Source organism: Actinoplanes sp. TBRC 11911, from assembly GCF_012933445.1.
Lineage (GTDB): Bacteria > Actinomycetota > Actinomycetes > Mycobacteriales > Micromonosporaceae > Actinoplanes.
Window position 1 is genome coordinate 1 of sequence record NZ_JABBNC010000002.1, and the last position, 56,345, is coordinate 56,345.

The following is a 56,345-nucleotide window of genomic DNA, read 5'->3' on the forward strand; positions in this document are numbered from 1 at the left end:
ACGCCGTGACCTCGGCTGCTGTCGGCCACCTGGAGACGCCGCGTCCTCCTTTTTGAACCGGTCGTGACCTCGCTCTCTTGGGCTGGCCGTAACCTCGGGCCGGGCTGACCCGGTTGACCAGACGTGCGGTTATCCCCCAAATCCATTTTTTTCGGACTCGTGGCGTTCGGGCTGCCGATCGCGGTCGCCGCCGGCTGGACCCTCGCCGGCCCCGCGAAGCGGCCCAGCGCGGCGAGCCTCCCCAGCGGCGCCGGCGGCATCGGGGCCGCGCCCGAGCGCACCGGCCCCGACGAGCCGATCACCGACGTGCCCTACCGGGCGCGGCCGGACCGTAAGCCGTCGCCGGTGGCGTCCGGCGCGCCGCTGCCCAGCCTCGCCGCGGTCAGCGCCGCCCCCAGCGTCACGCCGTCGGCCGGCCCCGCGCCGACCGGCTCGACCGAGGGCACCCCACTGCCCGAGCTGACGGCACCACCGGTGCCGACCCCGACCGAGGTCACCAGCGAGCCAAGCCCGCCAGCCCCGCCCTCGGCGTCGCCGAGCACCAGCGAGGAGCCCTCCGCCCAGCCCTGATCAACGTGAGCAGCGAGGCGATGTCCCCAGCTCGGCCCGGGCGGGCGATGCCCTAGACGAGTAGGTCCTAACCGTGGTGGTAGGCGTTGAGTGATCGGGTCACGGTGTAGCTCCGGTGGTGCGGTGGTGCCAGAGCTGAGGCGCTGTGGAGTTCGTGGCGGGGCGTCCCGCTATGTGGACACCGCGGTCACATCGTGGATTTTTTGTGAACCTTGGAGAGTTGCGCCCACATACGAGTCTTCTCCTCGGGCGGCATCGCATGTGTTCGCAAGTCGCCCGATCGGTAGATCCCAGCCGCCCTATTTGCGACTTAGGCGTCGATCGCCATGATTGTGACCCCACTTTCGGGGGACTTGACGAGACGCGATGAGCAAACCTGCAGAAGACTCATACGAGCCATAACACTCCAAGGTTCACATTCGGCCGGAACAATCTGCCGGACGAAAGCCTCGTTACATGACAAAGATACTCTCTACAATGGACGCGAGTCTCGCATCGCGGACGGTGGGTCCATGATGTGGGCGCGGGTCTCAGCAGGCGGTCTCCCGTCTCACGGAATGGAAGCGACGCCCGGCCGCGCGCCGATCCCGCCTGTCCAGTGGCCCAGCCGGTCCGACAGATCTCAGGAAATGTCGGATATGCGAGACGGGTGGTGGAAACTGGCGGACGGACGGCGATTAGATCGCTGATCGCCTCCGGCCACTGACGCGGCTTAGAACTTACTCGTCTGGCTCGGCTCGGCGCCCGATGGCTCTGGCTCGGCTCGGCGCCCGATGCGCCTGGCCCGGGCGCCCGGGCGCCCGGGCGGCCGCGTGCGGACACCGCCTAAGCTGCCGGGTCGTGGAGCCGGACACCAAAGAACTCCTGACCGCCCCGAAGAGGTTCCTGCTCGGGGCGAGTCTGCTGCCCCGCGGCCTGGCGCTCGTCTTCGCCAGGCCGAAGCTGCTCGTGCTTGGTCTCATCCCCGCCGTGATCTCGGGCGTCCTCTACCTGACCGGCCTCGTCTTCCTCATCGACTTCATCGCCGACCTGTCGCGTAGCGTCACCTGGTTCGCCGACGGCTGGGCCGAGGGGCTGCGTGATCTCGTGCAGATCCTGGCCGGGGCCGGGATCCTCGGGGTCGCCGTGCTGCTCGGCATCCTCACCTTCACCGCCGTCACCCTCCTCATCGGAGACCCGTTCTACGAGCGGATCTCCGAGCTGGTCGAGGACCGGTACGGCGGCGTCCCCGGCGAGGTCGAGGTCGGCTTCTGGCGGTCGCTGCTGCGCGGGCTCGGCGACTCGATCCGGCTCATCGTGCTGTCCGCGCTGATCGGCATCCCGTTGTTCGTCGCCGGGTTCCTGCCGGTGGTGGGCCAGACCGTGGTGCCGGTGATCGGCGGTGCGGTGGGCGGGTGGCTGCTTGCGGTCGAGCTGACCGGCGTCCCGTTCCAGCGCCGCGGGCAACGCCTCCGGCAGCGCCGCGCGGTGCTGGCCAAGCATCGGGCGCAGGCGCTCGGCTTCGGGGTCGCGGTGTTCTGCGCGTTCCTGATCCCGCTCGGCGCGATCCTGCTGATGCCGGCCGCGATCGCCGGGGCGACGCTGCTGTCCCGTCAGGTGCTGGGCCAGCCGATCACGCAGATTCGCGAACCACTAACTCGGTAGGCAGGATCACCGCGTCGCTCAGCTCGCCGGACCCGTCGATCAGGCCGAGCACCTGCCGGGCCAGCGTGCGGCCGGCGTCGACGATCGGCTGGCGCACGGTGGTCAGCGGCGGCTCGCTGTACCGGCTGATCTCGAAGTCGTCGAATCCGATCACGGCCACGTCGTCCGGCACGCGGCGGCCGGCGTCGCGTAACGCCAGCAACGCGCCGTGCGCCATCATGTCGGACGCCGCGAACACCGCGTCCAGTGCGGGATCGCCGGCCAGCAGCGACTTCATCGCGGCGATCCCGGACTCGCGGGTGAAGTCACCGATCGCCACGTGCTCGGCCAGGCCGGCGTTCGCCAACGTCGAGCGGTACCCGGCCAGCCGATCGATGCCGGCCACCATGTCCTGTGGTCCGGCGATGGTGGCGATCCGGCGGCGGCCGAGGGCGACCAAATGGCGTACGGCGTGCGCGACCCCGCCGAAGTGGTCGACGTCCACATAGGGCACCGTGGTCCCGCCGATCGGGCGGCCGCTGCACACCACCGGGACGCCGAGCCGGACCAGCGCGCCGGGTAACGGATCCGAGCCGTGCACCGAGGCGAACATGACGCCATCCACGTGACCCGCGGCGGCGTACCGCTCGACCCGGTCGTGGCTTTTGGCGGAGCCGGTCATCATCAGCACCAACTGCTTGTCGGCGGCCTCCAGCTCGGCCCCGACCCCGCGGATGATCGCCGGGAAGAACAGGTCGTCGGAGAACACCCGGTTCGCCGTCTCCGGCACGATCAGCGCGACCGACTCGGTCCGTTGCGTGACCAGGCTGCGGGCGGCCTGGTTCGGCACGTAGCCCAGCTCGTCGACGGCCCGGTGGACCGCCTCGCGGATCCCGGCGGCGACCGAGGTGGAACCGTTGACCACGCGGGAGACCGTCGCCCGGGACACGCCGGCGCGCCGGGCCACCGCCTCGAGCGTCGGGCGATCCCGCGTCATCAGGGCATCATGGCAGGCGGGCGATGGGGCGTCGAGGCTTGCCTACCGGCAAAACATCGACGACCATCCGTTCTATGTGGACCATGGTGCGCCGCGCCTTACCCGTCCTTCCGCTGATCATCGCGTCCCTAAGCGTCCCGCTCGCCGCGCCCGCCACGGCCGCGCCGGCCGCAACAAAGACGCCCGCCGCAACAAAGCTGGCCGCCGCGACAAAGACAATCACGCCCGCCGCAACAAAGCCGGCCGCCGCGACAAAGACAATCACGCCCGCCGCGACCAAGCCGGCCGATCCGATCGCCCACGACCCGACCGTCATCAAACAAGGCCGCTATTACTACAGCTTCATCACCGGCGACATCGCCACCCGCACCTACCTGCCGATGAAACGCTCCACCGACCTCGTGCACTGGACCGAGCTCGGCCCCGTGTTCACCGTCGCCCCCGCCTGGATCGTCGACCAACTAGGCATCACACCGGGCGATTTCTGGGCTCCGGACATCAACTATTTCGCCGGCAGCTATCACCTTTATTACGCGGCCTCGTCGTTCGGCACCAACAACTCGGTGATCGGCCTGGCGACCAACGTGACCCTCGACCCGGCAAGTCCGTCCTACCGCTGGGTGGACCACGGAATGGTCTTCCGGTCGAGCATGACGGACAACTTCAACGCCATCGACCCGGACATCTTCCGGGACAAGGACGGCGCGTTCTGGATGTCGTTTGGCTCGTTCTGGGACGGCATCAAGATGCGCCGGCTCGATCCGCACAGCGGTCTACTGTTCACGAAGGACACCACGTTGTATTCGCTGGCCTCCCGGGGCGGCGCGTCCATCGAGGGCCCGTCGATCGTGCGGCACGGCAACTACTACTACCTGTTCGTCAGCCTGGACTATTGCTGCCGCGGCGTGGACAGCGACTATCGGGTCGTGGTCGGCCGCTCCACGACCGTGACCGGCCCGTACGTGGACAGCGCGGGCGTCCCGATGCTGGCCGGCGGCGGCACCGAGGTGCTGCGCGGCTACAACGAGTTCCGCGGTCCGGGCGGCGGCGACGTCTTCGGCGACCGCTACGTGCACCACTACTACGACCGCGACGACAACGGGCTGCCCAAGCTCTCGGTGCGCCCGATCTCGTGGCGGGCCGGCTGGCCGTCGCTCGGCGATCCGCTGTCCGGCAGCCGCGAAGCCGGCCACGGCCCCGCGTGGATGACCCTGGTCAGCCGGGTCGACGGCAGCGTGCTGGCGAACCCGTCCTGCGGCTACGAGGGCGCCGACATCACCCTGGCCGCACCGTCGGCGAGCACCTGCGCCCAGTGGCGCGCGGACGACCGCGGCGACGGCTGGGTGAGCCTGAACAACCGGTTCAGCAACAAGGTCGCCGAGGTGGCCGCGTGCGTCAACGCGGACGGCGCCCGGGCGGCGCAGTGGGGCTGGCTGAACAACAACTGCCAGATGTTCCGATTTACCGAGGCCGAGAACGGCTGGTTGACGATCGAAAGCCGCCTCAACGGACGGGTACTCGCCGGCGCCGGCTGTGCCGGAACAGGCGCGCCGGTCCAGACGCTGACCGCGACCGGCGCCGCGTGCCAGCAGTTCCGTCTCCAGCCGGTCGGCGACGTGCTGCTGACCGACGCGACCGGCCAGCGGGCGCTGGACGCGTGCGGCCGCGACGTCGACTTCCGCAACCCCCGTCCGACCGCCTGCCAGCGGTGGCGTTTCGAGCACGTGGCGGACGGCTACTACCGGGTCGTGAGCCGGAGCGGCCGCGCGCTGCCCGGTCAGTGGCGCATCGACGACGGGCTGATCAGCCGGACCGGCCAGGTCCTGGACGTCCGCCTCGTGACGCCGTGATCGACGCGGGAGACGGGGTCACCCGTCTCCCGCGTCACCGGGTCAGCTCCCGATGCCGTTGCGCTTGATGACGTCCCGGTACCACTTCGCGCTGTCCTTGAGCACCCGCTTCTGGGTCGTGTAGTCGACGTGCACGATCCCGAAGCGCTTCGCGTACCCTTCGGCCCACTCGAAGTTGTCCATCAGCGACCACACGAAGTAACCGCGCAGGTCGACGCCCGCGGCCAGCGCGTCGTGGCAGGCGCGCAGGTGACCGTCGAGGTACTCGATACGCCGGCTGTCGTGCACCGCGCCGTCCGCGGACGGTCCCTCCGGGTACGCGGCGCCGTTCTCCGTGATCATCATGGCGGTGCCGGGGTACTCGCGGTGGATCCGCTGCAGCAGGTGGGTCAGGCCGGCCGGTTCGATGATCCAGTTCATGTCGGTGACCGGGCCGGTCGGCGGGCGGGTCGCGATGCCGTAGCTGCCGGGCTGGTCGAGCATGCCGGGCGAGCCGGGCTTCGCCGAGACGTACGAGGGCTGGTAGAAGTTGATGCCCAGCACGTCCAGCGGCGCGTTGATGGTCGCCAGGTCACCGTCCTGAATGTACGACAAGTCGGTGAACTGGCTCATGTGCTGCAGAATGTCCACCGGGTACTTGCCCTTGAACAGCGGGTCCAGGAAGATCCGGTTGGACAGCCCGTCGAGCAGCCGCACCGCCGCCTGATCGGCCGCGCTGTCCGGGTCGACCGGGAAGACGACCGACGGGTTCAACGTGATGCTGACGTTGCGGGCGCCCGCCGAACGCAGCTCCCGGGCCGCGAGACCGTGCCCGAGCAGCAGGTGGTGCACCGCCGCAAAAGCAAGAGCCGGGTCCTGCTTGCCCGGCGCGTGCCGCCCGCTGCCGTAGCCGAGATACGCCGAGCACCACGGCTCGTTCAGCGTGGTGAACGTGCCGACCCGGTCACCGAGCCGCTGGTGCACAATCTGGGCGTACTCGGCGAAGGCCAGCGCGGTCTCCCGGTTCGCCCAGCCGCCGCGGTCCTCGAGCGTCTGCGGCAGGTCCCAGTGGTAGAGCGTGACCACCGGGTCGATGCCCTTGGCCAGCAGCTCGTCGGTGAGCCGGTCGTAGAAGTCCAGCCCGCGCGCGTTGACCGGGCCGGTGCCGTCCGGCTGGATCCGCGGCCAGGCGATCGAATACCGGTACGACTGCAGACCGAGACCGGCCATCAGGGCCACGTCGTCGGCGTACCGGTGGTAGTGGTCGCACGCCACGTCGCCGGTGTGCCCGGCGAAGACCTTCCCGGGCGTACGGCTGAAGGTGTCCCAGATGGACGGTCCCCGGCCGTCCTCCCGCGCGGCGCCCTCGATCTGATACGCCGCGGTCGCCGTGCCCCAGACAAAGCCGTCGGGGAACTTGATCGAGGCGAGAGCCGGCTGCGCCGACGTGGAGGTAACGGTTGCCGTCATGCGTTCCCCGCTTCCTGCGTGGTTCGACTTAACCGGTTAATCATAGGGTCGATCGCAACCCTCGGATCCCTCGGTAAGACGAATTTAAGCGAGGTCAGCCCGTACGCAACGCCTCGATCAGGCGCGGGTCACCGGTCACCACCAGGCGATCCGCACGCTGCCGGCCCATCAGGCCGAGGAGCAGGTCGCTGGCCGTGCCGGACGCCTCGGCCCGCGGGTGATGGTCGTCGGTGTCCAGAATCGTCCCGATATCGAGCAGAGCCACGCCCTCGCCGCGTAACCGGACGAACCACTCGTACCCCGCGTCGGTGGCCGACAGGTGCACCACGCCGCGCAGATCGGTCGGACCCTTGCGCTTGCCGGCCGGGAGCCACGAGTCGAGCACCTCGTTCACCCCGTCGGTGGCCAGCTTGGTCTCGATCGCGGTGGCGTGACCGGCCGCGGCCTCGGCGTCCCACCGGTGCACCGAGATCTCGTGCGCCATCCGGCGGTGCCAGAAACCGGCAGTCTTGCGCTGCGGTGCCCAGTTCCACGCCGGGAAGTCGGCCTCCAGCGCCTCCAGCGTCTCGATCGTGCCGGTGAGCTCGCGCCGCAGCCCGTCCAGCGCCTCGGCCCACTCCACCTCGGGTGGCGCCGCGAAATCCGTGTCGGCCGGGCGGGTGGTGACCCCGCGCGGCACGCTCTGACGCACCCAGTTGAGCTCGAACGTGAGGTGTCGCACCAGGTCGTTGACCGTCCAGTCCGGGCACGACGGCACCGCGGCGTCCGGGCCGGCCTCGCGCACCGCGTCCTGCAGCGCCGGGCTGTCCGCCCGCAGGGCGGCCATCCAGAAGTCCTTCGTGGCATGCAGCCTGTTCATCGCGCTCTTCTCCGCTCCACCGGACCGCCGATGAGATGACCCATAACTCTCAGCCTAGGGTTGAGGCCGTGCCTGACGTTAGTGCCGCAACGCAACCTGACACCCCTCCGTCGAGTGACGGTCCGCTGTCGGCGTACACGACGCTACGCCTCGGCGGGCCCTCGGGCACGCTGACCGTGGCCACCGAAACCGACCAACTGGTGACTACGGTGCGTAACGGGACGGCCGCCGACCAGCCGGTCCTGGTGCTTGCCGGCGGCAGCAACGTGGTGATCGGTGATGCCGGTTTCCCCGGCTCGGTCGTGCTGATCCGCACCCGCGGCATCAGGGTGGTCGAGACGCATGCCGACAGCGTGGTCGTCCGGGTTGCCGCGGGCGAGGATTGGGACAATTTCGTCGAGTACGCCGTGACGAACGGTTTCTCGGGTGTGGAGTGCCTGTCCGGTGTCCCCGGTTCGGCGGGCGCCACCCCGATTCAGAACGTCGGCGCGTACGGCCAAGAGGTCGCGCACACCGTCGTCGCCGTGCAGGTTTACGACCGGGAGCACGACTCGATCAGGGTCATGCCGCCGACCGATTGCGCCTTCGCGTACCGAAACAGCATTTTTAAGAACAACGACCGCTATGTCGTGCTCGAGGTCGATTTCCGGCTCGCGCGTTCGACCGACTCGGCCCCCATCCGGTACGCCGAACTGGCCCGCACGCTCGGCGTCGAGACGGGCGAGCGGGTGCCGCTGCGCCAGGCCCGCGACACGGTGCTCAAGCTGCGCGCCGGCAAGGGCATGGTGCTCGACCCGGACGACAAGGACACCTGGTCGGTGGGCTCGTTCTTCACCAACCCGGTGGTGTCGCAGGGTGAATGGGACCGGCTCGGCCTGGACGCCCCGCACTGGCCGGCCGGCGACGGCGACGTGAAGATCCCGGCGGCCTGGCTGATCGAGCGCGCGGGCTTCGCGAAGGGGTTCGGCGAGGGGCGCGGGGTCGCGATCTCCGGCAAGCACACTCTCTCCCTGACCAATCGTGGCGCCGGCACCACCGCCGCCCTGCTCGACCTGGCCCGCACGATCCGGGCCGGGGTGCGCGACCGGTTCGGGATCGAGCTGCACCCCGAACCGGTCCTGATCAACTGTTCGCTAGACCGGTAGCCACAGCGCCAGCGCGTTCGGCGGCTCCCAGCCCGGCAGTGACGTGTGGGACTGCCGGCACTGATAGCGCTTGCCGTTGTACGTGACGACCTGCCCGATCACGTACGGGGTGTTGGGCGCCCAGGTGGTGGTGCCGGGTGCCGTGGTCGGTGGCGTCGTCGGCGGTGAGGTGGGCTTGGTCGTCGGTGGCGTGGTCGGCGGGGTGGTCGGCGGCGTGCTGGTCGACCCGGACGTGAACGACTGCATGATCTTGCTGAACTGCCAGGTCGACTGCGATACGCCGGAGCAGTTGTCCAACCCGCCGGTGCCGGGGCATCCGCCGTTGTCCCGCTGCAGCGCCCAGAACGACAGCGATGCGATGCCCTGCGTCTTCGCCCAGTTGGTGACCGTCGTGGCATTCGCCACGGTGAACGTCTCGGCCGGGCCGAAGTCGTCGATGCCGACCATCTCGATGATGCCGACCATCGACCACAGCTGCGCGGTGCTCCGGCCCGGGTACAGCGAGCGGAGCTGGTTGATCAGCCCGTTCGCCGAGGTCTGGGTGTCGGTGGCCATGTTGTGTGAGGCGTTGTCGTAGTAGTCGAAGGTCATCATGTTGACGATGTCGATCCGGGCGTTGTTGGCGACCGCGTTCTGCAGTACCGCCAAGCCGTCCGGCGCCAGCCCGCCGGTCGTGGTCGGCAGCGTGTAGCTGAACTGGACCAGCCGTCCGTTGGCGGCGGCCCAGTCCTCCACCTTCTTGATCGCCTTGTTGCGCCGGTCGATGCCGGCCGTGTTGCTCAGCGAGTTGTCTTCGATGTCCAGGTCGATGCGGGTCACGTCGTAGGTGGTGACGACCTTCTCGAACTGGGCCGCGATCGAGTCGACGTTGGTGCAGCTGTCGGCGATCTCGGTGCCCTGGTTGTCCGCGGCGAACCCGCCGAACGAGGGGATGACGTCGCCGCCCATGTTGCGCATGGTGGCGATGTCCGAGCCGAAGGTGCCGGACGAGATCGGCATCGAGGTGTCGCCGTTGAAGTAGACGGTGCAGGAGCCGCGGCTGGGCGTCTGGACGAAGGCGAGGGTGAGGAACTTGTCGCCGGACTGCGCGGACAGCCCGGACAGGCTGTCGCCGTTGTACGCCTCGAAGTACGGCGCGAACACGTGAGCGGGGATGCGGGAGGTGGTCGCGGCCTGTGCCTGCGGGGTCAGGGACAGCAGACCGGCCACGCCGGTGGCGACCATCGCGGTCGTCGCCAGCGCGGCGAGGGATCGACGCATGATGACCTTCTTCCTGGGGGACGGAAGGTTCTATTAGTTAGGCTAACTAATAGTGTCCCCAGTGAAGAATGTCAATAGATCACTGGTAGCCGAAGACCTCGGTGTAGTACGGGATGCCGTTGTAGCCGTAGACGACGCCGGTCCCGATCGAGCGGGCGTCGCAGTTCAGGATGTTCGCGCGGTGGCTCGGGCTGGCCATCCACGCCTCGATCACCTCGTCCGCGGTCTCGTACCCCCAGGCGATGTTCTCGCCGGACGGCTGCCGGTAGCCGGCGGCGCGCGACCGGGCCACGAACGTCGTGCCGTCGCGCCACACGTGGCTGAAGAACCCGGTTCGGGCCATGTACAGGCTCTGCCGTACGGACGCTTCGGTGAGTTCCCGGTCGACGGCGAGCTGGCCGCAACCATTGCGGTCACGCTGCTGATTGGTGCGGGTGACGACCTCGGACATGAGGCGGCCGGGCGGGACCGCGGTGTCGGCGGCGTTCGGCGGGAGTGGTGGGACATGCACCTCGGCGTTCGCCGGCGTGGTCATGACCATCAGCACGGGAGCGGCCGTGAGCAAGGCGATACGCAGTACCACTTGATCGAGCACGATGCCTCCGGAGTCCGACGGAGAGCCGAACGGCCTCCCTCGGATATCGCATCCCTTTCTCGGGCGTACGTCCCTTTTTTGCCAAAAACCGGACAATAGCGTCAGCGGAAATGTCAATCTTGGGGGATGGCCGGTCGCCGGGCTTTCGTTTTTTCCCGCGAGGCGGGGCAAATAGACCGCTAAAATGTCACTGTCCGTAAATAGACCGTGACATCACGCTATCGTGGCTTTGCGCGGTTGATTCCGTTGCCCCGCGACCGAAAGGTGAGCAAAGCATGAGTCGCCTTCTCGTCGTCGAGGACGATCCGGACATCGCTCTTGCCCTGCGCCTGCTGTTCAGCCGCGCCGGATACGAGGTGGCGCAGGCCGGCGACGGCCGCACCGGTCTCAAGGAGGCGTACGCCGAACACCCCGACCTGGTGGTGCTCGACGTCGGCCTGCCGGAGATGGACGGATGGCAGGTGCTGGAGCGGCTGCGCGACGTCTCGGACGTGCCGGTGCTGGTGCTGACCGCGCACGGCCAGGAGGCGGAGAAGGTACGCGGCCTGCGCGGCGGTGCCGACGACTACCTGACCAAGCCGTTCGCCAACAACGAGCTCCTGGCCCGGGTCGAGGCTCTGCTGCGGCGCTCGTCCAGCGGCCAGAACAGCTGGGCCAGCCAGGTGTACGACGACGGCCTGGTGCACCTCGACCCGACCAAGCGCCGGGTCTACGTCAAGGGCGACGAGAAGCGCCTCACGCCGACCGAGTTCCGGCTGCTCAACGCGCTGGTCCGGCACGCCGGCACGGTGCTCAGCCCGAACCAGCTGCTGACCCAGGCCTGGGACGACCCGACCGGCATCGGGCAGGAGCGCGTGAAGTTCGCGGTGCTGCGCCTGCGCCGCAAGCTCGGCTGGTCCGACCCCGACGAGTCGCCCATCGAATCCGTCCGCGGCTTCGGCTACCGCTACCGCCGTCCGGGCGGAGAGGCCTGAACCTCGGTTCAAGCAGGAGGTAAGCGTGGAAGACCTTGGTGAGATCGTTGGCGAATTCCTCATGGAGAGCCACGAGAACCTGGATCAGATCGACCGCGACCTGGTCTCCCTGGAGCAGGAAACCGATTCCCGCGACCTGATCTCGCGAATCTTCCGGGCCATTCACACCATCAAGGGCACCAGCGGCTTCCTCGCGTTCAGCAGGTTGGAGACGCTCGCGCACGCGGGCGAGTCGCTGCTGTCCAAACTGCGCGACGGGGTCATGCCGGTCACCCCGCAGACGATCACGGTGCTGCTGGCGACCATCGACGGCGTACGGGCGCTGCTGACCACCATCGAGGAGACCGGCAACGAGGGCGACGTCGACGTGGAGAGCGTCATCGCCCAGGTGCACGCGCAGATGAACGTCGGCGAGGCGGCACCGGCGGAAGCGGTGGCCGAGCCCACCGAAGTGGCGGAAGCCCCGGCCGAGCAGCCGGTCTCGCTGGAGGAGACGACGCCGGTCCGCCCGGCGCCCGAACCGGTCGAGAACCAGCGCCGGCCGATCGGCGAGATGCTCGTCGAGGCGGGGGCGGCCCAGCCCTCCGACGTCGGATCCGCGCTGCAGCAACAGATCGAGGGCGACGAGCGCAAACTCGGCACGATCCTGCTGGAGGAGGGCAAGGCCCAGCCGGCCGCGGTGAACGAGGCGTTGCAGCAGCAGACGCCCAAGCGCAGCATCGCGGACAGCGCGATCCGGGTCGACGTTGATCTGCTCGACGCCCTGATGAACCTGGTCGGCGAACTGGTGCTGGCCCGCAACCAGCTGGTCCGCGGCGTGATGGAGATCGGCGACGCGACGCTGGTCCGCAGCGCCCAGCGGCTCGGCATGATCACTAGTGAGCTGCAAGAGGGCATCATGAAGACCCGGATGCAGCCCATCGAGCACATCTGGTCGAAGCTGCCCCGAGTCGTCCGGGACCTGAGCAACTCGCTGAGCAAACAGGTCCAGCTCGTGATGGAGGGCAAGGACACCGAGCTCGACCGCAGCCTGCTGGAAGCGGTCAAGGACCCGCTGACCCACCTGGTGCGCAACGCGGTCGACCACGGCATCGAGGAGCCGGAGACCCGGATCGCGAGCGGCAAGTCGGCCGAGGGCACGCTGACCCTGCGCGCGTACCACGAGGGCGGGCACGTCGCGGTCGAGGTCGCCGACGACGGCGCGGGCCTGAACGTGGACCGCATCGCGCAGAAGGCGGTCGAGAACGGCCTGCTACGCCCCGAGCAGATCCCCAACATGGACAAGCGCGACATCATGGCGATGGTCTTCGCGCCCGGCTTCTCTACCGCCGCCAAGGTCACCAACGTCTCCGGCCGCGGCGTCGGCATGGACGTCGTCAAGACCAACATCGAGAACATCGGCGGCGCGGTCAGCGTCGACTCGACCCCCGGCGAGGGCACGGTCTGGCGGCTCACCATCCCGCTGACCCTCGCGATCATCCAGGCGCTCACCGTCGACTGCGGCGACCAGCGCTACGTGGTTCCGCAGGTCGCGGTGCTCGAACTGGTCTTCATCGACGGCCAGTCCACCAAGATCGAGTACGCCTCCGGAGCGCCCGTCTATCGGCTGCGAGGCAAACTGCTTCCCCTCGTACGCCTCGACCGCGCACTCGGCCTCGACACCGGCGCCGACCAGGGCGTCTACATCATGGTGCTGCAGGCCGACGGGCGCCGCTTCGGCCTGATCGTGGATCGCGTCCTGAACACCGAAGAGGTCGTCGTCAAGGCCCTCAACAGCAGATTCAAGGACATCGGCCTGTACGCGGGTGCCACCATCCTGGGCGACGGAAAGGTCGGCCTGATCCTGGACGTGTCCTCGCTCGCCCGTCGTAGTCACCTGGCGGCCGACGCCGAGCGGCAGAACATGGAGGCCTCGCTGCGGGCGTCCGCGGGCGGTGGCAGCGGCGAGCGGCTGCTGGTCACCGCGGTCGGCGAGCGCCGGGTCGCGATCCCGCTGGACACCGTCACCCGGCTCGAGGAGTTCCCGCGCGACCGCATCGAGCACGCCGGGTCCCGCGAGGTGGTGCAGTACCGCGGCCAGATCCTGCCGTTGGTGCGGTTGTCGCACCTGCTCGGCGCGTACGGGGAAGAGCCTGAGGGAGACACCGTCTCGGTGGTGGTCTACAGCGAGGGCGGGCGCAGCGTGGCGCTGGTGGTCGACCGGATCGTCGACATCGCCGAGAACTCGACGACCGCGCGCCGCGACGCCGAGGAGGACGGCCTGGTCGGCACCGCCGTGATCCAGCAACGGGTGACCGAGCTGCTGGACGTGCGCCGCGCCATCCTCGCCGCCGACCCGAACTTCTACAGCGACCTGGAGAGCGACGAGATATTGGTGGAGGCCTGAGATGGCGAGCCGGCAGTTCGCCACGTTCGAGGTGGCCGATCAACTCTTCGGAGTCGAGGTGCACACGGTGCAGGAGGTGCTCTCGTACAACGAGTACACCCCGGTGCCGCTCGCGCCGCCCGCCGTCGGTGGCCTGTTCAACCTGCGCGGCCAGGTGATCGCCGCGGTCGACCTGCGGGTCCAGCTCGGACTGGCCCGGCAGGCACTGCAGGGTCCGGTGATGAACGTGATCCTGCGCGGCAACGGTGAGCCGGTCAGCCTGCTGGTCGACAAGATCGGCGAGGTGGTCGACCTGGACGACGACACGTTCGAGCCGCCGCCGGACACGCTCAGCGGCCCGACCCGGGAACTGGTGGTCGGCACCTTCAAGCTGGACGGCCGGCTGATGCTGGCGCTCGACGTCAACCAGGCCGTCGACACGTACCGCGCCACCACCTGATGTACAGCCTCGTCAGCGCGCCGGTGCTCGGCTTCGACCTGACCCGCCTGTCCGGTGGGTCGGCCACCGCCGAGGTGTTCCTGCGAGCCCTGCGACTGCAGACCGCGGACCTGCCGGTGCTGGCCGAGCGGCTGCCGGACGAGGGTGTCCGCGGGCCGCTCTGGGTCGAGGTGGAGAGCGCCGCCCGCAAGATGCCCTCGCTCAAGGGCGTCTCGCAGGACGATCCGTCCGGCAACCTGGCGCTGGTCGAGCGGGCCCCGATCGGCTCGGTCGACGCGCTGCTCACCTGCCTGCGCTACGACGTCATGTCGTGGACCTGGCAGGGCGACGGCCGCGACGCGGAACAGAGCGAGACCGCGGCGTCGGCGACCGCGCTGCTCTGCGACGCCGCGGTGGCCAGCTATCTGCGCGAGGTGCTGGACTCGGACACCCGCCGGCAACTGGGCGCGGGCTGGGTCTCGGCCATGCGCAAGCTCCCGGTCGGCGCGCCCATCGACCTCGGGCCGCACCACTACGCGGTCTCCGCGCTGCTGGACCGGTTGCGGTCGCTACGGCGGATGGACCTGGCCCGGCTGGTCACCTCGTCCGACGACGCACGCCGCAACGCCGGCGGCTGGTCACCGGCGGTGCATTCCGCCTCGTGGGCCGCGTATCTCTCGGATCGGGTCCGGACCGCGGCGGCGGCGCAGATGCTGTTGGTACAGGCCGTGGACACGGCCGCGATTCCGCTGCCCGTCCGGGCCGGCGGCGTGTGGAACATGCTCAGCGGTGCGGTGCAGGCGCTGGTGGTGCGTGACCTTCTGGACACCGCCACGGCGCATCGGCTCCTCTCACCGGTGGTCGCGGCACTCGGCCCGGCGTGGCTCGGGTGAAGGGGGTTTTACCGATGATCTCCGTCCTCGTGGTCGACGATTCCGTGGTGGTCCGCCGGCTCATCGTCGACGCGCTCGGCCAAGCCGAGAACATCGAGGTCGTCGGCACGGCGTCGAACGGTCTGCTGGCCCAGGCCAAGATCGATCAGCTCAAGCCCGACGTGATCACGATGGACATCGAGATGCCGCAGATGGACGGCATCGAGGCGGTCCGCGAGTTACGCAAGCGGCACAAGCAGATCCCCGTGATCATGTTCAGCACGCTGTCCGCGTCCGGCGCGTCCGCCACTTTGGAGGCTCTGTCCGCGGGCGCCACCGACTACGTCACGAAGCCCAGCAACGTCGGGTCGATCCAGGAGTCGATCGCCGCGGTCCGGGAACAGCTGGTGCCGAAGATCCACGCGCTCGGCGGTCCGCGGCGCCAGGCCGGTCCGGTGTCGCGCCCGCCCGCCCGTCCGGCCGCGCCGGTGCGCCCGGCCGGTGCCACCGGTCCCACCAGCCCCGCCGGTCCCACCGCCCGCGCCGGTTCGGCCGCGCCGGCCGCCGGACGGCCCGCGGCGCCACCGGCCCGCCCGGCAGCCCGGCGCTCGCCCGCCGGCGGGCGGGTCGACATTCTCGCCATCGGCTCCTCCACCGGCGGGCCGGACGCCCTCACCAAGGTGCTCACCGCAGTGCCCGCCGACCTCGGCGTGCCGATCGTGATCACCCAGCACATGCCGCCGGTGTTCACCAAGATGTTCGCCGAGCGGCTGGACCGCAGCACGCCGCTGCACGTCGTCGAGGCCGCCGACGGGATGGAGCTGACCGCCGGTTGGGCGTACATCGCACCCGGCGACCAGCATCTGATCTTTCACCGGCGGGGGACCGCGACGCTGACCCAGCTCAGTGGGGCGCCGCCGGAGAACTCCTGCCGCCCGGCCGTGGACGTCATGTTCCGGTCGGTGGCGAGCCTCTGGGGTGGGTCGGCGCACGCGACCATCCTCACCGGAATGGGACAGGACGGACGGAATGGTGCGAAGGTGATGAGGGACGCGGGCGCCGAGATCCTGGCGCAGGACGAGGCCACCTCGGTGGTCTGGGGCATGCCCGGCGCCGTCGTGGGCGCCGGTCTGGCCGACGAGGTGCTGCCCCTTGACCGGATCGCGGCCTTCCTGGTCGGCCGCGTGAAGTCGGGCCGGTCCGCGGCGGTGACCCGATGACGCTGTCGCAAGCCGAGTTCAACTACGTCTCCCAGATGGTCCGCCGGGAGGCCTCGATCGTCCTGGCCCCGGGCAAGGAGTACCTGGTCGAGGCCCGGCTCATCCCGGTGGCCCGCTCGGTCGGCGCGGCCGGCGTCGCGGAGTTCCTGGCCGACCTGCAGCGGCGGCCCAACCCCGCGCACCAACGCAAGATCATCGACGCGCTGACCACCAACGAGACCTCGTGGTTCCGCGATCGCGAGCCGTTCACGGCGCTGAACGAGGTGGTCCTGCCCGAACTGATCAAGTCCCGGGCCACCACCCGGAAGGTGAGGGTGTGGTCGGCGGCCAGCTCCAGCGGTCAGGAGGCGTACAGCTTGGCCATCACCCTGCAGGAGGCGCTCCCGCCGGGCTGGAACTACGACATCATGGGCACCGACATCTCCACCGAGATGGTCAAGCGCGCGGAGACCGCCGAGTACAGCCAGGTCGAGGTGAACCGTGGTCTGCCCGCGGCCCAGCTGGTGCAGTATTTCGAACGGGCCGGCGCGCACTGGCGGATCACCCCGGCACTGCGCCGCAACGTCTCGTTCCGCCTGATGAACCTGACCGCGCCGCTGCCCGTGATGCAGCCGTTCGACGTGATCTTCCTGCGCAACGTCCTGATCTATTTCGACGTCGCCACCAAGCGCACGGTGCTGCAGAACGTGGCCAAGCTGCTGCGGCCCGACGGGTGGCTCTTCCTGGGAGCCGCCGAGACCACGATCGGCATCGACGACAACTACGAGCGGCTGGCCGCCGGCCGCACGTCCGCTTACCGAGTCCGTACCGGGGTGCCGGCCGGCGCCGCGAGAAGGGGATAGGCCGCGATGCGAGCCATGGTGATCGACGATTCCCGCGCGATGCGCATGATCCTCAAACGCATCGTCGAGAAGCTCAACTTCGAGGCGGTGGAGGCCGGCGACGGACGCGAGGCGCTGGACCGGCTCGAGGAGATGTCCGAGGTGCCGGAGCTGGCCCTCATCGACTGGAACATGCCCAACATGAACGGGCTCGAGTTCGTCACGCACGTCCGGGCCGACCCCCGGCTGCGGGAGATGACGCTGGTCATGGTCACCACCGAGAGCGAACAGAGCCAGATCGTCCGAGCGCTCGCCGCGGGCGCCCACGAGTACGTGATCAAGCCCTTCACCGAGGGCGCGATGATCGAAAAGCTGGCCCTGCTGGGCCTCGTCCCGACCGGAGTGAACTCATGAGCGTCGAAGTCGAGGTCAACGAGAACGACCTCGCCGAGATGGTGGAGCAGGTCTGGTCGTCGTACCTGGATCCGGAGGGCCTCAACCCGCTGATCCCGACGTACGACCAGAATCAGCCCTCCGAGGTGCATTCCTCGGTCTCCATCACCGGATCCTGGACCGGGCACGTCGTGTACGCGTCGTCCACCCTCGCGGCCAACCGGGCCGCCGCCGCCTTCCTCGCCATGGAAGTGGACGAGGTCTCGGTCGACGACATGTCGGACGTGCTCGGCGAACTAGCCAACATCATCGGCGGCAACGTCAAGGCCATGCTGCCGCCGGGCGCCCTCCTCTCGCTGCCCCAGGTCGTCCTGGCCCCGGAGAACACCACGATCTACCCGACCGCCGTACGGATCAGCGGGGTCTACGGCATCTGGGACGGCGAGCCGGTCTCCATCTCCATGTGGCACAGCCGGTCCGACAACAAGGAGGTTGACGAATGAAGATCCTCATCGCCGATGACAGCCGGGTGATGCGCCAGATCGTGGTCCGCACGCTGCGCCAGGCCGGGTTCGGCGACCACGAGCTGATCGAGGCCAGCAACGGGCGCGAGGCCTTCGAGCTGACCACGTCGGAGAACCCGGACCTGGTGCTCTCCGACTGGAACATGCCGGAGATGACCGGCATCGAGGTCCTGCGTCAGCTTCGCGCGGCCGGTAACGACATCAAATTCGGATTCGTCACGTCCGAGTGCACCCCGGAGATGATGCAGGCGGCCGAGGCCGCCGGCTCACTCTTTTTCATCGTCAAGCCTTTCTCCGCTGAGCGATTCGATGAGGTCTTCGCTCCAATTCTGGGATGATTAAGACATGTCCGACGTATCGGTACTTCCTGGCACCCTGGCCGTACGCAACCTCTTCGAGGATCTGCTCGGCCGGGAGGTGACCGTCAGTCCCGGCGATCCGCTCTCCGCGGACGAGGTGAACACTTCGACGGTCGCCATCTTCACCGACACCGCACAGCAGATCTTCGCCGTTCTCGGCCTGGACCTGATCCTCTCGGCGAACGCCGGGGCGGCTCTCGGCCTGCTGCCGGCCGGAGCGGCGGAGGACAGCATCGACGAGAAGAAGCTCAACGCGAATCTCGCCGAGAACGTCTTCGAGCTGTGCAACGTGCTGACCAGCCTGCTGAACAAGGAGGGCGGCCCGCACGTCAAGCTGAACCACGTGGTCTACCCCGGCGAGCCGCTGCCCACCGACGCCCGGGCACACCTGATGGCCCTCGGCCGGCGGGCCGACCTGTCGGTCGAGATCAACCGGTATGGAAAGGGAAAGTTCAGCCTTTCTCTCGCACCGTGAGACAACGAGTCCGTTCGGCGCGGGCCCGCCCTCTTCGGGGCGGGCCCGCGCTTTTTCCGCCACTAAGCAAAATCGCAACCTGGTCGAACCTTAAGGAGAGCACCGAAGGACAGGAGAGTGTGATGACCGCACCGACCCCGGGCATCTCCGGAACGACCGGCGCCAATGCCGCCGCAGCCGCCGGGGCCGCCGCGCCGGCGAAGAAGCTCGCGGAAGCGTCGAAGGACTTCGGGGACAAGGACACCTTTCTGAAGCTCCTGGTCGCTCAGCTCAAATACCAGGACCCGAGCAAGCCCGCCGACTCGACCCAGTTCCTCGCTCAGACGGCGCAGTTCACTCAGGTCGAGAAGCTCGGCGACATCGCCGACATGCTCAAATCCCAGCGCATGGTCTCGGCCGCGTCACTGGTCGGCCAGAACGTCACATACATGGACGAGATGGGAGCGCGGCAGACCGGGACCATTTCGGCCGCCAAGCTCAACGGGGACAGCGAACCGATGCTGCGCATCGGGAACTCGGACGTGCTGCTGTCCAAGGTCATGGAAATCCAGGCAGCCGGGTCCGGCGCACCGGTCGCTGCAAATCCGGCGGCCGCGCAGGTCGCTGCGAACCCGGCGGCCGCGCAGGTGGCTGCGAACCAAGCGGCCGCAGCCGCCGCTGCGAACCCAGCTGCCGCACCGGGCGCCGCGAAGCCGCCGGCCGCGAACTCGGGCGGCGCCGGGCCGACGTCCAGTGGCTCGGCCACCGGCGCCTGATCCGCATTCCTCTCACCGCGAAGGACCTCTCATGCTGCGCTCGCTCTACTCAGGCATCAGCGGCCTGCACGCCCACCAGCAGATGATGGACGTAACCGGAAATAACATCGCAAACGTCAACACCGTGGGATATAAGGCCAGTACTGTCCAATTTCAGGACACGCTGAGTCAGATGCTCGGTGCCGCCGGTGCTCCGCAGAACGGACAGGGCGGGACGAACCCGGCGCAGGTCGGCCTCGGTGTCAAGAACAGCGGGATCATCTCCAACTTCGCCCAGGGCTCGCAGCAGACCACCGGGCGCTCCGGCGACATGATGATCCAGGGCGACGGCTTCTTCATCACGCGCAGCGGCAACGAGATGATGTATACGCGGGCCGGGTCGTTCACCTTCGACGCGAACGGCCTGCTGGTCAGCGCGAGCGGCGAGCCGGTGCAGGGGTGGACCGCCAAGGACGGTGTCGTCAACGCGAGCGCCAAGCCGGACGACATCCGGATGCCGCTGGGCAGCACGATCGAGCCCAAGGCGACCGAGAAGATCACCCTCAAGGGCAACCTGAGCAGCGACGACATCCCGGACGGGAACCTGCCCAAGAACAGCGGCCTCGACTACAAGACCACGATCCCGGTCAAGGTGTACGACGCCCAGGGCGCGACCCACACGGTCGTGGCCGAGTTCGCGCGGACCGCCAACGACAACGCCACGCCGTCCAGCTCGACCTGGGACGTCAAGCTGATCGACGAGAAGGGGAACGACATCTCCGGCGCCACCGGGCAGCTCGCGTTCGACGCCGGCAAGGCCACCGCCGCGTCGGCCCCCGACGGGATCATGGACATCGGCGGCTACAAGGTCGATGTAGCGGACATAACGTCATATTCCGGACTTACTGACGCCCGGGTGTTCGACACCGACGGGCAGGCGGCCGGCGCGCTGACCTCACTGTCCTACAGCGTCTCGGACACCGGCCAGATCCTCGGTGTCTACAGCAACGGGCGTAAAGAGGTGCTGGGTCAGGTCGCGATGGCCACCTTCAAGAACCCCGTCGGCCTGGAACGGGTCGGCGACTCCGGCTTCCGGGCCTCGGTCAACTCCGGCTACGCCCAGGTGGGCGTCCCCGGCAGCGCCGGCATGGGCTCGGTGGTCAGCGGCGCGCTGGAGATGTCGAACGTCGACCTCGCCCAGGAGTTCACCAACCTGGTCATCGCCCAGCGCGGCTTCCAGGCGAACTCCCGCATCATCACGACCTCCGACGAACTGCTCCAGGAGCTCGTCAGCATGAAGCGCTAGTAGTACCAGCAGACCGGCCGGCGGCCGGGGCGAGGCACCGCAGGGTGCCCGTCCCGGCCGTCTTCGTATGAGGCGGGGCCTGCACCCGTAAGGCGACCGGATGGATCTCATCGGCAACCGACCCCCCGCCGAACAACCTTGTGTAAGCGGGCCACGGACGGCCCACCCAGCCAGGACACACCGACACCCAAGGATGGATGCAAGTGATCCTCGTAACCCGCATCAACGGTGCCGTGTTCGCCCTGAACCCGGACCTGATCGAGCGCGCCGACTGCACGCCCGACACGGTCATCACGCTGGTCGACGGGACAAAGTACGTCATCGCCGAGTCCGTGCCCGAGTTCATCGATTCAGTACGGCACTACCGCGCCTCGCTGATCTCGCAAGCGAGTCGCCTTGAGGCCGAGCCAACCTCCAACGCCCGGTTGTCGGACGACAGCCACGACGCCAAGGTGCTCCCGCTGCACCGGAAGGAAAGCTGATGGATATCTCAACCATCGTCGGTGTAGTTGCCGGCCTCGTCATCATCTTCACCGTTCAGATCCTCGAAGGCGGTTCGCCCGCCTCCATCATCCTGATCCCCTCGATGCTGCTGGTGTTCGGCGGCGCGTTCATGGCCGGTATGGCCGGCGGCGTGCTGAAGGACTCGACCGGAGCCGTCACCCAACTGAAGAAGGCGTTCCTGGCCAAGGTCACGCCGCCCACCAAGCTGGTGGACGACGTGGTGAAGCTGGCCGAGCAGGCCCGCCGCGAGGGTCTGCTGGCCCTCGAGGACGCGGTCAAGACGGTCGAGCACCCGTTCCTGAAGCGCGGCCTGCAGCTGGCGATCGACGGCACCGACCCGGATGAGCTGCACGACATCCTGCACGCCGAGATCGCCGCCAAGAAGAAGGCCGACAAGGCCGGCGCGAAGCTCTTCGAGAACATGGGCGGCTACGCCCCGACCATCGGCATCATCGGCACGGTCATGGGCCTCGTGCACGTGCTCGAGAACCTGAACAAGCCGGAGACGCTCGGTCACTCGATCTCCGCCGCGTTCGTCGCGACCCTCTGGGGCGTGCTCAGCGCCAACGTCATCTGGCTGCCCGTCGCCGCCCGTCTCACCCGGCTCAGCGCCGTCGAGGCGGAGGAGATGGAACTGGTCGTCGACGGTGTCCTCGCCATCCAGGCCGGCTCGAACCCGCGCCTCGTTGCTCAGAAGCTCCGCAGCCTCCTCCCGCCGGACGAGGCCAAGAAGGCCGAGACGGCCGCTACCACTAAGAAGGCGGCATAACCGATGAGCGCAGGCGGGGGCAAGCGCAAAAAGCAGCATGAGGAGCACGAGGAGCACGTCAACCACGAGCGCTGGCTCGTGTCGTACGCCGACATGCTGACCCTGTTGTTCGTACTGTTCGTGGTTCTGTTCTCGATGTCCGACGTCAACATGAAGAAGTTCGCCCAGCTGGCCAACGGTCTGTCCGAGGGGTTCGGTGCGCAGAGCGCCGCGTTCCAGGGCAAGCAGGCCGTGCTGGAGGGCTCCGGCACCAACACCCAGATCGTGCAGATCGACCCGGGTGCCAGCAAGGGGGACGGTAAGGCCGGCACTTCGGACATGACCGCCAAGGAGATCCAGGCGGTACAGAACGCGCTCGTGGCGCAGAGTCGTGCCAAGGGCCAGGCGGACGCTCAGGCGGCCGCCAAGGAAGCCGAAGACATGAAGAAGGTCGAGAACAAGATCTCCGACGCTCTCGCCAAGGAGAAGATGATCGGCTCGGTCAAGTTCACGATCGACAAGCGTGGTCTCGTGGTCACCGTGGTGACCAACGAGGTGGTTTTCGCCGGCAACCGGGCCGATCTCCAGCCCGGTGGCGAGAAGATCCTCGACGCGATCGCACCGACCCTGGCGAAGCTGCCGAACAACATCGAGGTTGACGGCAACACCAACCAGTTGAAGGCCAAGACCACGTTCTACCCGAGCGGCTGGGAGCTGTCCGCGGCGCGGGCCTCGTCCACCGTCCGGTACCTGTCCGGACACGGCCTCGCCAAGAACCGGATGAGCGCGGTCGGGTTCTCCGACACCAAGCCGTTGATCGACCCGGCCGACCCGCGGTCGGTCCAGATGAACCGCCGAGTGGACATCGTCGTCCTGACCACGCTCCCGGCCGACCAGGCAGCACTGCTGCCGGCCGCGGCGGGCGCCGACTCGAAGTTGCACACCGGTCAGACCACGGCCGAGGCCGAGGCTGCCCACAGCACCACCGAACCCACTTCCACCACCACCAAGCACGACTGACGAGAGGAGTTGCGATGAGCGACAAGACCGAAGCCGCCGCCACCACCGAGGGCGCGCCGAAGAAGTCCAAGAAGATGCTGATGATCATTGTTATCGCCGCTGTCGTATTCCTCGGCGGTGGTGGGGGAGCGTTCTTCATGCTGAAGGGCGACTCGTCCAAGGCCGAGGCGGCGCCGAAGAAGGGCGTGGTCACCAAGCTCGACGACGCGCTGACGGTCAACCTGGCCGACGGTCACTACCTCAAGCTGAGCTTCTCGCTCCAGCAGACCGCCGACGCCGGCACCGAGAACGTGGACCCCAGCGAGGCCGTGAACCTGGCGATCGACGAGTACACCGGCATGAAGGTCGCCGAGCTCGCCACCGAGAAGGGCCGTGAAGAGGTCAAGACCGACCTGCTCAACAAGATCGTGAAGGCCTACACCGTGGACGGCACCAAAGAGGTCATGGACATCTACTACACGCAGTTCGTGACGCAGTAATACCGAAACGGACGGGCGGGTTCACCAACTGGTGGACCCGCCCGTCCGTGCTTTCGCCGGATTTAAACGGACATAAACGGCGCTCCGGCTCAGCCGTTCCGGAATCGAGCCGATGGGGACGACGTGACCAGTTCGTCCTCCGCGGTCTCGGCCGCACGCTCCCCGGGCAAGATCTCGCGCCGCGGCCAAGGCGGAGATCCGACCACGTACGACTTCCGGCGCCCCATCAAGCTCTCCCGTGAACATGTCCGGACGCTGCAGCTTGCTTTCGAGACGTACGCCCGTAGTTGCGGCACGCTGCTCACCACCCGGCTACGCGCGATCAGCAACGTGGGCGTGGCGTCGATCGAGCAGCTGAACTACGACGAGTACGTCGCCTCGCTCGCCAATCCCACGGTCCTCGCCGTGGTGACCCTCGACCCGCTCCCGGGCACGGTCCTGGTGGAGATGTCGATGTCGGCGGCCATGACCGCTATCGATCACATGCTCGGCGGCCCGGGCGGACCCCAGCCGGAGCGTCCGCTGACCGAGGTCGAGATGCCCCTGCTGCGCGGCCTGCTGGAGCGGATGCTGGGCGAGCTGCGCTACGGCTTCGAGCAGCTGGTCGCCCTCTCGCCCAAGCTCAAGGACATCGAGTACAACGCGCAGTTCCTGCGCGCGCACGCGCCCGGCGACGCCTGCGTGATCGCCACCTTCGACGTCAAGATCGGCGCGGAAGAAACCTCGCACACGATCTGCCTGCCGTTCACCACGATCCTGCCGGTGCTGGAGAAGACCGAGACGGTCGTTCTCAGCGACGCCGAGCGGGCCAGCAAGGATCTGGCGCTGCGCAACCTCACGATCGGACTTTCCGCGGCTCCGATCGACGTCGCGGTCCGATTCCAGCCCATCCGGATGCGTACCGATGACATCGTGGACCTACGTCCCGGAGACGTCGTGCCGCTCGGGCATCCGACCAGCCGGCCACTCGAGGTGATCGTCAACGAGACCGTTTTCGCCCATGCAGTTCCCGGTAATCAGGGGGCGCGGCTCGCGTGCCTCGTGGTGCCGGCCCCCAAGGAGCCCACTGCCAAGGAGTCTGGCCGCTCATGACCGCGCCCACCATCACCGCTCCGCAGCTCGCCCTCGCCCGGACCGCCGCCGAGGCCGCCCTGGCCGTCCTGCCGACCAGTCGGCCACTCGCGGCCGGTGACCCGATCAGCGCCACCCCTGATGTCCTGACCGAGGGACAAGCGGTCACCGCCCGATTCAGCGGCGCGGCGGCCGGGGAGGTCGTCGTGGTGGTCGGCCAGGATCTCGCGGACGCGCTCAAGGAGAGTCCGATCGGCGAGCTGGACCTGACCGCCGCGGTCCGCCCGGCGCTGGAGGCCGCGGCGCGCGCGTTCGGGCCGGTCGTGCTCGACCCCGGCACGGTCATGGAACCCGGTGTCGCGTTGAGCGCGCTCGCCGCCAAGGACGACTCGGTGGCGGTGCCGCTGGTCGAGGGCGCGGAGGTCCGCGCGGTGCTGGCGCTCGCGCTGAGCCCGTGGCCGACCGAGAACCCGTCCGGGGCGGCCGGCGTGGCCCGGCGCGAACCGCAGGTCTCGCTGCGCGGCGGGCTGGACATGCTGCACGACGTCGAGATGGAGGTGTCGGCCGAGCTCGGGCGCACCCGGATGGCCGTACGGGAGCTTCTGACGTTGAATCCCGGCGCGATCGTCGAGCTCGACCGGGCCGCCGGCAGCCCCGCCGACCTGCTTGTCAACGGCCGGCTGATCGCGCGGGGCGAGGTGGTCGTGATCGACGAGAACTTCGGCATCCGGATCACCGAGATCGTCTCCCCGGCCGTCGAGGGGTAAGCGGCCTTGTTCGAGCTCGTCCTGCGGGTCGGTTTCACGCTGCTCGTCGTCATGGGCCTGATGTGGCTGGCGGCACGGGTGGTGCGCCGGCCGCTGGGCAAGCGCGCGCACGGCGAGCTGGCGATCCTGAACCGGCAGCAGCTCACCCGGGGCGCGGCGGTCACCGTGGTGAAGGTGGCCGACCGCGCGATGATCCTCGGCGTCACCGATCAGCAGGTCAGCCTCCTCGGCGAGGCGGACCCGGCGCTGTTCGAGACACACGCGCACGAGACGCGCGACCACCTCGACCTGCCGGACGCGCACCCGGCCGGGGGCGGCGGCCGCCTGGACGGGTCGCTGCTGTCGCCGAAAACCTGGAGATCGACTGTCGATTTCCTCCGGGATCGGACCAGCCGCCGATGATCAAACGGGCATTCCTGCTGCTGTTCGCCGGCATCGGCCTGGCGCTGGTGCTGCTGCCCGGCGCCGCCTCGGCCGAGCCGGGCCGCGCGCCGGTCGCCCCGGAAGCCCCGGCCCCCGCCTACCACGCCCCGGCCTATCAGGCGCCCGCTTACCAGCCCCCGGCCTACCAGCCGCCCGCTTACCGTGCGCCCGAGCGGGTGCCGCAGGCGCCGGTGACCCCGCGGGCGCCGGGCCGGCCCACCCAGCCCAACATCAACCTGAACATCAACGGGACCAACCCGGACGGCAGCCGCCCGGCCACCTCGCTGATCATCATGATGGGCCTGACCGTCCTGTCGGTCGCGCCGGCCGTGCTGCTGCTCTGCACCTGCTTCACCAAGATCTTCATGGTGCTGGGGATCACCCGAAACGCGCTCGGCCTGACCAGCATGCCGCCGAACCAGGTGCTCGCCGGGCTGGCGCTGTTCCTGAGCCTGTTCATCATGGGCCCCACCGTGTCCGCGATGAACTCGCAGGGCGTTCAGCCCTACCTCAAGGGCGACAAGACGCAGGCGGTGGCCTTCAAGGACGGGGTCAAGCCGCTGCGCGACTTCATGTGGAAGACGACCCGTGAGGACGAGGTCGGCCTCATGGTCAAGCTGTCCGGGTCGGCGAAGCCGCGTAACAAAGACGACGTCGAGCTCACCACGCTGATCCCGGCCTTCGTGCTGTCCGAGCTGCGGGCCGCCTTCATCATCGGGTTCGTCATCTTCATCCCGTTCCTGCTGATCGACATGGTGGTATCCGCGTCGCTGATGTCGCTGGGCATGATGATGCTGCCTCCGGTGACCGTGGCACTCCCGTTCAAGCTGTTGCTGTTCGTGCTGGTCAACGGGTGGGGGCTGATCCTCACGGCGTTGGTGGCGTCGTACAAATGAACTGGAACATCCCGATCGCGGACCTTCTTGCCGTGATGCTGGGCGCGGCGCGTACGGGCGCCTTTTTGATGATCAGCCCACCGTTCAGCTCGCGGCTGATCCCCGGCACGGTCAAGGCGTTGCTGTCGGTGGGCCTGACCCTGCCGCTCGCGCCGTACCTCAAGGGCACGCTCCCGTCGCTGGAGACCTCGGATCTGATCGCCAGCGCCGCGCTGCAGGTCTTCGTCGGGGCCGGCCTGGGCTTCATCACGGCGATGCTGTTCGCGGCCCTGCAGGCGGCCGGCGACCTGCTCGACCTGTTCGGCGGCTTCACCCTGGCCATGGGGTACGACCCGCTGTCGCAGAACCAGAGCTCGGTGTTCGGCCGGTTCTACAACCTGGTGGCGGTCACGATTCTGTTCGCCAGCGAGGGCCACCAGCTGATCCTGCGCGGCTTCCTCCAGTCGTTCCGGACGCTGCCCCTGAACACGAGCTTCGACGTGCACACGTTCAGCCAGCTCCTGCTCAAGGGAGTGGGCGAGATGTTCCTGGCGGCGCTGCAGATAGCCGGACCGCTGGTCGCCGTCCTGTTTCTCACCGACGTCGCGTTCGGCCTGCTCAACCGTGTCGCACCGGCGCTCAACGCGTTCCAGCTCGGCTTCCCCGCCAAGATCATGCTGGTTCTGCTGCTCTCCGGCCTGGCCATCAACACCCTGCCCCAGGTGATCGAGACCCTGGTCGACAAGTCAGTCCGCGCCGTAGTCCAGCTCACCGGGGGGTGAGTCAATGTCGGGCGAAAAAACCGAACAACCTACACAGCAGAAGCTCAAGAAGGCCAAGCGGGAAGGCCAGATCGGGCGCACCCAGGACCTCGGCGCGTGGTTCGGCATGCTCGGCGCCAGCATCATGCTGCCGAAGACGCTCAGCTCGGCCCTGGATCACGCGCGTGAGCTGATGGCCCAGGTCCCGGACGTGATCAGCGATCCGGAGCCGGCTCAGGCGCTGGCCATCTGCAAGGAGGCCATGATGGCCGCGGCCTGGGCCGTGCTGCCGCTGTCCATGACGATGATGGCGATCGGGGTGGCGGCCGCCGGGGCGCAGGGCGGCATCCGGGTCGCCACCAAGCTGTTCATCCCGAAGTTCAGCCGGCTCAACCCGTTGCCCGGGATCAAGAAGATGCTCGGCCCGCAGTCCCTCTGGGAGGGCACGAAGGCCCTGGTCAAGACCGGGGTGCTGGCCGCCGTGCTGTACGCCACCACCAAGGACGTCATCCCGACCCTGATGAACGCCGGGCACCTGCCGCTCAACTCGCTGCTCGGCGTGGTCAAGGACGCCACGCTCGGCCTGATCCGCGCCGCCGCGGGCGCCGGCATCGTGATGGCCGCCGCCGATTACTTCGTGGTCCGCCGCCGCACCAACAAGCAGCTGCGGATGACCAAGGAAGAGGTCAAGCAGGAGCACAAGAACTCCGACGGTGATCCGCTGGTCAAGGCCCAGATCCGGGCCCGGCAGATGGCGATGGCCCGCAACCGGCAGATGACCGACATCCCGACCGCCGACGTGGTGCTGGTCAACCCGACGCACGTGGCCGTCGCGCTGCGCTACGAGCCGTCCAAGGGCGCTCCCCGGATCGTGGCCAAGGGGCAGGGCCCGATCGCCACCAAGATCCGCGAGCTGGCCGCCGAGCACCGCGTCCCGATGGTCCAGGACGTGCCGCTGGCCCGGGCCCTGCACTCCGGCTGCGAGGTGGGCGCGGAGGTCCCGGCCGAGTTCTTCGGCGCGGTGGCGAAGGTGCTGGCGTTCGTGATGAGTCTGAAGTCGCGCGGCTCTGCTGCCGGTTTGCACCGAAGCCCCAACTCCGCCCCAGCAGCCGCATAACCGAAGATTTAGGAGATTTCCTCACATCGGTCTTTTCGTCGGGGGATTATCGGGTCGGGAAGAGTCGCACTCCGCACACCGTCGATTACGGAAGGTGCCGTGAAGAACGCCAAGGTCAGCAGGCTTGCCGTGCCCGTCGGGGTCATCGGCATCATCATCATGATGGTCGTCCCGTTGCCGACCTTCCTGCTCGACATGCTCATCGCGCTGAACATCACGGCGGCGCTGCTGATTCTGCTGACCAGCATGTTCGTACAAAAGCCGCTGGATTTCTCGGTCTTTCCCGCCCTCCTGCTGGTGGCCACGCTGTTCCGGCTGGCGCTCAACATCAGCGCCACCCGGCTCGTGCTGCGCGACGGCGACGCCGGCAAGGTGATCCACGCCTTCGGCAGCTTCGTCGTCGGGGGCAGCCTGGTCATCGGCCTGGTGATCTTCGCGATCCTGGTCATCGTCCAGATGATCGTGGTGACCAAGGGTGCCGAGCGGGTCGCCGAGGTGGGTGCCCGGTTCACGCTCGACGCGATGCCCGGCAAGCAGATGGCCATCGACGCCGATCTCAACGCGGGCCTGATCGACGAGGCCGAGGCGAAGAAACGACGGGCCGAGGTCGGTGCCGAGGCCGAGTTCTACGGCGCGATGGACGGTGGCTCCAAGTTCGTCAAGGGCGACGCGATCGCGGCCATCATCATCACGCTGATCAACCTGCTCGGCGGCTTCGCGGTCGGCGTTCTGCAGGCGGGCATGTCGCCGGCCGACGCGATGAACCACTACAGCCTGCTGAGCATCGGCGACGGCCTGGTCTCCCAGGTGCCCGCGATCCTGCTCTCGGTCGCCACCGGTCTGATCGTGACCCGCTCGGCCACCTCCGGCGACATGGGTTCCAGCGTCACCGAGCAGCTCAGCCAGAGCAAGCTGGCGATGCGCATCGGGGGCGGCGCGGCCCTCGCGCTCTGCGTCATCCCGGGCCTGCCCAAGGTCCCGTTCCTGGTGGTCGGCGTCGCGGTGCTGGTGCTCGCGCAACGGATCAAGGACCCGGAACCGGAGGGCGAGGAGGTCGCGGCGGCCGAAGCGGTCGACATGCCGGCCCCCGACTCACCGGAACAACTGCTCGGCGAGATGCGGGTCGACCCGCTGGAACTCGCCCTATCCCCGGACCTGGTCGACCTGGTCGACGCCAGCAGCGGCGATCTGCTCGACCGGGTCCGCGCCCTCCGCCGCAAGATGGCCATGGAACTCGGCGTGATCATGCCGCCGGTGCGCACCCGCGACGACCTCGACCTGCCGCTTTCCTCGTACGCCATCCGGATCTCCGGCACCGACGCCGGGACCGGGGAGGCGCCGCCCGGCACCGTCCTGGCGATCGGCGACGGTTTGCAGGGGCTGCCCGGCCGAGCCGGGATCGAGCCCGTTTTCGGCCTGCCCGGCAAATGGGTGCCGGCCGAACTGCACTATCAGGCCGAACTGTCCGGTGCGACCGTCGTCGACCGGGCCAGCGTGATCATCACGCATCTGGCCGAGGTGGTTCGCACCAACGCGAGCCGGCTGCTCGGCCGTGAGGATGTGCGGGCGCTGACCGAGATGGTCAAGCGCACCCATCCGGTGGTCGTGGAGGAGCTCACCCCGTCCGTGCTCAGCCTCGGACAGATCCAGAAGGTGCTGCAGGCACTGCTGGACGAGGGTGTGCCGGTCCGCGACCTGGTACGCATATTCGAGGCGCTCTCCCTACGAGCGAAGGTCTCCCTGGACAACGACGGCCTGGTGGAGGCGGCCCGTGCCGCGCTCGGCCCGGCCATCGCCGCGCAGTACACCAGCGACGGCCGGCTCACGGTGATCACCCTCGACCCGATGCTCGAGCAACAACTGCTCGAATCGCTGCGGCCCAGTGAGACGGGCTCGTTCATGGCGATCGACGGCATGCGTGCCGAGGCGATCGTCAGCGAATCAGCCCGCCTGGCCGAGACCGCGGAACAGCAGGGCCTCTCGCCCGTGCTGGCCTGCTCTCCACAGCTGCGGCTCCCACTGATGCGACTGCTGCGTGCCGGTTCACGCCGGGTGCAGGTGCTGTCGTATGGCGAAATCTCTGGCTCCACAGCACAGATCGAAACGATTGGGGTGGTGAACGGTGCCTACGCGGGTGCTGCTTGAGGGACCGGCCATCGAGCCACTACTGGCTCAGGTACGCGATGAGTACGGCTCCCGTGTCCGGATCATCTCCGCCGACAAGGTCCGAAGCGGCGGCGTCGGGGGCTTCTTCGCGAAACAGCATTACGAGCTTTCCGTCGAGGTTCCGGACGAATCGACCGAGGACAGGAGCGACATGGCACAGCGATCGAACAGGGCCGACAACGGCCACACCCTGGAGCGGCTGCTGGAGCGAGCCGAGTCCCAGGACCGGATGGACGAGCCGAAGAAGACCGCCTCGCCGTCGTTCGGCACCGCGTCCCCGAAGAAGGTCGCGCCGGCCATGTTCGGCCGGGCCACCCGGGCCGCCGATGATGTGCCGCCCGAGAACGACTTCGGTGCCGACGTGAGCCGGTCGGCCGCGTTGAGTGACACCGGCGCGGCGTTCGCCGAGCTCATGGCGGGCCTGGACGCGTCCGGGCACACCGAGATCGAACGGCCCACCCCCAAGGTCAAGCCGCCGCGTGAGGAGGTGCCGACGGTGCGGCCGTTCCGTCCCGCCGCGGCGGCCGAGGCGCCGGTCAACCCGAAGCCGGCACAGGCCACCACGACGCCGCAGCCCACCCCGAAACCCACGCCACCACCGGCACCGCCTCCGCACGTCGCCGAGCACAGCCTGGCGGATCGGATCGGCGGGCTGTCGGACAGCGAGGTCGAGGTGGATCCGCCCAGCGCCGGACTGTCCGCCGCCGAGGCGTACGGGCTGAATCCGGAGCCGGTCTCGCCGGTCGGCGGGCGGCACGGCAGCGAGGTGACCGACAACGACCCGGTGGTGCGCAACCTCATGTCGGTGGGCATGCCGGAGTCGATGGCCGCCCAGATCACCGGCGGGGACACGTACGCGGGAGTGCTCAGCGTGCTCGCGGCGCGTCCCTCGGCACCGGGGATCCCGGACGGCCCGGGCGAGATCCTGGTGCTCGCCGGCGACCTCAACACCGGGGTGGCGATCGCCCGGCAGATGCTCGACCAGATCGGGGTGCCGGAGAATCATCTGCTGCTCGCGGCGTCGTCGCTGGCCGGCACCGGGCTGCACTCGTCGCGGCTGATCTCCACGCCGGACGTCGCGGCGGGCCGGGTCGACAAGCTGCACACCGCCGAGAACGCCTGGATCATCGTGATGGACGCCCCGGTCGGCGGCACCAACCCGCTCTGGGTGAACGAGATGTGTGACGCGCTCGGCGCCACCGCGCTCTGGGCCATCGTCGATGCCACCCGCAAGACCGCCGACACGGCCCGCCACCTGCGTACGCTCGGCGAGGTGGAGGCGCTGGTCGCGCACGGTGTGGAACTCACCGGCGACCCGGCCTCGGTGCTCGGGCTGGATCTGCCGATCTACTCGCTGGACGGCAAGCCTGCCACGCCGCACTCGTGGGCCGCGATGCTCTGCGCGCGGATCGCGTCCGACGTGATGCCGGTGGCGGCCGCGCCGCGGCGGGTGACCCGATCGGTGCGTCCGTGATTCGTCCGTCGGTCCTGTTGTTCGCGCTGGTGATCAGTGCTCCGGCGCTGTACCGCTATGTGTTCGACCAGCTCGACATCACCGACGTGCTGATCCGGTTCCTGATCGCGGTGCCGATCGCCGCCATCCTGGTGGCGGGCCTGCGGTTCGTCACGGCGGGCTACGGCCGGGCCGACGACGAGAAGCCGGCGACCACGGTGACACCGACACCGCTCGAAGAGAAGTAATGATCAACAGGTAGGGGAAGAACCTGTTGATCGCAGTGCTGGGCGAGTGAGTGCTAACCGTGGTGGTAGGCGGTGAGTGACCTGGTCACGGTGTAGCTCCGGTGGCGCGGTGGTGCCAGAGCTGAGGCGCGGCGAGCACGGCCCGGATCCGCGGATCGGCGAACGCGGCGCCTGTGGCGATCTGTTCGCGGTTGGGCCGTCCCGCTATGTGGACACCGTGGTCACATCGTGGATTTTTGTGAACCTTGGAGAGTTGCGCCCACATACGAGCCATAACTCTCCAAGGTTCACATTCGACCGGAAAAAGCTGCCGGGCGAAAGCCCCGTTACGTGACAAACATGCTCTCTACAATGGACGCTAGTCCCACATTGCGGGCGGTGGGTCCATGATGCGGGCGCGGGTCTCAGCAGGTGGTCGCCCGTCTCACGGAATGGAAGCGCGGCGCGGCCGCGCGCTGACCCCGCCCGTCCGGCGGCCTTGCCGATCCAGCATATTTCAGGAAATGTCGGATATGCGAGACGGAGTGTCGGGCGCTGGCGGACGGACGGCGATCAGATCGCTGATCGCGTGCGGCCACTGGTTCGCGTGCGGCCACTGGTTTGCGTGCGGCCACTGGTTTGCGTGCGGCCACTGGTTTGCGTGCGGCCACTGGTTTGCGTGCGGCCACTGGTTTGCGTGCGGCCACTGAGTCGGCTTAGGACTTACTCGTTTAGGCGCCGTGGCAAGGATTTGTCAGGCCTGGATGTCGATGCGGCCGCTGCCCGGGGCCGGGCGCCGCACGGTGGGAGCGGGCTCGGTGGTGGGGGCCGGGCCGGACGGGCCGGCGTTGCCGCGGGAGAGGCCGGGGTAGCCGCCGCCGAACTGCCGGGCCTGCTCCTGCTGGGCGTTGCCCTGCCGCAGGTCGAGGTTGCAGTTGCCGAAGCCGCTGTCCTGCAGCTCGCGCTTCAGGTCGGCCAGGGAGTCGCGCAGGGCCGCGTTGCCGGCGTCCGTGGTGCCGGTGAGCTGCAGGTTGATGTCACCGTTGCGGATCTCCGCGACCACCTGAACCGGGCCGAGGTCGACCGGGTGCAGATGCACCGTGAGGCGGTGGATGCCGTCCGCGTCCAACCGCAGCGGGATGATCCGCATCGCGACCTGGGCGGCCGCCGGGCTGGGCGGGGCCGCGGCCGGGGCGGGCGCGTCGGCGACCGGGGCGGTCGGGGCGGTCGCCTGTGGGCCGGAGACGCCGGCCAGGCCGGCCTGGCCCAGGGCGCCGGGGTTCGCGGTGCCGTCCGCGGCCACCGGCGCCGGCTTGGTGGGGTCGACCGGGCCGGCGGGTGCGGCGGTCGCCGGGGTTGTCGCCGTGCCGGCGGGGGTGACCGGTGGTGCCGTCGGGGGCGTTGTGGCGTCCGGCTGCGCGGGCGTGGCGTCGGCCGGGCGTGGGGTCGTGGCCGTGGTGGCCGTCGTGGAAGTAGTGGCTGTGGCGGGTGTCGTGGCGTCGGCGGCCGGTGTCGCGGTCTGGCCCGGGGTGGGGGTCGCGGCCTGGTCCGGGGCGGGTGTGGCCGGCGTGGTGGCGGCCGATCCGTCGGGAGGCGAAGCGGGGGTGCCGGTGGCTTCCGTGGCCTGCGCGAGTTGTGCGGCGAGAGCGGGTGGGAGGGGAGGTCCGCCGGCCTGGGCGGCAGTGTCCTGAGTGGCCGGCTGGTTCGCTTGTGGTGCCGGGCCGGTTGCCAGAGCCGATACCGGGGGTGCGGGAGGTGCGGCCTTGGACGGGGTGCCGTCGAGGGAGACACCGGAGACCGTCGGTGTGGCGGCAGCGCCCTGGCTCTGCTCGGCGGACGCCTGCGAGGTCATGGGTGCCACCGTGGGGACGGCGACCGGGGTCGGCGGGGCCGTGGGCGGTACCGCGGTCGGGGCGTCGGCGGAGGTGGTCTCGGTCGCGGCGTCCTTCTCGGTCGCGACCTTGTCCGTTTCGGAGCGTACGGCCTGGTCGTCGTCGGTCTGGTGGCCCGGCCGCCGGGTTCCGGTCTTCTCCGCGGCGTGCTTCTGACCGTCCGCCTTGTTCGCCGTGCCGGCCCGGTCGGACGCCGCCTTGTCGGATGCGGCCTTGTCGGAGGCTGCCCGGTCGGATGCGGCCTTGTCGGCCGCGCGATCGGCCGCCCGGTCGGCTTCGCGGTTGGTCGCCGCCCGGTTGATCGCGGCGCGGTCGGATGCCGCGCGGTCGGTCGCTGCGCGGTCGGATGCCGCGCGGTCGGATGCCGCGCGGTCGGTCGCTGCGCGGTTGGATGCGGCTTTCTCGGATGCCCGGTCGGTGGCGGCCCGGTTGGTGGCCGCGCGGTCGCTCGCGGCCCGGTCCGCTGCCGTGCGGTCGGCCGTTCGCTGGGCCGCCGCGCGATCCCCGGCCCGCTCGAACGCGGCCCGATCGGCGTCCGTCCGCCCCTGCTCGGCCCGCTGCGTGCCACGCTCCTCCTGGTCGCGGCCGGGCCGGCTCAGCTCCGCGTCCAACGCCGAGCCGAACTCGTCGCCGCCCTCGCCCTTGCGGTCCCCGCGGCGGCGAGCCGCTTCGGCCGCCGCCGTCCGGTCGGCGCCCGTCACGGAACTGGGCAACTTCATCCGGCTCTCCCCGCTCGTCGTTTGGAAAAAGCAGCTCAGCCACCGAGCGCGGCCAGCGCCTTGCGCACCTTCGGCACGTAGGCCTGCGTCTCGGCGAACGGCGGAATGCCTCCGTATTTGTGCACCGCCCCGCCGCCGGCGTTGTAGGCGGCCAGCGCCAGCGGCAGCGACTTGAACTCGCGCAGGTTGTGGGCGAGCAGCTTGGCGCCACCGTTGATGGCCTGCTCCGGGTCGAACGAGTCGCGCACCCCGAGCCCGCGCGCGGTCGACGGCATGAGCTGCATCAGCCCCTGCGCCCCCACCTTGCTCACCGCGTTCGGGTTGTAGCCCGACTCGACCTTCGCCACCGCCGCGAGCAGCTTGGGCGAGACGCCGTACTTCTGGCCGGCCTGGACGAACAGATCCGCGTACGGTACGCCGGACAGCGATCCGGTGCCGCTGAGCCCGGCCGGACGCACCACGGCCGCGGCGTTCTGGGCGGCGACCGCGCTGACGTCGTCCACCACCCGGCGGATGTGCGTCGGACGCTCGTACACCGACTCGATCTTGACGTGGTCGCCAGGCTTCGGCGCCGCGATCATCTTGTTGTTGCCGAGGTAGATCGCGACGTGGTCGACCGGCCGGTCGAAGGCCAGGATGTCGCCCGGCTTCGCATCGGCGAGGCTGGCGACCGGACGCCCGGCCTCGGCCTGCTGCCGGGCCAGCCGCGGAAGCTGGATCCCGAGGTCGGCGTAGGAGCGCTGCACAAAGGCCGAACAATCCAGCCCGCGGTCCGGGTCGGTGCTGCCGAAGACGTACGGCGTACCCAGGTACTTCTTCGCGGAGGTCACCACGTCGTTCCCGCTGACCGGGCCGTTGCCGCTGGTGGTGGTTCCGCCGGTGGCGTCCGCGAGTGCCGTGGCGAACGACGACTTGCCGGCGGCCGCGGTGGCGTCAGCCGGTGCCGTGGCCGGCGGGTTCAGGCCGAGCTGGCCGCGCAGCTCCTGGATGCGGTTCAGTACACCGTCGACGCCACTCACGCGTCACCTCCGGAGCCACCTCGGGCCGCGTTGCGGGCCTTGCTGCTCATCGAGATCTCGTCCAGGGCGCCCTGCTCCTTGCGCAGGTCGTGCGCCTTGACCAGTTCGGCGTGCCGTTCGGCCATCAGCTCCACGGCGCGGTGCCGCTTCGCGGCGTCGGCGAGTTCCGCCATCCGCTCGCGCTCGAGCGTCTCGGCGTCCTCGACCATGCGCTGGGCGTCCATCAGTCCGGCGGCCAGCGACTGCCGCGCGACCAGCGACGCGACCATGGCCCGGGCCGTGCCCTCGGTCGGTGCCTCGGCGCCGACCATGTCAAGTTTGCGGCGCTTGACCAGGGCCTCGGCGTCGCGGATCTCGGCGCGCGACTTGTTCAGGGCGCCACGGGCGGCGTCCTCCTGGGCCTTGCGGGCGCGCAGAACAGGACTGAGTCGAAAGAAGCGATTCAAAATTTCGGGCCTCCCAGCGCAGTTGGATTGGCCTTCACCCCTTCGCTTCGGCCCGGCAACCGTTCCGCTGAGCCTCTGCACCCGACTCGCAACTCTGTCTAGTGGCCGGGCGTGGCTGCCGCTATCAGGGCGTGCAGCTGGGCCCAGGCCTCGTCGGCGGTCACGCGCTCGTCCAGGCCCTGGCGGAGGAACGCGGTGATGTGCGGCCAGATCGCCGTCGCGCGGTCGGCGTCCGGGTTCGTGCCCGGGACGTACGCGCCGATCTCGACCAGCTCGCGCACCTCCCGGTGGGCGGCCATCAGCCGGCGCAGCTCGGTGGCGTCGGACCGCTGCTGCGCCGTCGTGATCTTGTTGGCCACCCGCGAGATCGAGTCGAGCGACTGGATGCTCGGGAAGTGCCCGGCCGTGGCCAGCTTGCGGTCCAGCACGATGTGCCCGTCCAGGATCGAGCGGGCGGCGTCGGCGATCGGCTCGTTGTGGTCGTCGCCCTCCACCAGCACCGTGTAGAGGCCGGTGATGCTGCCGCGAGCGCCCGGCCCGGCCCGCTCCAGCAACGAGGCGAGCATGGCGAAGACCGACGGCGGATAGCCGCGGGTGGCGGGCGGCTCGCCGACCGACAGCCCGACCTCGCGCTGCGCCATCGCCGCACGCGTCACGCTGTCCATCATGAGCAGCACGTCGGAACCCTCGTCCCGGTAGTACTCGGCGATCCGGGTGGCCACCGCGCCGGCCCGCAACCGCACCAGCGGCGGCGCGTCCGAGGTCGCGATCACCACGACGGACCGGGCCAGGCCTTCCTTGCCGAGGTCGTGCTCGATGAACTCGCGCACCTCCCGGCCGCGCTCACCGACCAGGGCGACCACGTTCAACTCCGCCGAGGTACCGCGGGTGATCATGCTCATCAGCGTCGACTTGCCGACGCCGGACCCGGCGAAGATGCCGATGCGCTGGCCCCGGCCGCATGGCACGAGCGTGTCGAGCACCCGGACGCCCAGGGGCATGGGCGCGTCGACCAGCTGCCGTTCCATCGCCGACGGTGGTGCCGCTTCGATCGAGACCAGCTCGCCGCGCAGCGGTGGCCCGCCGTCCATCGGCCGGCCGAGCCCGTCCAGGATGCGGCCGACCAGGTCGGGTCCGACCGCGACCCGCAGCGGTCCGCCGGTGCCCTCGACCGTGGTGCCCGAGCCGAGGCCGGCGATTGGGCCGAGCGGCAGGCAGGACAGCTTGTCCCCCTCGATCGCGGCCACCTCGGCGAACACCGCGTCCGGCCCGTCACCCATCCGCACCAGGTCGCCGACGCGCGCCTCCAGCCCGCTGACGGTGACCCGCAGCCCTACCGCCCCGACCACCTTGCCGCGGGTCAGGGGCCGGGCGGCGGACAGTGCTGCTCGCATCCGCTGTTGGAAGACGTCCGTCATGACCGACTGCACCGAGCGGCACTCGCTCGCGCCTTCGAACGGCCTGGCAGGCGAGGGCCAGGAGGGCATGACAACAGCGGCTCAGTCATGGATCCTCAGTGCTTCCCGGGCGCGGGCGACCGCGGCCGCCACGGTCGCGTCGATGGTCGCCGCGCCGCTCTCCGCGATCGCGTCGCCCGGCCGCAGCGACGGGTCGGAACGCAGGCTCACCCGGCGCCCCTCGTAGTCGAAGTCGGTCTCGCCCTGGCCCACCAGCGTCCGGTGGTCGTCGGGGTGCAGCGTCACGATGATGTCGCCGGACTCGGGCACCGCGGACATCGCCCGGCGGATCGCGTCGGCGCCGCGGCGTTCCGGATCGTCCAGGGTGCGCCCGACGATCGCCTCGGCCAGCTCGAAGGCGTGCGTGAGCAGCACCTCCTGCAGCTCGGCGAAGGTCGGCATCAACTGGTTCTCCAGCGTGGTGATCGCCCGCCCGAGCGCGTTGACCGCCTGGGCGAGGGCCGCCGCACGGCGCTGCTCGTGGGCGTGTTCGGCGGCACGGGCGCGGTCCGTGGCCTCGTCCGCGACCGCTGCCGCCTCGCGCTGGCCCTGGGCCCACCCCTCGGCGTACCCGGCGGTCCGGGCCTGTTGTTTGGCCCGTTCCACCGCCGCGCTGTCCTCCGGCACCCCGTGGCGCAGGTCGACGGCGAACCGGGCGGCGGAGGCCTCGTCGGCCACCGTGCCGCGCAGCACCGGACGCTCAGGCGATGAGCTCATCGGCCTCGCCGCCGCGCTGCACCTCGATCTGGCCGGAGTCCTCGAGCGAGCGGATCACCGAGACGATCTTCGCCTGGGCCTCCTCGACCATCTTGACCTTGACCGGGCCGAGCAGGTCGATCTCCTCCAGCAGGTTCTCCCGGCCGCGCTCGGACAGGTTGCGGGTGACCTTGTCGCGGACCGTGTCCGGCACCCCCTTGAGGGCGGTGGCGAGGTCGGCCGGCTCGACCTGGCGCAGCACCAGCTGCACCGCGCGGTCCTCGAGGTTGACGACGTCCTCGAACATGAACATCCGGCGCCGGATCTCCTCGGCCAGCTCGGGACTCTTCGCGTCCAGGGCCTCCAGGATGAGTCGCTCGGTCGTACGGTCGGCGCGGTTGATGATCTCGACAAGCGGACCGAGACCACCGACCGTGGAGAGTTCGTCCGGCTGCAGCACGGTGGAGAGCTTGCGCTGCAACGCCTGCTCGACCTGACGGATGATCTCCGGCGAGGTCTGGTCCATCACCGCGATCCGGTGCGCGACCTCGGTCTGTACCTCGATCGACAGCCCGGCCAGGATCGACGACGCGAGCGCGGACGGGATGTGTGCCAATACCAGCGCGATGGTCTGCGGGTGCTCGTACTGCACGTACGAAAGCAGTTGCCGGGGGTCCGCGTGGCTGAGGAAGTTGAACGGGATGTCGTTCATCGAGGCTTCGAGCCGGTCCAGGATCAGCGCCGCGCGGTCCTTGCCGAGCGAGGATTCGAGCAGTTCGCGCGCGTAGTCCATGCCGCCGGCCCCGGCGTAGCGGGTGGTCGCCATCGCGTAGAACTCGTCCAGCACGTCGTCGACCTGGGTCGGTTCGAGCTTGCCGAGCCGGGCGATCTCGGCCGAGATCATCTCGACCTCTTTCTCGGACAGCTGGGACAGGATCTGCCCTGCCTGTTCCTTGCCGAACTGCACCAGCATGATCGCGGCTTTGCGTACGCCCGTCATCGACATCGTGGTGAGCGCCGGTGTGGTCAACGCGTACTCCCTCAGCCGTCAGTGAACGGTCAGTGCGTGCTGTCCGCGGCCAGCCAGCCGCGCAGAAGCACTGCCATCTCGTCAGGCTGATCTTTAACCATCTGCTCTATCTCGCGCTGGCGTTCTTCACGAGCCTGCACATTTGAGTCGTCCACGCCGGCCTCCAGCATCTGCGCCGGGATCGCCTGGTTGAGCTCGTTGAGGCGCTGGGCCTCCAACGCGGCCTGCATATCCTCGAGGTGCTTGCGTTCCGCGGGGGTCAGCGACTTACGGCGCTTGCCCTTGCGACTGGTGCGCCAGGCGAGGAACAGCAGGACCAGAACGAGCGCGGCCAGCCCGGCGGTCTTGTAGAGGGACTCCTGCTTGGCGTCCTTCGCGGCGGTGGTCTGCTCGGTGAGGGCCTTCTGGGCGGCCTGCGCGGCACTCTGGTCGAACGGCATGGAGCTGACCGCGATGGTGTCGCCGCGGGTCGCGTCGATGCCGGCGGCCGCGCTGACGAGCTGCTGCACCTGGGCCGGGTTGACGGAACCGGCGACCGTGCTGTCCAGCAGGACGGCGACCGACAGCTTGCGGATGCCGCCGGGCGCGTTCTTGCGGATCTCGTCCATCTGGTTGACCGCGTTCTGGCGCGCGTTCTGGGTGTTCTCGTACTGTCCGGGGCCGCTGCTGCCGGAGCCGGCGTTGTTACAGCCGGGTCCGGCGACGTTGTCCGGCCCCAGGACGCCACCCGCACAACCCTGGTCGCTGTTGTACGCCTCGCGGCTGTTGCTTTCCGAGAGCGCCGGCACCGACGGGTTCGCGTTGTACGTCCGGCTGGTCGTCTGGGTCTGGTCGAAGTCCAGGTCGGCGGTCGTGGTGACCACCGCGTGCCCGGGCCCGACCACGCTGTCCAGCATGGTCTGCAGGGACGTGTTCATCCGGTTCTGGAACTGGACGGTCTGCGACTCGTTGCCGCCGTCCGAGCCGGTACCGACGGCCGCACCACCGCCGGTCGACAGGATCTTGCCGTCCGCGCCGGCCACGGTGATCTGCGTCGGGTCCAGGCCCTCGACGCTCGAGGCCACCAGATGGACGATCGACTGCACCTGCTGGCCGCTCAGCGGTTTCGTGGTGCTCGAGGCGACCAGCACCGAGGCGGTCGGCTTGTCCTGGTCGTCGGCGAAGACGTCCTTCTGCGGGATGACCAGGTGCACGGTGGCCGCCTCGACCCCGTCGATCGACTTGATCGTGTTGCTGAGTTCGCCTTCCAGCGCCCGCTGGTAGTTCGTGTGCTGCATGAAGTCGCTGGTGGTGATGCCCTGCTGGTCGAGCAGCGCGTAACCGGTGCCGTCGTCGCCGGGCAGCCCCTCGCCGCTAAGCGACAGGCGCAGGTCGTTCACCTTGTCCTGCGGCACCAGAACGGTCTGACCATCGTTGGCCAGCTCGTACTTCGCGCCGGACTTCTGCAGCGAGTCGACGATCGCACTCGCGTCCTTGGTCGACAGATTGTTGAACAGGATCGCGTACGACGGCTTCGACGCCCAGGTGGCGAAGAAGTAACCGCCGATGATGAGTGCGAGCACCGCCGCGATCGTGACGGCCTTCTGTCCAGGGGTGAAGGACCGGAAGGCGTCCGTGATGCGGCGGACCGGGGCGGGAAGGCGGTCCGTCATCTCAGGCCTGCATCCTCATGATCTCTTGGAAGGCTTCCACGGCCTTGTTGCGTACGGCGAGCGTCAGCTGGAGTCCGAGGGAGGCCTCGTTGGCCGCCATCGTGTACTGGGCCGGGTCCTGCAGTGAGCCGTCCGCGGCCTTCTGCGCCAGCGTGTCGGCCTTGGCCTGCATGCCCTGCACGCTCTCCAGGCCGCGGGAGAGCATTCCGGCGAAGCTCTCGTCCGGGCCCTGCGGTTCGGTGGAGGGGGTGGTGCCGGTCAAGGCGCCGACCCCGCCGATCTTGTCGAGGCCCTCGACGCCCTTGACGCCGGAGAACCCGCTGATCGCACTGATGGGAGAGGTCATCGCTCAATCACTTCCCGAGGTTGATGGCGGCGGCGTACGAGTCCTTCGCCCGGTCCACCACCGCAAGGTTCGCCTGGTACGCGCGCTGGGCCATCATCATCTGGGCCATCTGGGAGCCCAGGTCGATATCCGGCCGGCGGACGTAGCCCTGGTTGTCCGCCAGCGGGTTCTGCGGGTCGTAGGTGAGGATGCCCTCGGCGCTGCCCAGGGCCACTCCGCCGACCTCCGCGCCGTTGCCGTCCGCGGCCTCCTGGGCCTTGATGTAACGAGCCTGGAAGGCGTTCTCCGAGGTGCGGCTGACGTTGTCGATGTTGGCGATGTTGTCCGAGACGGCGTCCAGCCACTTGCGGTAGACGGTGACGCCGGTGCTGGCGGTGCCGATCGCGTTGAACGTGCTCATCGTCAGGCCCCCTTGATCGCGTCCCGCAACATGCCGTACTTGCTGTCCAGCGCCCGCATGGTCAGCTGGTAGCGCATCGTCGTGTCGATGTGCGACATCGTCTCCTCGTCGAGGTTGACGTTGCTGCCGTTCAGGCGGGTCGGCTCGAGCGAGCTCTTGACCTCCGGCGCGACGCCGGCCGGCGACTCGCCGTGGCTGAGCGCGCCGTGCAGCGCGTCCTCGAACTCGACCTTACGAGCCCGGAAGCCCGGGGTCTCGATGTTCGCGATGTTGTTGGCGATGGCGTTCTGGCGGGCGGCCAGGCCGGCCACCGAGACGCGAAGTGCGGAGGTCGTGAGATCGTCGAACACAGCAGCTCCTCGGGGGTTGCAAGGGCGCCGATCCGTGGCATCTTCGGAGCGATCCGTCGCTCGTACCCTGCAGTTCGGCCCGGCCGCCGTCCCGCTGAGAGCGGAACGGTTGCCGGGAGGTTGCAGACGAAATCGTCTTACATGGCCCGGTCCACGTAGACGGGCCGTTTGACCGACTCGCCGGTCTCGATCCGGGACGTCGCGGCCAGCTGCTGCCGGTTAGCGGTGAGCCGGCGGGCGATCTCCTCGGCCGCCTTGAGCTGCCGGGTGAGGATCTCGTCGGCGCGCGGCTTCAGCTCCAGCGGCAGCGCGCCCAGCTCGGTCGGCGGCTTCCACAGGTCGGCCGGTGGCGTCTCGGCGTTGCGGTGCTCGTCCGCCAGCATCGCCTCGACGGTGCTCACGTCGAGCTCGAGCTCGTCGAGAGCGGTCGACCACGCGTCGTGCCAGCCGGTCATCGATCAGGCTCCCCAGTCACTCGCCGACCGCCGCGGCGGCCGCCTCTCGCCAGGAGTCGCGCAGTGGCTCGATCAGACCGCGGCAGACCGCGACCCGCTGCGGGTCCCGGGCGATGTTCGCCCCGATGAGCTCGGTGAGCAGATAGCCGTAGAGATTGGCCAGACCCGGCGCACCCGACCAGGCCTCGACGTCCAGGCTGATCCGGAGCTCCATCACGATCTCCTGGGCATGGGTGATCTTGTCGTGCGCCAGTTCGCGCTCCTCGGCGCGCATGGCCTCCTCGCCCTGCATGAGGTCGAGGATGAGCCGGTCGTACAGCATCAGCAGCAGCTTGGCGGGCGAGGCCGTGTTGATCGAGTCCTGGAGGTACCGGTCGCGCAGATGCGGAGAGCTCATCGGTTTCCTTCGGTCGGAGGGTGATCGGGTCAGCCGAGGCCGGCGAGCTGTCCGGAGAGCCAGTTGGACTGGTTCTTCAGCTTTCCGAGCGACACCTCGAGGTCCGAGTACGTCTTCTGGATCGCCACCCTCTTCGCGGCGAGGCGTACGTCCCAGTCGTTGATCTGGGTGTTGTAGCCGTCGATCTCGTCCTTGCGGCCGGTGATGACCGAGGTGAGGTTGGTCGTCTGGGTGGTGGCGAGCTTCTCGGTCTGGTCCGCGAAGGCGACGCTGGCCTGCTGGATGGCGGCCGGGTCGGCGTTGTAGCTCGCGGTGAACTTCTCCCGGTCGAACGTCAGCCGTCCGGTCTGGTCGAGCTGCATGCCCAGTTTCGCGAGGCTGCCGAACTTGATGTCCGGAAGCGGGTTGTCCTTCGTGGACTCGGGATCCGCGTACGTCAGACCTTTGCTGATGACGCTGAGGATGGACTGGGCCATGTTGCGTACCGAGAAGTCGCCGGTCAGCGGCGAGCCCTTGTTCGTCGACGGGTTGTACGCGGTCTGGCCCCGGATCTCGTCGAGCGTCGCGTTGGCGGCGTCCACCAGGGCCTGGAACTTGTCCGCGATGCCGCCGATGTCCTGGGTCGCCGCGACGGTGACGTTCTTCTCCTCCTTCGACACGGTCACCGAGACCCCGGTGAGCAGACCGGTGAAGGTGTTGGTGCTGCTGGTGACGTTGTAGCCGCCGGCCTCCTCGCCGCCACCGATGGTCAGCAGCGCGTTCTGGGCGCTCGCGACGTTGGTGGTGGCGGGGTCGAAGCCGCTCAGGGAGAAGGCGTTGTCGACGCCGGTCTTGGTGCCGCTGAGCTGGAGGATGTTCTGCGCGCCACCGGTGGTCACCACGGTCGCCTTGACCCCGATGCCCTTCGCGTTGATCGCGTCCATGACGCCCTTGGCCGTCTTGTCCTTGCTGACGTCGATCACGTAGTCCTTGCGCTTGGCGCTGTTGTCGACACCGTCGGCGTCGGCGGGACCGATCGTGACGGTGATCGAGTCGGCCGAGGTGATCGGCTGTGACGTGTCGACCTTCGCGGTCGTGATCTGGCTCTTGGCGAGGGCCGCGACGTCGAAGGTGGTGGTGCCGGCGGCGGTGTTGGTGCTGCCGGAGACCGCGATGGCGCTGACGCTCGACGAGGTGGAGGTGGCCTGGATCCCGCGCCAGGTGCTGAGCTGGCCGAGCGAGTCGGCAGCGCTCTTGAACGCGGAGACCCGGCTGTTGACCGACTGGTACGAGCTGACGGCGGTCTGGGCCGTGTTGACCTTGGCCTTGAGCCGGTCCTGCGGCGCCGCCTCGACCTGCATCAGCTGGTTGATCAGGGACGAGGTGCTGAGGCCGCTGACGAGGCCGTCCACCGAGCTGGAGGTCACCGGAACCTGCCTTCCCCGCGCGTATGCACGCGATGAAACGAGGGTGGGGGTAGCCGGCCCGGTTCGCCTGCTACCCCCACCTGTTCGGCTGTGTCGGAGCGAAATTCAGTTCGACGTGGTAGCGGTTCGGTTAGCGCAGCAGCGAGAGCACGTTCTGCGACGCCTGGTTCGCCTGCGACAGCATCGACGTGCCGGCCTGGGTCAGGATCTGGTTGCGGGTGTACTGCACCATTTCCTGGGCCATGTCGGTGTCGCGGATACGCGACTCGGAGGCGGACAGGTTCTCCACCGACACGTTCAGGTTGTTGATGACGTGCTCGAACCGGTTCTGGTACGCACCGAGCGAGGCGCGCTGGTCGGAGACCGTGGTGAGCGCCTTGTCCAGCACCGAGATCGCCGAGTCGGCGTCGCTGGTGAGGTCGATCGTGTCGGTGCCCAGCGCGTTCGCGTCGGTCTTGCCGATGGTGATCTGGATCTTCTCGGACTGGTTCGCGCCGACTTGGAACTGGCCGGTGTTGGAGTTCTGAACCGCGGACGATTGGCCGATGGGCACCGCCATGTTGGCGAGCGGCGTACCGGTGCCGTCCGCGGTCTGGAAGGCGCCGGTGCCGCCGACGGTGAACTTCGCGCCGCTACCGTCAGCGGCGACGCTGGCCGTCACGCTGACCTCGTTGCCGCTGAACGCCGGACCGTTGTAACCCTGGGCCTTGGCGCCCTGCAGCGCGGTCTTGATGCCCTTGTTGATCGACGCGGCGATGTCGGCCGCCGACGGTGGCGTGGTGGTGGTCTGCGGGACCGTCACGGTCAGGCCGGCGCCGCTGTTCAGCGTCGAGAGGTCGACGCCGTTGACCTGCTTGAGGTTGAAGGTGTTGCCGGCCGCGGCCAGCGCGGTCATCTTGGTGGGGTCGGTGATCGCGGTGCCCTGGCCGGAGCTCTGGGTGGTGCCGAAGGAGCCGTCGAGCAGCTTCGACTTGCCGAACGACGTGGTGGTGCCGATCCGGGTGAGCTCGGCGTTGAGCTGGGTGATCTCGGACTGCGCCGCGTCCTTGGCCGCCTTGTCGGTGGTGCCACCGTTGGCGGTCTGTACGGAGAGGTCGCGCATGCGCTGGAGGATCGAGGTGACCTCGTTGAGCGCGCCTTCAGCGGTTTGCGCGACGCTGATCCCGTCCTGCGTGTTGCGGACGGCGACCTTCATGCCGCCGATCTGGGAGCGCAGGCCCTCGGAGATCGACAGCCCGGCGGCGTCGTCGGCGGCCCGGTTGATCCGGAAACCGCTGGACAGCTTTTCCAGCGACTTCTGCATCTGGCCGTCGGTGACCGACAGGTTGCGGTAGGCGTTTTGCGCGGCGATGTTCTGGTTGATTCGGAGACCCATGGGTGTTTCCTCCTTGAGAGGGGTCTTTCCGGCTCATCCGTGAGCCGTGGCCTTGCGCCGATTCGGTCGGCGTTGGCGCCGACGACTTAGAAGCAGTCTCCGAAATTTCTTCGCGCTTTTCCGGCAAACCATCAGAAAGCCGTAAGTGCCCGATCGGGGGAAATCCCTCAGCGGCATGGCAGACGTGCCGACCTGTCCGAATGAGAGGGCATGTCGAAAGCGCTTGCCCGGCCGACGGCGAGACGGAGGACCAGGGTGAGCCTGACCGACCTGGCCAGCGTCCTGTGGCGTGCACGCGAGCTGCTCGAGATGCTGCTGTTCAAGCTCGAGGAGGAGCAGCTGTTGCTCGCCTCCAACCGCTCTCGCTGGCTCAGCCACGCCACCCGCGAGGTCGAGGTGGTCCTCGACCAGATCCGGCAGACGGAGGTCATCCGGGCCGCCTACTCGCAGGACGCCGCGGTCGAGCTCGGTCTCGCCCCGGACGCGTCGCTCGGCGCGCTGGCCGACGCCGCTCCGGCGCCCTGGTCCGACCTTCTGCACCAGCACCGCAAGGCGTTTCTGATGCTGACCTCCGAGATCAGCGCTCTCGCCGACGTGAACCGGGACCTGCTCACCGCCGGCCAGCGCGCGGCTCGCGAAACCATGCTCGCGTTCGCCGAAACTGTGGAAACGTACGGACCGCAGGGCCAGACCGTTTCCGGCGGCGTCCGCCGCTCCAGCCTGGTGGATGAGGCGATCTGATGGGCAGCACATTCGGCGGTATCAACACGGCGTTGACGTCCCTCTACGCGCAGCGGCGCGGCCTGGAGGTCTCGGGCCAGAACATCGCCAACGCGAACACCGAGGGCTATACCCGGCAGCAGATCACGTTGGAGGCGAAGGGCGCCAGCCGCAACCCGGGCGTCTATTCGACGACCGACGCGGTCGGCGCCGGCGTCGGCGTGCACTCGGTGGAACGGGGCCGCAGCGTCTACCTCGACGAGCGGGTGCGCACCGAGCACGCGAACTCGGCGTACCTGGCGACCCAGAAGACGTCGTACGGCGCGATCGAGGACGTCATGGCCGAACCCAGCGACACCGCGATCCAAGCGCGGATGCACGAGATGTGGGACTCCTGGAACGACGTCGCCAACAACTGGCAGGATCCGTCGACCCGGGCCGCGCTGATCGAGCGCAGCAACACGGTCGCGATCTCGCTCAACGACGCGCACACCTCGCTGTCCAACCAGTTCGACCAGGTGCACAACGGCATGGACACCTACGTCAACAAGGTCAACTCGCTGGCCACGTCGATCGCCGACATGAACCAGCAGATCGTCGTGGCCAAGCAGACCGGCCTGGAGGCCAACGAGCTCATGGACGCCCGCGACCGGCAGGTCATGGAGCTGTCCGAGCTGGCCGGCGCCAGCACGTCGCTCAAGCCCAACGGCTCGATGAACGTCTTCATCGGAAACGCCGCGGTGGTAAGCGATTTCACCGCGCGCAAGGTGGAGCTCACCGGCCCCACCACCCTCGATGGCATCAGCGACACCAGCAAGGTCATGCTGACCTGGCGCAACCCGGACGGCGCCGCCACCCCGGGCGGCACGATGGGCGCGATGCTCGACACCCTCAACGGCATCATCCCCGACGTTGCCGGCAAGCTCGACGGTGTCGCACAGAGCCTGATCAAGACGGTGAACGACGCGGTGCAGACGGGATTCGCCGCCGACGGCAGCACCAACGTGACCTTCTTCTCCGGTACCGGCGCCAAGGACGTGGCGGTGGCGGTGCCGACCGCGGACAAGGTGCCGTTCTCGTCGGCCGACCCGACGGCCACCCCGGTGCCACCGGCCACCGTTGCCTCGATCAACAACGACGTGGCCGACACGCTGGCCGGGATCGGCGCGGCCGGCACCGGCCCGGACGCCCAGTACCAGGAGATGATCGGAGCGCTCGGGGTCGCCTCGCAGGCGGCCGGCCGGCGCAGCGAGATCCAGGACTCGGTGACCGATCAGGTCGACAGCGACCAGGCCTCGGAGTCCGGGGTCAACCTGGACGAGGAGATGACCCACCTGCTGACCTTCCAGCGGGGATACGAGGCCGCGTCGCGGGTGCTCACCACGATCGACTCCATGTTGGACCAGCTGATCAACCGGACCGGTCTCGTCGGCCGCTGATCCGTTCCCGAAGAGGTAACCCATGACCATTCCCAGCCGGACCACCGCGGCCAGCGTGCAGAACCGGACGCTGGCCGACCTGCAGCGCGGAATGCAACGTGGACAGAAGATTCAGCAGCAGATCTCGAGCGGAAAAGCGATCAGCCGCCCGTCGGATTCGCCGACCGGTACCGTCACTTCTCTGCAATTGCGCGGAGAAGTGCGCGCGACGCAGCAGTATTCGCGCAACGCCGACGACGGAATGGGCTGGCTCGGCGTCATCCAGGACAATCTTCAGGACGCGTCGACCTCGGTTATCCGGGCCCGCGATCTGACCGTTCAGGCGCTCAACTCCACGGCCGGCACCCCGGAGGCTCGCGAGGCTTTCGCCTACGAGATCGACAACATCAAGGCATCGCTGATCGACCAGGCCAACGCCAAATACCTGAACCGGCCGGTGTTCGGCGGGACGACGGCCGGCGGGATCGCGTACGACAAGACCGGCGAGTATGTCGGGGACGGCAACGGCACCACGCGCAGCATCGGGCCGAACGCCCGGGTCCGCATCGAGACCACCGGTCCGGAGGCCTTCGGTGCCACCGGTAGCGACACCCAGCTCTTCACCGTCCTGACCAATCTTTCCAAGGCGATTCGGGACAACGACTCGTCCGCGCTGGACAGTGGTCTCGGCAAACTCGATACCGCCCATGATTTGCTGAAAACCACTCTTTCGGACGTTGGCGCCCGATACAATCGGGTTACGCAGATGAAGCAGTCCGCGGAGGATCATCTGTTGTCCGTGTCGTCGCAGCTGTCCGATATCGAGGATGTCGACCTGCCCAAGGCGATCATGGAACTGCAAATTCAGCAGACCTCGTATCAGGCCGCCCTGGCCGCCACGGCCAAGGTAATCCAGCCCTCGCTTATCGATTTCCTGAGGTGACCATGAGTACTCGCACCGCGAACCGACCGATTGAGGCCGCCACGTCGGACCCGCTGGACCTGCCGACCATCACCATGGCGGTCCCCATGCCGGGCTTCCCGGCGCACCGGGAGTTCGTCCTGGTGCGACTCAACGATGATGGCCTGCTCTACGCGTTCACGTCCGCCGAGGACCCCGAACTGCGCTTCCTTGTCGCTCCGCCGGAACCGTTCTTCCCGGACTACGCGCCGGAGATCGACAACGAGGTTCTCGCGCTGCTGAACACCAAGGACCCGGACCGTCTGCTGCTCCTGACGGTCATCACGGCCGGCGTCAACGAGACCACCGCGAACCTGCTGGCGCCGATCGTCGTGGACCGCGACAGCATGCGTGCCATGCAGGTGGTGCTCAGCGGCTCCGGGCTGCCGGTCCGCGCGACCATGAACCGGCCCTACTGACGTCTTGTCGCCGGCGCGGTCGCGCACCTCACGACCGCGCCTGATCGCGATGCTGTCCGTCCAGGGATGGAGGAGGCACCGACGATGCTGGTGCTCACCAGACGAGCCGGCGAGAGCGTGATGATCGGTAACGACGTGATCATCACGGTTCTCGAGGCCCGCGGAGACGTGATCCGGCTGGGAATCCAGGCGCCGCGCGACATCCAGGTGCATCGCGAAGAGGTCTATCGCGAGCTCCAGGCGGCCAACCGTGAAGCGGCCTCACCGGCCGACGACGCGGTGCAGGCGGTCACCAAGATGATCCAGCCGCCTACTTGATAACCAGGCCGCGCGCCCGCATGAAGGTGATCGGGCTGACCGCGTTCGCCGAGGTGGCCGGCGGCGCGTTCACGTGCACCTCGAAGTGCAGGTGCGGGCCGGACGACGAACCGGACGTCCCGACGTAGCCGAGGATCTGTCCCTTCGCGACGCGCTGCCCGACGACCACCGACGGGCGCCGGACCATGTGGCAGTAGCGGGTGACGATGTTGCCGGCATGCTGCACCTCGACGTACCAGCCACAGCCGGCGATGCCGCGGTTGCCGTCGACGTCGCAGGTGCCCTGGGAGACGTTGCAGACCACCCGGATCACCGAACCGGCCGAGGCCGCCCGGATCGGCGTGTTCCGCGTGGCACCCAGGTCGACGCCGGCGTGCGTCGGCCGCTGTGCCGTGTGGAAGCCGCTGACCAGCCCGGCCGCGACCGGCAGTTGCCACGCGCCGGACACCGGCGGCATCACCACGGGCGCGCTCGCGCACGCCGGGATCGGGAAACTGGCACGGCGGACGTAACCGTCCGAGACGTACGTGTTGTTCGCGAGGCGCAACCAGACGTCGGTGGTCCGTACCGCGCCGGTGATCCGGTCGCCCTTGATCTGGCACATGATCCAGACGGTCCCGCCGTTGGTCACCTCACCCAGCCGCTCGCCGGCCGACGACGGCGTACGCCGCATGTTCAACGGCGTCCCACCGGTCTGCGCGATGCCGGTTCCGGCGTACTTGGCGGCGGCCGCGGCGGGTGTGGTCGCGACGAGGCTGCCGCCGAGAACGGCCGCGGCGGCGAGCGCGGCGAGATAACGGGCTTTCACGGTTCCCCCTCCGGGCACGCGGATGCGTGCGCCCTCGAAGAAGGCTCCCGAGCGCCGGCTGCCGCCGAGTTCCCGCGCAGGGGCGGAACAGTTGCCGACGGAAATCGCGTAAACGGCACCCATGCCGTCGAACCGGACCAATGATGGGCTCAAAGGCATCTCCACAACCCTAGTGCCGTCCCCCGGCAGTCCGCAGATGACGTAGCGGAGGATCGATGTCGCGATTGGCGCAACTCGGCATAGCGAAGCGGCTGACCCTGATCGTGGTCACCGGCGCGGTGGCACTCGCCGCCATGGCGGTCATCGCGCTCATCGGCCAGGACCGGCTGGCCGATCAAGGCTCCTTGGTGTCCCGGCTGCAGAGCGGTCTCGCCGCGCTCAACCACCTGGACACCCGGCAGAGCGAACTCAAGGTGGACGCCTTCCGGGCGGCCCTCGGCCAGGACGTCACCCAGGACGTCGAGGACGACGTGCAGTCGTCCACCGAGGCGGCGGACGCGGTCGTCGCCGCTAACATGCCGGAGAACTTCGCGTCGGCGTTCGCGAAGTACCGCCCGGACTTCGTCGACTTCAGCGCCTTCATCAAAGACTTCGCCGCCGCCGCGAAGGCCGACGTGCGCTCGGTGTCCGGACGGCTCGGCGAGATCAACGAGCGCAACCACGTCACCGACGACGAGCTCGGCGGACTCGTGGACCAGGTGAGCGCCGCCGTCGCCCAGGAGGAGCGCGACATGGCCGCGACGATCCGGTCGACGAGGCTGCTCTCGGCCGGCATCGCGCTGGCCGGTCTCGCCCTGCTGATCCTGCTGGCCGTCCCGCTGGCCCGCTCGATCCTGCGGCCGGTGCGCACGCTGGGCACCGTGATCGAACGGCTCGCCCAGGGCGACCTCACCGGCCGCAGCGGCATCACCAGCCGCGACGAGCTCGGTCGCATGGCGTCCGGCCTGGACCACGCGCTCGACGCGATCCGCGGATCGCTGGACACCATCGGCCGCAACGCGGACGCGCTCGCCGCCGCGGCCGGCGAGCTGTCCGCGGTGGCCGGCCAGATCGCCGAGGCGGCCGCGAACACCGACCGGCAGACCTCGTCGGCGTCGGCCGAGGCCGAGGAGATCGCCCGCAACGTGCACTCGGTGGCGGCCGGTTCGGAACAGATGGGGCTGTCGATCCGGGAGATCTCGCAGAACACCAGTGAGGCCGCGAAGATCGCCGGGGTCGCGGTGGCCGAGGCGGCCCGGGCCACCGACACGATCCGCCAGCTCGGCGACTCGTCGAGCGAGATCGGCAACGTGATCAAGCTGATCACCTCGATCGCCGAGCAGACGAACCTGCTCGCGCTGAACGCGACCATCGAGGCCGCGCGGGCCGGCGAGGCGGGCAAGGGGTTCGCGGTGGTCGCCAGCGAGGTCAAGGATCTCGCGCAGGAGACCGCGAAGGCGACCGAGGACATCGGCACCCGGGTCACCGCGATCCAGCAGGACACCGGCGGGGCGGTCGAGGTGATCTCGCGGATCTCCGAGGTGATCGCGCAGATCAACGACTTCCAGACGACGATCGCCTCGGCCGTCGAGGAACAGACCGCCACCACCGGCGAGATGAGCCGCAGCATCGCCGAGGTCGCCAACGGCTCGGCCCGGATCGCGAACAACATCGCCGATGTCGCCTCGGCCAGCGCCACCTCGGTGCAGGGCGTCGAGCAGACCCGTACGGCGTCGAGCGATGTCGCCCGCACCGCCGACGAGCTGCGGCACCTCGTCGGCGCCTTCCGTCTCTAACCGGACTGCACCCGTGGCGGACCAGCGCCGATAACGCGGCGACCGCACTCTCTTGCCAGACGGGAAGTTCCCGTCCCTGAGCCGGGGAGTACTCGTGGGCGCTGAGCAGGACACGTTCACCGCGCTGGACCTGAGCGTGGACGCGCACGTGCACACCGGCTTCGCCGCGGGGCGGGACAGCGTCGGCGTGATCGTCGCGGCCGCCGACCAGGCCGGGCTCCGCTCGCTCACCTTCGCCGACCAGGTCGGTCCGGACACCGCGTGGCTGCCCGCGCTCGCCGACGCCGTCCGCCGGGCCCAGCGGCGTACCGAGATGACCCTGCGGGTCGCCGCCGAGGTCGAGGTCGTCCGGCCGGACGGCTGGCTCGACTGGCCGGCCGATCTGAGCAGCCTGGAGGCCGTCTCGGTCGCCGTCTCCCACCTGCCGCTCGGCCTCGAGATCCTGAACGTGCGCGAGGTACGCGCGATGCTTGCGACCGGCGAGCTGACCCCGGCCGCCGTCGCCGAGAACCTGGTCACCGCCACGATCAACGGCATCGAGCGAGCTTCCCGGTACGCCCCGGCCCAGCTCGCCCGTCCGTTCGGCCTGCTCGCTCAGGTCGGCCTGGACGACACCGTGCTGACCGCCGAGCTGATCGGCGCGCTCGCCACGGCCTGCCGCGAGACCGGTGCGCTCGTGGAGATCAGCGAGGCGTGGCGCTGTCCGTCCGCGCGGGTCGTCGCGACGCTGCGTGAAGCACACGTGGCTCTCGTGCCCGCGAGTGACGCCCGGTACGCGGCCGAAGTGGGCCGCTGGCAGTACCTGCTCCGCGTCTGACGGAAACCAAACGCGAAGAGTAATCATCTCCGTACTCTCGGTCTTGCCAAGCCTCACGACGGCAGGGAGAGATGCGATGAGCATGGTTCAGCAGGCCATCGAGGTGAGTGCGCCGCTGCACACGGTGTACGAACAACTCGCCGCGTTCGAGAACTACCCGAGCTTCATGAGCGGCGTCGAAGAGGTCACGGCGATCGGCCAGGACCAGACACATTGGATCATGAACCTGGACGGGAAGCGCCGCGAGTTCGACGCGAAAATAAACGAACGTTCGCTCGACGAACGGGTCTCCTGGTCGACCGTGGACGGCCCGCTGCTGGCCGAGACGATCACGGTGCGTCCGCTGGGCGAGACCAAGACGCAGGTGGTGGCCCAGCTCGAGGCGGACATCGCGTTTCTCATGCCCAGCGACCGGCACGGTCAGGCATCGCTGACCAAGCGGCTCAAGGCCGATCTGACCACGTTCAAGGGTCTCGTCGAACGCGGCGCGCTGGGTGGCGCCAGCACCAAGCAGCTGCCCTCGCCGGCGTCGGTGGCGGCCCGGATCCGCAACAAGCCGGCCCACCCGGGCGCGGGCTGGGGAACCAGCGCGGCCGAGCGCAGCAACGCCAGCCCGGCCAACCTGCCGCACCACGACATGACGGCCCAGCAGATGGGCACGAACGTGGACATCACCACCGCGCCCGGCATCCGGAGCGCGCACGACCTGGACAACGTCCTGGCCCCCGGCCGCCGGATCGCGAAGGCCGGCCCGGTCCGCGGTGGTGCCGGAAAGGCGCGGATGGGCGGCCGGAGCGACGCGCGGGACGCCTGGGGCGACGGCATGATCAACGAGGAGGACCGCGGCAGCTCCGGCCGCTAGTCACACGTGCGCGGCCGCCCAGCAGACGATCAGCTTCGCGCCGTGGGGCTCGGCATGCTCGTAACGCACCGAGCCCCCGTTCGCCTCGACCAGGTGCCGGACGATGAACAGACCCAGGCCGGCGCCGCGCTTGAGCCGGTCGAACGGGCTCGGTAGGAGATCCTCCGGGAGGCCCGGGCCGCGGTCACTGACGGTCAGCTCAACCATGTCGTCGCGCCGCAACGCGCGTACGGCAATGGGGGGTTTGCCGTAGGTCTCGGCGTTGGCCAGCAGGTTCTGCAGCACCGCCAGCAGGTGGGCGCGGTCGGCCAGCGCGGACAGGTCCTCGTCGATCTCGATGACCACGTCGCCGGACGCCACCGTCCGGACCGCCTCCAGCAGCGGCACCGGGGCCCGGCGTGCCGCGACCGCGCGCGGATCCAGGCGGAACAGCATCTGCAGGTCGTTCATCATCTTGATCAGACGCTGCGTGTTCCGGTCGATCTTCTGAGCCAATTCCAGCCGTACGTCGTCCGGCAGCTCATTCCAGTCGCCGGTCAGCAGCTCCGCGAGACTGGCGATCGAGCTGATCGGCTGCGCCACGTCGTGCGTGAGCATCGAGGTGAGATCGTTCTTGAACGTGAGAGCGGCCTCGAGCCGGGCATTCTCCGCGCGCAGACGCTCGTGGCCCGGCTCGGGCTCGGGGAACCGCCCCACGATTCGCACATAAGCCCCTCACTGGCGGAGAAGCCGAGCATAACGCGACGAATGCGGGTCAAGCGGTCACTTGCCCGCCCAGTCGAACCCGTCCTCGAGAACGATGCGGGCGCCCACGCCCAGGATCTCCTCGCGCAGCTTGTTGGCGTGGTGGCCGCAGAACGCCAGCTCGCCGCCGCTCGCCAGGGTGACCTCGAGCTTGGCGGCGGCGCTGCAGCGGTCGCAGCGCTCGTCGAGCGAGGAAGCGGTGGTGATCTCGGGCGACACCAGGGCGGTCATATCGCTCTCCTTGCTCGGTGACGGCGTCAGCGGTTCTGACAGCGGGTAGATCGGTTCTCGCCGGGGGGATCCTTAGCCTTCCCCTCGATCTTCCGGGGCGGTGGCACCGTGTCGAGGGCGTTGCAACCCAGGTGCAACCAGCTTTTGCAATTCCCCGGGCGGCCTCCGGTATGCCCGCCGGGCGATGTACGCCGAACCACACCCGGAGCAACCTCGCGCCGATAGCGTGAATCGCGAGTGGGCCGGGACGTCGTGGCCCATCGGCACCACGCTCACCGCAGGAGGACCCATGTCGCAGGAGTCCGCTTCCGAGGCGCGCCCCACCGTCCTGGTCGTCGACGACGAGGAGGACCTGCGCGACATCATCCACCGGATGCTCCAGCGTCGCGGCTTCGACACCCTGATCGCGGGCGACTCCCAGGAGGCCATCACGGTGCTCCGCGACCACCCCGGCAAGATCGACATCCTGGTCACCGACCTCGGCCTGCCGGGCGTCTCCGGCGGCGAGCTGTCCCGCGCGGCCACCGAGGTGCGCCCGGACATGCACGTCATCTACATCTCCGGGCTGCCCAAGGACATGGCGGTCGCCGAGGGCCTGATCGACGAGGACGCGCTGCTGGTGAAGAAGCCGTTCAGCAGCGAGTCGTTGCTGACGGCGCTGCGCTCCATCGCCGGCGCCTGACCTCTCCAGCTTTACGGCTCCAGCTTTACGGCCAGGGGACCGTCATCTCGCCGCGGCGCCAGCGGGCCGGGCCGTCCAGCACCGTCCAGCCCTCGTCGCGCATCCGGCGCACCGCGGCCATCCACCGCTGCCGCGGACCGAACGGGGTGGCCTCGCTCTCCCACGCCCGGCCCAGCGCGCTCAGCAGATCGTGCACCGGATGGCCGGGCACGTTGTGGTGGATCAGCGCCTTCGGCAGCCGCTCGGCGAACGTCGCCGGATGGTCCAGATCGGACAGTCGCGCCGACAGCGTCAGCGTCGACGGTTCCCCGTCGGTGACCACCGCCCAGGTCGCGATGCGGCCCAGCTCGTCGCAGGTGCCCTCGACCAGCAGCGCGCCGGTCGCGGTCATCTGCCGCCAGGCCGCGTCGACCTCGTCCTCGGGGTACTGCCGCAGCACGTTGAACGCGCGAACCACCACGGGCGTCAGGCCGGCGAGTTCGAATCCGCCCCGGCGGAACTCCAGGTGC

General features: G+C 68.9%; 61 protein-coding genes (1 of these 61 running past the window's edge). 38 read left to right on the forward strand and 23 right to left on the reverse strand.

The window, feature by feature from the left end; genetic code table 11:
* Positions 1-159: 159 nt before the first annotated feature.
* A complete protein-coding gene (locus HH310_RS02975) occupies positions 160-570 on the forward strand; it encodes a hypothetical protein (protein WP_169173832.1) in 411 nt (136 codons plus the stop codon).
* Positions 571-1,410: 840 nt separating this feature from the next.
* Positions 1,411-2,214 (forward strand): EI24 domain-containing protein, encoded by an 804-nt coding sequence (locus HH310_RS02980; RefSeq protein ID WP_312033790.1) that lies wholly within the window; start codon positions 1,411-1,413, stop codon positions 2,212-2,214.
* Here HH310_RS02980 and HH310_RS02985 read toward each other — a convergent pair.
* A complete protein-coding gene (locus tag HH310_RS02985) occupies positions 2,183-3,193 on the reverse strand; it encodes a LacI family DNA-binding transcriptional regulator (RefSeq protein WP_169174309.1) in 1,011 nt (336 codons plus the stop codon). The genes HH310_RS02980 and HH310_RS02985 overlap by 32 nt on opposite strands.
* Before the next feature lie 71 nt (positions 3,194-3,264).
* On the opposite strand from HH310_RS02985, the gene HH310_RS02990 reads away from it, so the two are divergent.
* Positions 3,265-5,040, forward strand: coding sequence for a family 43 glycosylhydrolase (locus tag HH310_RS02990; RefSeq protein ID WP_169173834.1), 1,776 nt, complete (start codon positions 3,265-3,267; stop codon positions 5,038-5,040).
* A gap of 42 nt (positions 5,041-5,082) precedes the next feature.
* Here HH310_RS02990 and HH310_RS02995 read toward each other — a convergent pair whose 3' ends face one another.
* Both HH310_RS02995 and HH310_RS03000 read right to left on the reverse strand, forming a co-directional pair.
* The gene (locus HH310_RS02995; protein WP_169173835.1) at positions 5,083-6,489 is read right to left on the reverse strand and encodes a GH1 family beta-glucosidase; all 1,407 of its coding nucleotides are present in this window, start codon (positions 6,487-6,489) and stop codon (positions 5,083-5,085) included.
* A 94-nt stretch (positions 6,490-6,583) separates the two neighbouring features.
* Positions 6,584-7,348 carry a maleylpyruvate isomerase family mycothiol-dependent enzyme gene (locus HH310_RS03000; protein WP_169173836.1) on the reverse strand — a complete coding sequence of 255 codons (765 nt, stop codon included), beginning with the start codon at positions 7,346-7,348 and terminating at the stop codon, positions 6,584-6,586.
* A 35-nt stretch (positions 7,349-7,383) separates the two neighbouring features.
* Here HH310_RS03000 and HH310_RS03005 point away from each other — a divergent pair, with 35 nt between their 5' ends.
* Positions 7,384-8,493 (forward strand): UDP-N-acetylmuramate dehydrogenase, encoded by a 1,110-nt coding sequence (locus HH310_RS03005; protein ID WP_169173837.1) that lies wholly within the window; start codon positions 7,384-7,386, stop codon positions 8,491-8,493.
* Here the strand turns inward: HH310_RS03005 and HH310_RS03010 are convergent.
* A complete protein-coding gene (locus HH310_RS03010) occupies positions 8,482-9,753 on the reverse strand; it encodes a carbohydrate-binding protein (RefSeq protein WP_211191688.1) in 1,272 nt (423 codons plus the stop codon). The two genes, HH310_RS03005 and HH310_RS03010, sit on opposite strands and share 12 nt — an antisense overlap.
* 79 nt (positions 9,754-9,832) lie before the next feature.
* Positions 9,833-10,348: a CAP domain-containing protein gene (locus tag HH310_RS03015; RefSeq protein WP_312033791.1), complete on the reverse strand. Its 516-nt coding sequence runs from the start codon at positions 10,346-10,348 to the stop codon at positions 9,833-9,835.
* Between the two features lie 275 nt (positions 10,349-10,623).
* On the opposite strand from HH310_RS03015, the gene HH310_RS03020 reads away from it, so the two are divergent.
* The 25 genes from HH310_RS03020 (at position 10,624) to HH310_RS03140 (ending at position 32,462) form a co-directional block, all read left to right on the forward strand.
* Entirely contained in the window at positions 10,624-11,322 is a 699-nt protein-coding gene (locus HH310_RS03020) for a response regulator transcription factor (protein WP_169173838.1), read from the forward strand.
* A gap of 25 nt (positions 11,323-11,347) precedes the next feature.
* Positions 11,348-13,708, forward strand: coding sequence for a chemotaxis protein CheW (locus tag HH310_RS03025; RefSeq protein ID WP_169173839.1), 2,361 nt, complete (start codon positions 11,348-11,350; stop codon positions 13,706-13,708).
* A 1-nt stretch (position 13,709) separates the two neighbouring features.
* Entirely contained in the window at positions 13,710-14,147 is a 438-nt protein-coding gene (locus HH310_RS03030; RefSeq protein WP_169173840.1) for a chemotaxis protein CheW, read from the forward strand.
* A complete protein-coding gene (locus HH310_RS03035) occupies positions 14,147-15,019 on the forward strand; it encodes a hypothetical protein (protein WP_169173841.1) in 873 nt (290 codons plus the stop codon). Before HH310_RS03030 ends, HH310_RS03035 begins: the two co-directional genes overlap by 1 nt.
* Before the next feature lie 14 nt (positions 15,020-15,033).
* Positions 15,034-16,218, forward strand: a complete 1,185-nt coding sequence (locus HH310_RS03040) for a chemotaxis response regulator protein-glutamate methylesterase (RefSeq protein ID WP_169173842.1) — start codon at positions 15,034-15,036, stop codon at positions 16,216-16,218.
* Positions 16,215-17,060: a protein-glutamate O-methyltransferase CheR gene (locus HH310_RS03045; RefSeq protein WP_169173843.1), complete on the forward strand. Its 846-nt coding sequence runs from the start codon at positions 16,215-16,217 to the stop codon at positions 17,058-17,060. Before HH310_RS03040 ends, HH310_RS03045 begins: the two co-directional genes overlap by 4 nt.
* Positions 17,061-17,066: 6 nt before the next feature.
* Positions 17,067-17,453 carry a response regulator gene (locus tag HH310_RS03050; protein WP_169173844.1) on the forward strand — a complete coding sequence of 129 codons (387 nt, stop codon included), beginning with the start codon at positions 17,067-17,069 and terminating at the stop codon, positions 17,451-17,453.
* Positions 17,450-17,935: a chemotaxis protein CheX gene (locus HH310_RS03055; protein ID WP_169173845.1), complete on the forward strand. Its 486-nt coding sequence runs from the start codon at positions 17,450-17,452 to the stop codon at positions 17,933-17,935. The genes HH310_RS03050 and HH310_RS03055 overlap by 4 nt, the downstream gene beginning before the upstream one ends.
* The gene (locus HH310_RS03060) at positions 17,932-18,294 is read left to right on the forward strand and encodes a response regulator (protein ID WP_169173846.1); all 363 of its coding nucleotides are present in this window, start codon (positions 17,932-17,934) and stop codon (positions 18,292-18,294) included. The genes HH310_RS03055 and HH310_RS03060 overlap by 4 nt, the downstream gene beginning before the upstream one ends.
* A gap of 7 nt (positions 18,295-18,301) precedes the next feature.
* Complete coding sequence (locus HH310_RS03065; protein ID WP_169173847.1) at positions 18,302-18,790, forward strand: hypothetical protein; 489 nt, start codon at positions 18,302-18,304, stop codon at positions 18,788-18,790.
* Positions 18,791-18,912: 122 nt separating this feature from the next.
* Complete coding sequence (locus tag HH310_RS03070) at positions 18,913-19,545, forward strand: flagellar hook assembly protein FlgD (RefSeq protein WP_169173848.1); 633 nt, start codon at positions 18,913-18,915, stop codon at positions 19,543-19,545.
* Between the two features lie 31 nt (positions 19,546-19,576).
* Complete coding sequence (locus HH310_RS03075) at positions 19,577-20,830, forward strand: flagellar hook protein FlgE (RefSeq protein WP_169173849.1); 1,254 nt, start codon at positions 19,577-19,579, stop codon at positions 20,828-20,830.
* Positions 20,831-21,033: 203 nt separating this feature from the next.
* The gene (locus HH310_RS03080; RefSeq protein WP_169173850.1) at positions 21,034-21,312 is read left to right on the forward strand and encodes a flagellar FlbD family protein; all 279 of its coding nucleotides are present in this window, start codon (positions 21,034-21,036) and stop codon (positions 21,310-21,312) included.
* Positions 21,312-22,103, forward strand: coding sequence for a flagellar motor protein (locus HH310_RS03085; RefSeq protein ID WP_169173851.1), 792 nt, complete (start codon positions 21,312-21,314; stop codon positions 22,101-22,103). Before HH310_RS03080 ends, HH310_RS03085 begins: the two co-directional genes overlap by 1 nt.
* A gap of 3 nt (positions 22,104-22,106) precedes the next feature.
* Positions 22,107-23,102, forward strand: coding sequence for a flagellar motor protein MotB (locus HH310_RS03090; RefSeq protein ID WP_169173852.1), 996 nt, complete (start codon positions 22,107-22,109; stop codon positions 23,100-23,102).
* A 14-nt stretch (positions 23,103-23,116) separates the two neighbouring features.
* Positions 23,117-23,581: a flagellar basal body-associated protein FliL gene (gene fliL, locus HH310_RS03095; protein ID WP_169173853.1), complete on the forward strand. Its 465-nt coding sequence runs from the start codon at positions 23,117-23,119 to the stop codon at positions 23,579-23,581.
* Positions 23,582-23,704: 123 nt separating this feature from the next.
* Entirely contained in the window at positions 23,705-24,673 is a 969-nt protein-coding gene (locus HH310_RS45200) for a flagellar motor switch protein FliM (RefSeq protein ID WP_169173854.1), read from the forward strand.
* Entirely contained in the window at positions 24,670-25,419 is a 750-nt protein-coding gene (gene fliN / locus HH310_RS03105; RefSeq protein ID WP_169173855.1) for a flagellar motor switch protein FliN, read from the forward strand. Before HH310_RS45200 ends, fliN begins: the two co-directional genes overlap by 4 nt.
* Positions 25,420-25,425: 6 nt before the next feature.
* The gene (locus HH310_RS03110; RefSeq protein WP_169173856.1) at positions 25,426-25,821 is read left to right on the forward strand and encodes a flagellar biosynthetic protein FliO; all 396 of its coding nucleotides are present in this window, start codon (positions 25,426-25,428) and stop codon (positions 25,819-25,821) included.
* Complete coding sequence (fliP, locus tag HH310_RS03115) at positions 25,818-26,738, forward strand: flagellar type III secretion system pore protein FliP (protein WP_169173857.1); 921 nt, start codon at positions 25,818-25,820, stop codon at positions 26,736-26,738. Before HH310_RS03110 ends, fliP begins: the two co-directional genes overlap by 4 nt.
* Entirely contained in the window at positions 26,735-27,499 is a 765-nt protein-coding gene (gene fliR / locus HH310_RS03120) for a flagellar biosynthetic protein FliR (RefSeq protein WP_169173858.1), read from the forward strand. Before fliP ends, fliR begins: the two co-directional genes overlap by 4 nt.
* Before the next feature lie 4 nt (positions 27,500-27,503).
* Positions 27,504-28,595 carry a flagellar biosynthesis protein FlhB gene (locus HH310_RS03125; protein ID WP_169173859.1) on the forward strand — a complete coding sequence of 364 codons (1,092 nt, stop codon included), beginning with the start codon at positions 27,504-27,506 and terminating at the stop codon, positions 28,593-28,595.
* Between the two features lie 99 nt (positions 28,596-28,694).
* Positions 28,695-30,740, forward strand: a complete 2,046-nt coding sequence (gene flhA, locus HH310_RS03130; RefSeq protein ID WP_169173860.1) for a flagellar biosynthesis protein FlhA — start codon at positions 28,695-28,697, stop codon at positions 30,738-30,740.
* Entirely contained in the window at positions 30,718-32,235 is a 1,518-nt protein-coding gene (locus HH310_RS03135) for a hypothetical protein (RefSeq protein WP_312033794.1), read from the forward strand. Before flhA ends, HH310_RS03135 begins: the two co-directional genes overlap by 23 nt.
* Positions 32,232-32,462 carry a hypothetical protein gene (locus HH310_RS03140; protein WP_169173861.1) on the forward strand — a complete coding sequence of 77 codons (231 nt, stop codon included), beginning with the start codon at positions 32,232-32,234 and terminating at the stop codon, positions 32,460-32,462. Before HH310_RS03135 ends, HH310_RS03140 begins: the two co-directional genes overlap by 4 nt.
* 733 nt (positions 32,463-33,195) lie before the next feature.
* Here HH310_RS03140 and HH310_RS03145 read toward each other — a convergent pair.
* The 14 genes from HH310_RS03145 to HH310_RS44700 form a co-directional block, all read right to left on the reverse strand.
* Positions 33,196-35,052, reverse strand: a complete 1,857-nt coding sequence (locus HH310_RS03145; protein WP_169173862.1) for a flagellar hook-length control protein FliK — start codon at positions 35,050-35,052, stop codon at positions 33,196-33,198.
* Between the two features lie 35 nt (positions 35,053-35,087).
* Positions 35,088-36,071, reverse strand: a complete 984-nt coding sequence (locus HH310_RS03150; protein ID WP_169173863.1) for a transglycosylase SLT domain-containing protein — start codon at positions 36,069-36,071, stop codon at positions 35,088-35,090.
* Positions 36,068-36,517, reverse strand: coding sequence for a flagellar export protein FliJ (locus HH310_RS03155; RefSeq protein ID WP_169173864.1), 450 nt, complete (start codon positions 36,515-36,517; stop codon positions 36,068-36,070). Before HH310_RS03155 ends, HH310_RS03150 begins: the two co-directional genes overlap by 4 nt.
* A gap of 98 nt (positions 36,518-36,615) precedes the next feature.
* The gene (locus tag HH310_RS03160; RefSeq protein ID WP_169173865.1) at positions 36,616-37,935 is read right to left on the reverse strand and encodes a FliI/YscN family ATPase; all 1,320 of its coding nucleotides are present in this window, start codon (positions 37,933-37,935) and stop codon (positions 36,616-36,618) included.
* A gap of 81 nt (positions 37,936-38,016) precedes the next feature.
* Positions 38,017-38,691: a FliH/SctL family protein gene (locus HH310_RS03165; protein ID WP_211191690.1), complete on the reverse strand. Its 675-nt coding sequence runs from the start codon at positions 38,689-38,691 to the stop codon at positions 38,017-38,019.
* A complete protein-coding gene (gene fliG / locus HH310_RS03170) occupies positions 38,675-39,700 on the reverse strand; it encodes a flagellar motor switch protein FliG (protein WP_169173866.1) in 1,026 nt (341 codons plus the stop codon). Before fliG ends, HH310_RS03165 begins: the two co-directional genes overlap by 17 nt.
* 29 nt (positions 39,701-39,729) lie before the next feature.
* Entirely contained in the window at positions 39,730-41,352 is a 1,623-nt protein-coding gene (gene fliF / locus HH310_RS03175) for a flagellar basal-body MS-ring/collar protein FliF (RefSeq protein WP_169173867.1), read from the reverse strand.
* 1 nt (position 41,353) lies between these two features.
* Complete coding sequence (gene fliE, locus HH310_RS03180; protein WP_169173868.1) at positions 41,354-41,698, reverse strand: flagellar hook-basal body complex protein FliE; 345 nt, start codon at positions 41,696-41,698, stop codon at positions 41,354-41,356.
* Between the two features lie 7 nt (positions 41,699-41,705).
* Entirely contained in the window at positions 41,706-42,098 is a 393-nt protein-coding gene (locus HH310_RS03185) for a flagellar basal body rod protein FlgC (RefSeq protein ID WP_169173869.1), read from the reverse strand.
* Positions 42,099-42,100: 2 nt separating this feature from the next.
* Positions 42,101-42,448, reverse strand: a complete 348-nt coding sequence (flgB, locus tag HH310_RS03190) for a flagellar basal body rod protein FlgB (protein ID WP_169173870.1) — start codon at positions 42,446-42,448, stop codon at positions 42,101-42,103.
* Positions 42,449-42,585: 137 nt separating this feature from the next.
* Positions 42,586-42,903: a hypothetical protein gene (locus HH310_RS03195; RefSeq protein WP_169173871.1), complete on the reverse strand. Its 318-nt coding sequence runs from the start codon at positions 42,901-42,903 to the stop codon at positions 42,586-42,588.
* 16 nt (positions 42,904-42,919) lie between these two features.
* On the reverse strand, positions 42,920-43,300 hold the full coding sequence (fliS, locus tag HH310_RS03200; RefSeq protein WP_169173872.1) for a flagellar export chaperone FliS: 381 nt from the start codon (positions 43,298-43,300) through the stop codon (positions 42,920-42,922).
* Positions 43,301-43,329: 29 nt separating this feature from the next.
* The gene (gene fliD / locus HH310_RS45205) at positions 43,330-44,706 is read right to left on the reverse strand and encodes a flagellar filament capping protein FliD (protein WP_169173873.1); all 1,377 of its coding nucleotides are present in this window, start codon (positions 44,704-44,706) and stop codon (positions 43,330-43,332) included.
* Between the two features lie 130 nt (positions 44,707-44,836).
* The gene (locus HH310_RS44700) at positions 44,837-46,081 is read right to left on the reverse strand and encodes a flagellin (RefSeq protein WP_169173874.1); all 1,245 of its coding nucleotides are present in this window, start codon (positions 46,079-46,081) and stop codon (positions 44,837-44,839) included.
* A 255-nt stretch (positions 46,082-46,336) separates the two neighbouring features.
* Here HH310_RS44700 and HH310_RS03215 point away from each other — a divergent pair, with 255 nt between their 5' ends.
* The 5 genes from HH310_RS03215 (at position 46,337) to csrA (ending at position 49,917) form a co-directional block, all read left to right on the forward strand.
* The gene (locus HH310_RS03215; protein WP_169173875.1) at positions 46,337-46,822 is read left to right on the forward strand and encodes a flagellar protein FlgN; all 486 of its coding nucleotides are present in this window, start codon (positions 46,337-46,339) and stop codon (positions 46,820-46,822) included.
* Positions 46,822-48,240, forward strand: coding sequence for a flagellar hook-associated protein FlgK (gene flgK, locus HH310_RS03220; RefSeq protein ID WP_169173876.1), 1,419 nt, complete (start codon positions 46,822-46,824; stop codon positions 48,238-48,240). The genes HH310_RS03215 and flgK overlap by 1 nt, the downstream gene beginning before the upstream one ends.
* A gap of 22 nt (positions 48,241-48,262) precedes the next feature.
* Positions 48,263-49,162, forward strand: a complete 900-nt coding sequence (locus HH310_RS03225; RefSeq protein WP_169173877.1) for a flagellin — start codon at positions 48,263-48,265, stop codon at positions 49,160-49,162.
* A gap of 2 nt (positions 49,163-49,164) precedes the next feature.
* Positions 49,165-49,599 carry a flagellar assembly protein FliW gene (fliW, locus tag HH310_RS03230; RefSeq protein WP_169173878.1) on the forward strand — a complete coding sequence of 145 codons (435 nt, stop codon included), beginning with the start codon at positions 49,165-49,167 and terminating at the stop codon, positions 49,597-49,599.
* 84 nt (positions 49,600-49,683) lie between these two features.
* A complete protein-coding gene (csrA, locus tag HH310_RS03235; RefSeq protein WP_169173879.1) occupies positions 49,684-49,917 on the forward strand; it encodes a carbon storage regulator CsrA in 234 nt (77 codons plus the stop codon).
* Here csrA and HH310_RS45210 read toward each other — a convergent pair.
* Positions 49,910-50,725, reverse strand: a complete 816-nt coding sequence (locus HH310_RS45210) for a peptidoglycan DD-metalloendopeptidase family protein (protein ID WP_312033796.1) — start codon at positions 50,723-50,725, stop codon at positions 49,910-49,912. The two genes, csrA and HH310_RS45210, sit on opposite strands and share 8 nt — an antisense overlap.
* A gap of 215 nt (positions 50,726-50,940) precedes the next feature.
* On the opposite strand from HH310_RS45210, the gene HH310_RS03245 reads away from it, so the two are divergent.
* The 3 genes from HH310_RS03245 to HH310_RS03255 all read left to right on the forward strand — a co-directional run bounded on the left by HH310_RS03245 (position 50,941) and on the right by HH310_RS03255 (position 54,179).
* Positions 50,941-52,500 carry a methyl-accepting chemotaxis protein gene (locus tag HH310_RS03245; RefSeq protein ID WP_169173881.1) on the forward strand — a complete coding sequence of 520 codons (1,560 nt, stop codon included), beginning with the start codon at positions 50,941-50,943 and terminating at the stop codon, positions 52,498-52,500.
* 94 nt (positions 52,501-52,594) lie between these two features.
* Complete coding sequence (locus tag HH310_RS03250) at positions 52,595-53,317, forward strand: hydrolase (protein ID WP_169173882.1); 723 nt, start codon at positions 52,595-52,597, stop codon at positions 53,315-53,317.
* A 76-nt stretch (positions 53,318-53,393) separates the two neighbouring features.
* Positions 53,394-54,179, forward strand: coding sequence for an SRPBCC family protein (locus HH310_RS03255; RefSeq protein WP_248293658.1), 786 nt, complete (start codon positions 53,394-53,396; stop codon positions 54,177-54,179).
* Here the strand turns inward: HH310_RS03255 and HH310_RS03260 are convergent, their stop codons facing one another.
* Together HH310_RS03260 and HH310_RS03265 are read right to left on the reverse strand one after the other, a co-directional pair.
* Entirely contained in the window at positions 54,180-54,884 is a 705-nt protein-coding gene (locus tag HH310_RS03260; protein ID WP_312033797.1) for a HAMP domain-containing sensor histidine kinase, read from the reverse strand.
* Between the two features lie 57 nt (positions 54,885-54,941).
* Complete coding sequence (locus tag HH310_RS03265; RefSeq protein WP_169173883.1) at positions 54,942-55,154, reverse strand: hypothetical protein; 213 nt, start codon at positions 55,152-55,154, stop codon at positions 54,942-54,944.
* Positions 55,155-55,443: 289 nt separating this feature from the next.
* Here HH310_RS03265 and HH310_RS03270 point away from each other — a divergent pair, with 289 nt between their 5' ends.
* Positions 55,444-55,836 (forward strand): response regulator, encoded by a 393-nt coding sequence (locus HH310_RS03270; protein WP_169173884.1) that lies wholly within the window; start codon positions 55,444-55,446, stop codon positions 55,834-55,836.
* A gap of 25 nt (positions 55,837-55,861) precedes the next feature.
* Here HH310_RS03270 and HH310_RS03275 read toward each other — a convergent pair whose 3' ends face one another.
* Positions 55,862-56,345, reverse strand: the 3' portion of a protein-coding gene (locus tag HH310_RS03275; protein ID WP_169173885.1) for a class I SAM-dependent methyltransferase. 266 nt of this gene lie beyond the right edge of the window; only the last 484 of its 750 coding nucleotides appear in the window; the start codon falls outside the window, past its right edge; the stop codon is at positions 55,862-55,864.

Coding starts and splice junctions, on each gene's coding strand:
- HH310_RS02990 (WP_169173834.1), top strand. CDS start 3,265: ATGTGGACCATGGTGCGCCGCGCCTTACCCGTCCTTCCGCTGATCATC.
- HH310_RS02995 (WP_169173835.1), bottom strand. CDS start 6,489: ATGACGGCAACCGTTACCTCCACGTCGGCGCAGCCGGCTCTCGCCTCG.
- HH310_RS03000 (WP_169173836.1), bottom strand. CDS start 7,348: ATGAACAGGCTGCATGCCACGAAGGACTTCTGGATGGCCGCCCTGCGG.
- HH310_RS03005 (WP_169173837.1), top strand. CDS start 7,384: ATGACCCATAACTCTCAGCCTAGGGTTGAGGCCGTGCCTGACGTTAGT.
- HH310_RS03010 (WP_211191688.1), bottom strand. CDS start 9,753: ATGCGTCGATCCCTCGCCGCGCTGGCGACGACCGCGATGGTCGCCACC.
- HH310_RS03020 (WP_169173838.1), top strand. CDS start 10,624: ATGAGTCGCCTTCTCGTCGTCGAGGACGATCCGGACATCGCTCTTGCC.
- HH310_RS03030 (WP_169173840.1), top strand. CDS start 13,710: ATGGCGAGCCGGCAGTTCGCCACGTTCGAGGTGGCCGATCAACTCTTC.
- HH310_RS03035 (WP_169173841.1), top strand. CDS start 14,147: ATGTACAGCCTCGTCAGCGCGCCGGTGCTCGGCTTCGACCTGACCCGC.
- HH310_RS03040 (WP_169173842.1), top strand. CDS start 15,034: ATGATCTCCGTCCTCGTGGTCGACGATTCCGTGGTGGTCCGCCGGCTC.
- HH310_RS03045 (WP_169173843.1), top strand. CDS start 16,215: ATGACGCTGTCGCAAGCCGAGTTCAACTACGTCTCCCAGATGGTCCGC.
- HH310_RS03050 (WP_169173844.1), top strand. CDS start 17,067: ATGCGAGCCATGGTGATCGACGATTCCCGCGCGATGCGCATGATCCTC.
- HH310_RS03055 (WP_169173845.1), top strand. CDS start 17,450: ATGAGCGTCGAAGTCGAGGTCAACGAGAACGACCTCGCCGAGATGGTG.
- HH310_RS03060 (WP_169173846.1), top strand. CDS start 17,932: ATGAAGATCCTCATCGCCGATGACAGCCGGGTGATGCGCCAGATCGTG.
- HH310_RS03065 (WP_169173847.1), top strand. CDS start 18,302: ATGTCCGACGTATCGGTACTTCCTGGCACCCTGGCCGTACGCAACCTC.
- HH310_RS03070 (WP_169173848.1), top strand. CDS start 18,913: ATGACCGCACCGACCCCGGGCATCTCCGGAACGACCGGCGCCAATGCC.
- HH310_RS03075 (WP_169173849.1), top strand. CDS start 19,577: ATGCTGCGCTCGCTCTACTCAGGCATCAGCGGCCTGCACGCCCACCAG.
- HH310_RS03085 (WP_169173851.1), top strand. CDS start 21,312: ATGGATATCTCAACCATCGTCGGTGTAGTTGCCGGCCTCGTCATCATC.
- HH310_RS03090 (WP_169173852.1), top strand. CDS start 22,107: ATGAGCGCAGGCGGGGGCAAGCGCAAAAAGCAGCATGAGGAGCACGAG.
- fliL (WP_169173853.1), top strand. CDS start 23,117: ATGAGCGACAAGACCGAAGCCGCCGCCACCACCGAGGGCGCGCCGAAG.
- fliN (WP_169173855.1), top strand. CDS start 24,670: ATGACCGCGCCCACCATCACCGCTCCGCAGCTCGCCCTCGCCCGGACC.
- fliP (WP_169173857.1), top strand. CDS start 25,818: ATGATCAAACGGGCATTCCTGCTGCTGTTCGCCGGCATCGGCCTGGCG.
- fliR (WP_169173858.1), top strand. CDS start 26,735: ATGAACTGGAACATCCCGATCGCGGACCTTCTTGCCGTGATGCTGGGC.
- HH310_RS03125 (WP_169173859.1), top strand. CDS start 27,504: ATGTCGGGCGAAAAAACCGAACAACCTACACAGCAGAAGCTCAAGAAG.
- HH310_RS03145 (WP_169173862.1), bottom strand. CDS start 35,052: ATGAAGTTGCCCAGTTCCGTGACGGGCGCCGACCGGACGGCGGCGGCC.
- HH310_RS03160 (WP_169173865.1), bottom strand. CDS start 37,935: ATGACGGACGTCTTCCAACAGCGGATGCGAGCAGCACTGTCCGCCGCC.
- HH310_RS03165 (WP_211191690.1), bottom strand. CDS start 38,691: ATGAGCTCATCGCCTGAGCGTCCGGTGCTGCGCGGCACGGTGGCCGAC.
- fliF (WP_169173867.1), bottom strand. CDS start 41,352: ATGACGGACCGCCTTCCCGCCCCGGTCCGCCGCATCACGGACGCCTTC.
- fliE (WP_169173868.1), bottom strand. CDS start 41,698: ATGACCTCTCCCATCAGTGCGATCAGCGGGTTCTCCGGCGTCAAGGGC.
- HH310_RS03185 (WP_169173869.1), bottom strand. CDS start 42,098: ATGAGCACGTTCAACGCGATCGGCACCGCCAGCACCGGCGTCACCGTC.
- HH310_RS03195 (WP_169173871.1), bottom strand. CDS start 42,903: ATGACCGGCTGGCACGACGCGTGGTCGACCGCTCTCGACGAGCTCGAG.
- fliS (WP_169173872.1), bottom strand. CDS start 43,300: ATGAGCTCTCCGCATCTGCGCGACCGGTACCTCCAGGACTCGATCAAC.
- HH310_RS44700 (WP_169173874.1), bottom strand. CDS start 46,081: ATGGGTCTCCGAATCAACCAGAACATCGCCGCGCAAAACGCCTACCGC.
- flgK (WP_169173876.1), top strand. CDS start 46,822: ATGGGCAGCACATTCGGCGGTATCAACACGGCGTTGACGTCCCTCTAC.
- HH310_RS03225 (WP_169173877.1), top strand. CDS start 48,263: ATGACCATTCCCAGCCGGACCACCGCGGCCAGCGTGCAGAACCGGACG.
- fliW (WP_169173878.1), top strand. CDS start 49,165: ATGAGTACTCGCACCGCGAACCGACCGATTGAGGCCGCCACGTCGGAC.
- csrA (WP_169173879.1), top strand. CDS start 49,684: ATGCTGGTGCTCACCAGACGAGCCGGCGAGAGCGTGATGATCGGTAAC.
- HH310_RS03245 (WP_169173881.1), top strand. CDS start 50,941: ATGTCGCGATTGGCGCAACTCGGCATAGCGAAGCGGCTGACCCTGATC.
- HH310_RS03255 (WP_248293658.1), top strand. CDS start 53,394: ATGAGCATGGTTCAGCAGGCCATCGAGGTGAGTGCGCCGCTGCACACG.
- HH310_RS03265 (WP_169173883.1), bottom strand. CDS start 55,154: ATGACCGCCCTGGTGTCGCCCGAGATCACCACCGCTTCCTCGCTCGAC.
- HH310_RS03270 (WP_169173884.1), top strand. CDS start 55,444: ATGTCGCAGGAGTCCGCTTCCGAGGCGCGCCCCACCGTCCTGGTCGTC.